We start from the raw sequence: 57,671 nt of genomic DNA on the forward strand, positions 1-57,671 counted from the left end.
AACCATCGGCACCGTTTTCTGCAGTCAGCTTCCAGTTACCTTCATAGGTATAAGTCGATGAACCGCGTAAAACTTCCAGACCTTGCTCAGACTGACCCACGATCATGTCGATGATCTTCGTGGCTTCACCCAGGTATTCTTCCAGAGAAGGAACATCCGGATTCAGGCTGCCAAACAAGAAGCCTTTGTAATTTTCAAAACGGGCTACTTTTTTCAGGTCATGAGAACCGTCCTGGTTAAAGCAATCTGAATAGCCTGCATCAGCCGGGTCTTTCACTTTTAACAGCTTGCCTGAGTTATTGAATGTCCAGCCATGGAATGGGCAGGTATAGGTTGCTTTATTGCCACGCTTATAACGGCACAGTTGTGCACCGCGGTGAGAGCAGGCATTGATCATGGCATTTAGTTCGCCATTACGATTACGTGCAATGATGATTGGCTGACGGCCAATATGGGTTGTGTAGTAATCGTTGTTGTGGGGAATCTGGCTCTCATGGGCCAGATAAACCCAGTTTCCTTCAAAGATATATTTCATTTCCAGATCAAACAGGGCTTGATCAGTAAATACGGAACGGTGCAGTTTAAATTCACCAGATTCAAAATCATCGACCAGTAATTCATCAATACGGTCTAAATGGCTGGTGTTAATTACAGGAATACGAGGCATGTCCAGTCTCCGACTTTCCAAGGAGGGGAAGTCATCGGGATGTTGCTCAGACTGACATCCCGATTCCATTTTGAATTAAGCGCTTGCGCGACGACGTTCTACTTCAGTGCTTGGTGCAGCAGCCTGGTCTTTCACCAGTTCGATATTGAACTGGATATGTTTGAATGGACCATTTAAACCACGGCGTGCGATTTCAGCTTCATCGGTCACATCAACAGCAGTTGCGACCAGACCATCACGTGTGGCGAATGCAAAGTCATCCCACAGGTATTGATCGCCTTCGATGTTGAACTGTGTGGTTAACTTCCGATAACCCGGCGCAGATACGAAGTAATGCACATGAGATGGGCGGTTACCGTGACGACCTAATTTGTCCAGTACGAACTGGGTGGTACCTTCAGGCGGGCAACCATAACCGACCGGCATGGTGGTCAGCGCAATATATTTACCGTCTTGATCGGTAAAGATAGAACGGCGCAGGTTAAAGTCCGATTGTGACTTGTCAAAGAAAGAGTAGTTGCCCAGGCTGTTGGCATGCCAGACTTCAACTTTTGCACCTTCAATGATGTTGCCGTCAGTATCGGTCACTGTGCCTTCAATAATCAGGGTTGGAATTTTGCCTTCTTCAGAACCGTCATCCATACGCGCAAAACCAACGGACTCAGGTGCACCTGCAACATAGAGCGGGCCTTCGATGGTACGTGGTGTACCACCAGTAATGCCGGCTTTGGCATCTGCTTCATCCGCGCGTAAGTCTAAGTAATGTTCCAGACCCAGACCTGCAGCCAGTAAGCCTAATTCATTAGCTTGACCTGCATCAGTAAAGTATTCCAGACCTTTCCAGAGTTCAGTCTGAGAAATATCAAGATCTTCGATCGCTTGGAAAAGATCACCTAATAAACGTACAACAACTTGTTGTACACGCTCATCTACTGGTCCTGTCGCTGTGTCGACATTCATTTTTTTAACCAGTGCATCAATTTCTTGGCGGTTCATACTATTGCTCCTAAAGTATGTCTTTCATATTTTAGTGGCGCATGTTTTAGCATTCGTTTGGCTGGCTAAATCTTGCTGGCCACAAGTCCTTTTGGATTACCCTCAGGTGTATGGATGGGAAGAAAAATCTTTCATTTCCATTCCCGAATTTATTCATTACTTGTCATCATCTCGAATCGACGAGGGATGGCGGTTCAATGCCATGACTTCGATGTTCATATACGGGTAGAGCGGCAAGCCTTGTAGCAGGTTGTGCAACTCTTCATTGCTTTCAACATCAAAAATACTGATGTTTGAATACTGCCCGGTGATACGCCAGATATGACGCCACTTACCCTGGCGTTGCAGATCCTGTGAATAAGCTTTTTCAACTGCCTTAATTTCATTGGCCTGTTCAACCGGCATATCTTTTGGAATATTGACGTCCATTCGTACTTGGAAAAGCATGGGGTTCTCCTGGAATTATTGACGACGCAAGTTGTCAATTTTGTTTTCATCCAACTCAATACCCAGACCTGATCCTTTCGGAATCTCAAGTTCAAAGTTTTGATACTGGAGTGGGGTTTTTAAAATATCTTCAGTCAGTAGCAGGGGGCCAAACAGTTCGGTGCCATAAGCGAGACTTTCAAAAGTCGAGAATGCATGGGCAGAGGCGATCGTGCCCACCGGGCCTTCCAGCATGGTGCCGCCATACAGATCGATACCTGCCAGCTGTGCCACTTTTGCAACTTCACAACCTTCAATCAGGCCACCAGATTGCGCCACTTTGACTGCAAAAACTGATGAGCCATGCTGACGTGCGATCTGATAGGCAGACTGCGGACCCATCAAGGATTCATCCGCCATGATGGCGATATCAAAACGCTGGGTCAGACGTCGCATTGCATCCAGATTATCAATGGCACATGGCTGTTCAATCAGGTCAATGCCGCCGTCCTGGAGTAACTGAATGCCTTTAATCGCGTCTAGCTCTGTCCAGGCACGGTTCACATCAACACGGATCGAAATGTCTTTGCCTAATGCCTGTTTAATGGCAAGCACGTGTTCAACATCCTGTTCCACTGGACGAGAACCAATTTTCAGTTTGAAAATATTGTGGCGTTTGGCCGCAATCATTTTCTGGGCTTCAGCAATGTCTTTCTCGGTATTGCCAGATGCCAGGACCCACAGCACTGGTACGCTGTCACGTAAACGTCCACCTAGAATTTCACTCAGTGGCTGGTTCAAACGTTGTGCCTGAATATCCAGTAGCGCAGTTTGAATGGCACACTTGGCAAAACGGTTACCATTAATATTCTTTTTGATGGCTTGTAATGTCTGTGCAACATTCAAACCTGATAATGTTTTCAGAAGCGGTGCAAAGTAAGTCTCAATATTCACTTTGACACTTTCTGGGCTTTCTTCACCGTAGCCTAAACCGCCAATAGTGGTGGCTTCGCCCCAACCCACATAGCCGTCTTCGGTGGTGATTTTGACCAGGACCAGTGTCTGGGTTTGCATGGTTGCGACAGCCATCTTGTGAGGACGGATCGTCGGTATTTGAACCAGCAAGGTTTCAACTGACTTATACATAATTACGCTTCACATTCTTGCTTTAATGTTTTGACTTGATATACCTTAAAAGAATAATTTTGATTGGTCTAAGATCGATTTAGCATTTTTTTATACTTTAAAGGTATGCAATAATATGGAACTCAGGCATTTGCGTTACTTCGTCGCAGTCGTCGAAGAACAAAGTTTTACCAAGGCGGCAGAAAAACTGTTTATTGCTCAACCACCTTTAAGCAGACAGATACAAAATCTGGAACAGGAACTGGATATTCAGCTCTTTGAAAGAGGTAGCCGACCGCTTAAGACCACAGAAGCAGGTCAATTCTTCTATCAACATGCGGTTAAACTTTTGTCTAATGCGGAAGAAATCAAATCGATGACCAAGCGGATTGGTATCGCGGATCGCACCATTAGCATTGGTTTTGTTGGCTCGTTATTGTTCGGTTTGCTATCGCGTATTGTGTTTCTATTTAAGCAGCAACATCCCCAGCTCAAAATTGAGATGGTTGAAATGAATACTTCAGAGCAGATTCAGGCACTTAAAGAAGGGCGGATTGATGTCGGTTTTGGACGTTTAAGAATTTCAGATCCGGCAGTGAAACGGGTGTTACTGCGTGAAGAAAGGCTGATGGTCGCAGCACATTCCAGCCATTTTCTTTCCCATCGAGATGGCGTGAACCTGACTGAACTGGTGGATCAGCCACTCTTTTTATACCCGAATAATGGTAAGGCTAATTTTTCTACCCAGGTGCGCGGTATATTTTCCGAGTATGGGCTGGAACCGAAAAATATCCGTGCAGTCAGTGAATTGCAACTGGCGCTTGGTTTTGTGGCTGCCGGAGAGGGCGTCTGTATTGTGCCGGAAAGTGCCCAGAATATTCGTCTGGCACATTTAAACTTTATCCCTTTATTAGATGAATTTGCGGTCAGTCCGGTTTTTATGGCTATTCGTAATATGGATGAAAGTGAATATATTCGATATCTGTTTGATGCGGTCTATCAGGTCTATGATCTTGAAGCGATTAAATATGATCGTGCTGTATTTTAATTCAGATCAATACCTGTCTGGATCTTATAGGGAATAAAGCGAATCCATATTTTAATATTGAATGAAGGTTTCATTTTTTGGATGAATATCATTAAGGCATAGTAAATAAAGCCTTTTCTTTAAGGCAGACTTTATAGGTATAGAAGCATGCCTATTCAGTTTTGGACATTTATGCACATCTTCTGCATTGTGAATCTCATAAATTGAACTTCACAATTAGGAGGTGGAGATGTCTACAAATAAAGTGAATATAAATACGCTGATTGATGAAGCAAAGTTCACGCCATTTCATTGGGGCGTCCTGATCTGGTGTTTGCTGATCATTATTTTTGACGGTTATGACCTGGTGATTTACGGCGTAGCGTTACCGCTACTGATGCAGGAATGGTCACTCAGTGCAGTACAGGCCGGCATGTTAGCCAGCACCGCCTTGTTCGGTATGATGTTTGGAGCGATGAGTTTCGGCACTTTGTCCGATAAACTGGGACGTAAAAAAACCATCATGATCTGTGTCGCGATCTTTAGTGGTTTTACGTTTATCGGTGCCTTTGCAACATCACCTGTCGAATTCGGAATTTTACGTTTTCTTGCCGGACTCGGAATTGGTGGCGTGATGCCAAACGTCGTTGCCCTGATGACGGAATACGCACCAAAAAGGATTCGCAGTACATTAGTTGCCTTGATGTTTAGTGGCTATGCCATCGGAGGCATGACATCTGCTTTGCTTGGCGCATGGCTGGTACCACAGTTCGGCTGGAAAATCATGTTCTTGCTTGCGGGTACTCCTTTACTGTTCCTGCCGATACTCTGGAAATATTTACCAGAATCCCTGATGTATCTGACCAATAAGCAGCAAACGGCTGAAGCGCAAAATATTATCCAGAAAATCTCGCCAACCCAGGTAATTGGATCTGACACCCAGTTCGTCCTGAATGAAGTACAAAAAGGCGATGAAGCACCTTTAAAAGCATTATTTCAGCAAGGCCGCACATTTAGTACCTTTATGTTCTGGCTGGCATTTTTCATGTGTTTATTAATGGTCTACGCACTGGGTAGCTGGTTACCAAAACTGATGATCCAAGCCGGTTATTCTCTGGGTGCCAGCATGATCTTCCTGTTTGCCCTGAATATTGGCGGCATGATCGGGGCTGTTGGTGGGGGGTATCTGGCAGACCGTTTCCATATTAAAAAAGTGCTGACGATCATGTTCCTTTGCGGAGCAGCTTCTTTAATCCTGCTCGGTTATAACAGTCCGCAATTCGTGCTTTATAGCTTGATTGCTGTGGCCGGTGCAGCAACCATTGGTTCTCAAATCCTGCTCTACACCTTCGTGGCGCAATATTATCCATCAACGGTGCGTTCCACTGGCATGGGTTGGGCTTCCGGAATTGGACGTATCGGTGCGATCGTTGGACCGGTATTGACAGGTGCTTTACTCACCATGAATTTACCGCATCAAATGAACTTCTTTGCAATTGCGATTCCCGGTTTGATTGCTGCGCTGGCAATTTTCCTGGTGAACTTAAAGATGTCTGTAGAAGGTCAAGCCCTTGCTACACCTGAGATTCGCACTGATTCTCTCGCTGAAAAAGCAAGTTAATGGATTAAATATCAATTAATAAAGAAAACACTTCTAATGATAGAGATCGCCATCGTAAGCGGTGGTGATCTGTTGCTAGAATCGAGACGCATAATAAAAAAGTGAGTTTAGGATGAACACGAAACAATTATTTAATAATCAAACAATCACATTAAAACGCACGGTTCTGATGAGCATGATGGCAATGAGTTTAGGGGGTATCAGCTTGGCTACCCAGGCACAAACTCCAGCTCAGTCCAATCAGCAGGAAATTGAGCAGTTGCGTCAGGAGGTTCAAGCTCTACGCGCCTTGATTGAACAGCAGCAGACTCAGACAGCTGCTGTGACTGCACCTGTAGCGACAACGCCGGCACCTGCAAATACAGCAGTAGCCCCTGCGAGCAAACCTGTGATGAAAATTGCCAGTGGGGCCGAGTTTAATCTATACGGTAATATCCGTGCTGATGCCTCTTATCAGGCTGAGGGCGGTGCAGCGACACGTATGTATAACCAGATTAATGCAGTACCTCTTGAAGGCACAGGTGAACGCAGTGATGAGTTTAAATCCACGCTTTCAGCCACCCGTTTAGGGATGGATTTTAAAGCGCCCGTGGGTGCTGGGGATAATGCCTTAAGCGGTAAGGTTGAGGTCGATTTCCTGGGTGGAGCTGGTTTTGACAACCTGCGTATTCGCCATGCCTATATCAGCTATGCTGACTGGTTAATTGGTCAAACCTGGTCAAACTTTGCAACTCCGGACTATATTCCAGAAACTGTAGATGCACTGGTTTATGCTGGCGGTTCAATTAAACGGACTCCACAAGTTCGTCATACCAGCACCTTCAGCCCGGCTACCAATCTGGTACTGGCGGTAGAAGATCCAAAAGATGGTTCTATTAAGCAGCGTCTACCTGCTTTAACAGCACGGTTAAATCACAAATTTGCAGATAATCTTACCGTTAGTGCGCGTGCGATGGGCCATGAAAAACGTGTGAATGAAGATGAAAAAACTGCATGGGGTGTGGGTTTAGGTGCGAAATATGAGTTTGTTTCAGGCACCAGTCTTAAGGCAGATTATTATCATGTCAAAGGTGATAGCAGCTTTGTCTCTTACGCTAATCCTGGCGTAGTTCGAGCTCCTAATGGTGATCTTCTACAGAGTGAATTTGACTCGATTACAGTCGGTCTAACGCAGCAGTTTAATGATAAATTGCGTGGTACCGTAGGGTATGGTTATATGAATTTCGACCAAGATAATGGCTATCTTGCTGCTCCTGGTCTGACTCTAACAGCAGTGAACAAAGACCTTTGGCAGGCTTGGGCCAATGTGTTCTATAACCCTACAAAACCGCTGAGTTTTGGCCTGGAATATGTTTATGGTGAACGTGAAGCATTGGGTGCTGCACCAAATGGCAGTACAAAAGGTGAAGATAACCGAGTGAATGCCGTTGCAATTTACAGTTTCTAAGCTCTAGCGATTTACATAAGAAACTTAAAGCGTGGATGAATTAATCCACGCTTTTTGCATGATTCAGGATCACCTCTGCCAGCACATTGACAGCATTTTCTATCTCAGAGGTCCAGTCAAATGAACAGTTCAGGCGAATATAATTCTGGCTGGTATGTTCCGGTTTAAACAGCAAAGCGGGTGCAATAGCAATATTGTGCTGAATCAGCTGTTCATATAAAACCTGTCCATCCAGCTGTTCGGGCAATTTGATCCAGAGAAAATAGCCACTGGAATAATAATAAATTTCACAGACTGAATCTAAACGCGCTTTGAGTTCCTGATAAAACTTTTGCTTATACTTTTCCAGCTGCTGTCTTAAATGGCGCAAATGCTTTTCATAATGATGATGGGACAGAAAATCGACCAGTGCATTTTGTAATAGCGGACTAACAGTCAAAGTACTCATGAGCTGTAAATGCTGGATTGCATCAGAAAATGGGCCAGCGAAAACCCAGCCGACCCGCGCACCCATGCCCAAGGTTTTGGAAAATGAAGAGCAGTGCAATACCCGTTGATGCTGATCAAAATATTTCACGGAAACCGGTTTATGAGCGCCGTAATTGAGTTCCTGATAGACATCATCTTCAATCAGATATACCTGATATTCATTCAACAGTTCCGCAATTCTTTGCTTGATCTCTGAATTTACCGTAAAGCCAATCGGATTATGTGCATTCAGCATCAGCCAGCAAACTTTGATCGGGTACTGTTTAAGTGCTTGTTCAAATGATTCCAGGTCAAAACCAAACTGCGGATGTTCAGGGATTGTAATCACCTGCAAGCCTAAACGTTCAGCCGCCTGCCAGGCACCATAAAAAATGGTTTGCTGGAGCAGGATAAAATCACCCGGTTGAGTCAAAGCCTGTAAAGACAGATTGAGGGCTTCCAAGGCACCAGAAGTAATGACAATGTCATCCGAAGTACAGTTTATACCTTGTAACTGATAGCGATTGGCAATCAGTTGGCGTAATTCCTGATTACCCGGTGGCATATGATTTTGATGGCTATAACTGCTTTTTCTTTTGCTATGCTGCGTCAAAATCTGCATAAACCGGCTGTTATATAACAGTTCAGCATTTGGAAAAGCTGAACCAAAAGGTGCAATATTTGGAGTTTGCAGTGACTTTAAATAATTAAATACCACAGAGTTAATTTTAACTTTGGAGTTTAAGCCAATCTGTACCGCGGGTTCTTTGCTGTTATAGGTTTGAGGTCGCTCCGCAATATAGTAGCCAGATTTATCTTTGGCATAGACCAATCCTTGCGATTCAAGCACCTGATAGGCATTAAGCACCGTCATCAGGCTATAGCCGGACAGTTCAGTTTGTTCCCGTAATGAAGGTAATTTGTCATGCGCCTTCCATGCGCCATTTTCAATCATCTGGCGAATATTTTGGGCTAGCTTTTCAGATTTGAACATAAGAAAATAAAATCTAAACTGTACTAATATAATCAGAATTATATTATAAATAAGTTATTAAAATATAACAAATCAAAAAAATAAGTGGCTAACTGTTATATTTTTTTAAATGAATATTGTATCTATACAGTTGATTTAGGTCTGCTGATAATAAAACTCATAACGCCAGACCAACCTATGGGTGATCATATGAATTCAGAAGACAACAAAGCACCAAAATATGCGGATAGCAGTATTTCTGATGCAGCATTCAAGAAGATGATTCTCTGGTTTGCACTTTATACTGGTTTATTCTGCCTCGGCGTTATCTTTGTAGTAAATGCAGACAAAATTATGATGAGCGGCTTTTAAAATTCTCTTCTCCCTGAACACTATCATCGCCCCAATCTAAATTGGGGCTTTTTTATGCCACACATTACCAGTTTTATTTTCTACTTTTTCTGCATCCACTCTATGACTTTGTCACAATTTGACACTCACAAAGTCAGATTTCCTTGCTAGATTCAGACTGTTTGATGATAAAAATGAATACAGGCTTTTCGCCAGCGCATCATACAGAAATAACAACGATATAGCAGATGGACAAACAACAAGGATAAAGGAGTGAAGCATGCTCGGAAATATGATGTTCCAGCCCTTACTGATCAGCAGCATGATTGAACATGCCGGTCGTTATCATGCCGATACCGAGATCATTTCTAAAAATACCGATACCAGCATTAAAAAGACCAATTGGGGAGAAATCCGGGAAAACTCGAAACGTTTTGCCAATGTATTACAGCAATTCGGTCTGACACTCGGCGACCGGGTTGCAACCATTGCCTGGAATAATCATCGACATCTAGAATCTTGGTATGCCATTTCGGGAAGTGGACTGATTTGCCATACCATTAACCCGCGGTTATTTCCGGAACAGCTGGTATTTATTATCAATGATGCTGCCGATCGAATACTGCTGTTTGATAAAACCTTTGCACCTTTAATTAAAGCCGTCAAACCGTTATTAAAAACTGTAGAACAGTATATTTGTCTGGATGCTGAAGATTCGTCGATTTGTGAAGCCATTCCGGAAGTTCAGTTTTATGATGATTTGCTTGCCCAGCAATCTGCAGAATTTGACTGGCCTGAACTGGATGAAAATACAGCGAGTTCACTGTGTTATACCTCCGGTACGACTGGAAATCCGAAAGGGGTTTTATATAGCCATCGCTCAACAGTGTTGCATAGTTATGCCATCATCATGCCGGATTCCCTGAATGTAGCAGCGCGTGACATCATGCTGCCGGTGGTGCCAATGTTCCATGTCAATGCCTGGGGAACCCCATATGCCGCTGCCATGGTCGGTTGTACTTTGGTGTTGCCGGGGCCGGGCCTGGATGGAGCCAGTCTGGTCAATCTGATTGATACGTATAAAGTATCTGTGGCTTTAGGTGTTCCAACGATCTGGCAAGGCCTGATTGCGGCTGCCCAGCAAAGTGGTTCAAAATTGGAAAGCCTGAAACGGAATGTGGTCGGTGGTTCTGCCTGTCCACCGGCTATGCTGAAAACCTTTAAAGAGCAGTTTAACTGCGAAACCATTCATGCTTGGGGGATGACTGAAACCAGTCCACTTGGTAGTGCCAATCAGCTAAAAACCAAACATCTTGATCTAGCGGATGAAGAAAAAATGCAGATTCGCTTGTCTCAAGGTCGTCCACCGTTTGGCGTTGATTTACGTTTAACCGATGAAGAAAAAGGAACCCAGGAAATTGCCCGCGATGGTGAAACCATAGGCAATCTGCAGATTAAAGGGCACTGGATCATTGATCATTACTTTGGCAAGGAAGAATCTGCGCTCACAGCAGATGGCTGGTTTGATACCGGAGATATTGCTACCTTAAATGAAGATGGCTTTATGAAGCTGTGTGACCGTTCCAAAGATCTGATCAAGTCAGGCGGTGAATGGATCTCTTCAGTCGATCTTGAAAATATGGCGATGGGACATCCTGAAATTGCCATGGCTGCCGTGATTGCGGCACAGCATCCTAAATGGGATGAGCGTCCCGTTCTGATTGCGATTAAAAAGCCAGAGAGTCATGTGAGTGAAGCTGAAATGCTGGATTACTATGCGGACAAAGTCGCTAAATGGCAGATCCCGGATCGCGTGATCTTTGTAGATTCTATTCCGTTAAGTGGAACCGGCAAGATGCTGAAAAAAGACCTGCGTGAACTTTATGGTTCTATCTTGCTGGAACAGGTCGTAGGTTAAGCTATTTTTTTAAAAGGTAAATTTTTGCCTTTTTAACTCACCCAATATTTAAAACAGAAACTGATCTCTTATATAGAGGTCAGTTTTTTATATGTTTTTGCTAAAAATATACAGACCAAAAAAGCAATTTATTCAGTTCATACAGTTTTACAGCACTTTCTGGTTAGGATTGTCTTACAAAAAGTCTAACTATGGTTTCTAAGCACATAATTTGACCTACATTGACATGGTGCGAGCTTCAGAATTCTTTATTCTGGACTACATAATAAATAGACAGTTGTACATTAATACTGTCTGCGGAATAGAGGGGATAAAAATGACAAGTATGACAACCTACAAGCCGCATTGGATTCGTGAAGATTTCATTGATTTTGTTGGTGAAAAAATCCATCCAACCTGGGCACTCAAAAAAGTCAAAGCATCGGTCGTGAATATTCAGGCGGTTAGCCCAGACTTTTTCAAAATCCAGTTACGTCCAAATTATAACTTTAACCACGGGTCATTTCAGGCCGGTCAAAATATCGCGGTGACTCTGCGTCTGGATGGAGTACGTCATCAACGTCATTATTCTATCGTGACCATTTTAAAAAATGGCGATGTGATTATTGCAGTCAAGCAGCAAGGTAAAGTGTCACGTGCCTTAACTTTATTGCAACTGGGTGCAGTGGTCGAGCTGTCTCAGCCACAGGGCGAATTTACCTTATTAAACTCTCCTAAACCGATTCTGTTTCTAGCATCAGGCAGTGGCATTACCGCCATTTATTCCTTATTGCAAAAAGCAGTCGTGCAGTTTCAGCACCCAATTGATCTGATTTATTTTACCCGTGATGATGCATTTCATGCCGAGATCAAAACCTTAGCGTTAATGCATCCTCATCTGAAATATCATCATTTTAATACAGTCGAGCATAAGCAGCATCTGAGCCAGCAATTGCTAAACAAGCTGGTACCAGACTTTGAACAGCGTGAAATCTATGCCTGTGGTTCAGCGGGAATGATGAAAACTGCACTCAAGATTGCCGATAAACTGGCGGTGAAATCTAGCTTCCATTCTGAATATTTCCAGATTGCGATGGATGAAAAAGTGAAAGCACAGCCTGTACAGTTTTTAAGATCGCAGCAGGAATTCCAGGCAGAATCTAATCTGCTGGAAAGTGCAGAGCAGGCGGGTCTTCGTCCAGCGCATGGTTGCCGTATGGGCATTTGTAATACTTGCTCATGTACCAAAGTCAGCGGTTCAGTTAAAAACATGCTGACGGGTGAGATCGACCACGGCAGCAATACTCCAATCAAACTTTGTATTTCACAGGCCGTCAGTCCTGTGGTGATTAATTTATAAGCTATTTCAACCATTACTAAACGAATAAGAAGGTGCTCCCATGAATATGCAAATTGATTTTAAAAAACACAGTAAATCTCAATTTCTAAGCCCGGAACAGGTTGAAGAGTTCGGTGCCAAGGTTGATGCTATCCGCCGTGAAGTAATGGAAGATTTGGGCGAGAAAGACGCAGAATATATTTATAAAATCCGTAATTTTGTACGTTATAGCGAGATTGCTTCCCGTGGCATGCTGATGTTTGCAGGCTGGTTGCCGCCGGTCTGGTTAGCGGGAACAGGCTTATTGGGTATCTCGAAAATCGTGGAAAATATGGAACTTGGCCATAACGTGATGCACGGCCAGTTCGACTGGATGAATGATCCGAGTCTGAATGGTTCGACTTATGATTGGGATACTATTTCCACTGGGGATGACTGGAAATACACGCATAATTATATTCACCACACGTATACCAATATTGTCGGTATGGATCACGATGTCGGTTATGGTCTGATCCGTGTCAGTGAATCTCAGCCGTGGGAACTACGTTTTATCTGGAATATTCCTTTAACCATTCAGTTGATGGTGTTCTTTGAATGGTATGTGGGTGTACAGCGTTTGCATCTGGAAGATGTCATTGCCTATAAAACTAAAACCTGGAAACAGGTCTGGGAAGAAGCAGCGCCTTTACGCAAAAAAATGCGCCGTCAGGTCCTAAAAGATTATGTATTTTTCCCACTGATTGCCGGTCCAAATGCGATTCCAGTATTTACCGGGAATGCGGTTGCCAATGTGATTCGTAGCCTATGGGCGTCCGCGGTGATCTTCAATGGACATTTCACTGAAGATGCAGAAACTTTTGAAATGGACAATACCGACAATGAAACCCGTGCGGAATGGTATCTGCGTCAGATCCGTGGTTCGAGCAACTTCAGTGGCGCGAACTGGTTGCATATTCTGAGTGGTAATTTAAGCCATCAGATTGAGCATCATCTGTTCCCAGATATGCCAGCAAACCGTTATGCCGAAGTAGCACCAAAAATCAAAGCCTTATGTGCTGAGTACGGGATTCACTATAACGAAGCCAGCTTTATGAAACAGTTCTCGACTGTATGGGTCAGACTGGCGAAATGCTCACTGCCAAATGAATGGAATCAGCAAATTGCAGAAAAAACTCACGCAGTTAAATCGGTGTTTCGTTACTTTAAATCCAAACTTGTAAATTAATTTTTTAAGGTTTCTCTATTATCCAGTTTGGTACTCCTCAATAGATTTGGATGGTCTATTGAGGATTTTTTTATCTGTTAAAAAGTGGTCAGTTCACACGAATTTATGAATGAAATATGAAGATGATTTTCAAAAAATGACGAAGGCGGGACAGATTTACTACCGCTGAAACGCTTCGCCTACAAGCTAAGCGTTTACCTCAAGGAGGTTCTTTTTATAATGGCCGCGTTCTATCATTCAAGGTCTCAGTTTTGAAATATCTTAAATATTTTTCAGGCATCTCACTTTTATTGCTGTTAACCGCGTGTAATACCCCGGAAACTCCAGCACCAGATTATCAGGGGAACTGGAAAAATACACTGGAAAATCCAAAATTGGAAAATATCCTGGTGATTTCCAAAAATGGTGAAAACTATTTCATTACCAATACTATTAAAGACAAAGAAAGCGGCAAAACTGACAAGAAAAATCCGATGCCAGCTTCAGTCGCTGATAATGGTCTGCTTCAGATTAATTCAGGTACAGGTGTCGTTGATTTCGCAATTGACGAAAAAACTGGCAATCTGGTCGGTTCAGGCTCCGTCTATAAAAAAGCCAAATAATGCTCTAATCTAATCAATTCAGAGATAACACGAAAAATGCCATGATCAGGGAGGATTCATGGCATTTTTTTAGTTCACCAATTTTATGAGACCAGCAAAATCTTCTACAAAATAATCTGCCTTGGCTTTGATCAGATCTATTTCATGCGCAGAATACTGGTCGTAAATTGCAACGACATCAATTCCCGCATTGTTGGCAGCTTCCACCCCAATTAAAGAGTCTTCAACAATCAGGCAATCTTTAGCCTCAATTTCAAAATGCTGGAGCGCATTTAAATACACTTCTGGATGCGGTTTGATATTCTCAACATTTTCACGAGTCAAAATAATCGCAAAATCATCATCAAAACTGATTTTCTGATTAATCTTCTGGTTATTGTCCTGATAACGCTGCACATTGAATAAACTAGTGGTAGTCGTGAGTGCCAATTGTATCCCTTGCTGTTTTAAGGCTTGAATCAGCAGCTCAGCTTGCGGTTTGAGTTCTATCACATGATCCAGAAAATGCCGTGAAATATGATAACGGCGATTTTTAACCTCTTCTTTACTTGGCTTGAAACCATATAGCTCTTTTAAATAGCCACAATATTCCAGATAAGGATCGGGCATATGTCTAAAGGCTTTCAGTTGCAGGTCACGCTGTTGCTGAATCTGATCCAGACCGATTTCGATCCCCGACAATTCCTGAATCAGGGCAGCATCGACCTGGTTCCAGATTCCCACTGAATCAATCAAGGTTCCATCCAGGTCAAAACATACCAGCTTTTTATCTTTAAACATGTCACACCCATTTTTCTTTCGCCGCCATTATCCCGTTTTTAGAAAGAGATAAAAAGTCCAGTTTGGGTGCACATCCAGTCTGTATTTATCAGTGAATTACTAAAATGAACTTATTTTGAGCATTTTAAGTATTACTAATAATAAAAATCGTAATACTAAATTGGCACGTCATTTGCATTTATCTACGCATCATAAAGTGATCTAGGGTTCCGGCAGTCATTTTCAAACAGTACTGCGCCTGAGACCGAGAGTTCACGGCTTGTTTTGTATAAAAACACAGCTACACGGAGGGATAAAAGCCCGGGAGGTTGGAACAAAAACCTTAGAGAGGTCATGCACATGGGCGACTATCACAATAATCAAACACTCTGGACTGAAATCCTGCCGGGAGGGCATCACTGGTCCGGACGCATTCAGAAAGGTGCGGTTCTGCAATTCAAGGCACTCGGTGCCAATGCCAATGTATCCCTGTTCTGTGTCAATGCCGAAGACAAACTGGAACGTTACAACATGCCTGACAGCCTGAAAGGCCAGCATACCGCGTATTTGACTGCGGGTAATGTGCTGTATTCCGATCTAGGCCGTGTCATGGCTTCGATTGTTAAAGATGAAGCTGGCTGGAACGATACTTTCTGCGGGCCATCTCGTCCTGAACAGATTGAAAAACAGTTTGGCATCCGTACCTTCCAGGATGCCCGAAATGACATGTATCAAAGCGGTTTAGACGGATTACTCATTGAACTCTCCAAATTCTCTTTGGGACAGACTGACCTGAGTGCAACCGTGAATTTATTCTCCAAAGTCACTCCAGATGACGCCGGCGCATTGTCTTATGTATCTTCAGACAATACCGATCAAATCATTGAAATGCGCTTTGAAATGGACTGTCTGGTGTTCCTGTCGTCTGCACCACATGGTCTGGATAACAGTGCGGAATATCAACCAGCTGACATCCAGTTATCTTTGTTTAAAGCCAATAGCTTAGGCGAAACCGATATCTGCCGTGACTCCTGTCCACAGAATCAGCGTGCATTCCAGAACAATGCCCGTTACTACGCACTTTCAAACATTTAAGGCAGGAGAATGATCATGACAGTTCTACAACAATTTGAAAAAACCGTTCTTAGCGAAATCTGTCCTGCCGGTGAAGCATGGATGTGCGAAGTCAAAAAAGGCCAGTATTTCCGTATCATCGATCTGGAAGGCAATCAGGCAGTTGATACCTTGTTTATCTCTGCGGAAAATCCGGAAGAGCGTTATAGCGCAACCGATACACTGGCAATAAACCAGCAGATTTATCTGGAAAAAGGCACCACTTTATACAGTAACTTTGGCCGTGCGATTGCCGTGATCCATGATGACAACTGCGGCCGTCACGACACTTTAGGCGGTGCATGTTCCTGTGAAAGTAATACCGTCCGTTATGCCCATGACACATACCCAATGCACAGCTGCCGTAACAACTTTATGTATGCGCTGGCGAAGCATCCGGTGGCGAAAAAGCATGGCTTAAACGTGCGCCACATTGGTCCCAACATCAACTTCTTTATGAATGTGCCTGTGACTTCAGACGGACATCTAAAATTTGATGATGGAATTTCAGCACCTGGCAAGTATGTGGAAATCAAGGCAGAAATGGACCTGATCGTACTGATCTCGAACTGTCCGCAACTGAACAACCCATGTAATGCCTACAACCCGACACAAATCCAGCTGGTTGTGCGTGAAGGCGAGGAGGCTTAAGTTATGTTTAATAAAGTTTTGATTGCCAACCGTGGTGCAATTGCATGTCGTGTGATTCGTACATTAAAAAAACTCGGTATTCAATCGGTTGCAGTGTACTCAGAAGCCGATCGTGATTCACTGCATGTGACTTTAGCGGATGAAGCGGTGTATATCGGTGAAGCACCAGCCAGCCAAAGCTATTTAAATGTTGATAAAATTTTAGAAGTTGCCAAACAAACTGGCGCACAAGCGATTCATCCGGGTTATGGCTTCTTGTCAGAAAATGCTGAATTTTGTGACCTGTGTGAATTACAAGGCATCGCTTTTATTGGGCCAAACTCTGCGCAAATGCGTGCTTTTGGTTTAAAGCACACGGCACGTGAGCTTGCGATTCAAGCTAATGTGCCGTTATTACCAGGCAGTCAACTGCTTGCAGATGAAGCTGAAGCACTGCTTGAGGCTAATCGTATTGGTTATCCTGTGATGCTAAAAAGTACTGCAGGCGGTGGCGGGATCGGTATGCGTTTGGTCTGGAACGAAGCTGAACTGAAAGATGCGTATGCAACCGTGTCTTATTTAGCCCAAGCCAACTTTAAAGATGCTGGTTTGTACCTTGAAAAATTTGTGCAAAATGCCCGTCATATCGAAGTGCAAATTTTTGGTGATGGCAAAGGTCAAGTGATTGCGCTCGGCGAGCGTGATTGTTCAGTACAACGTCGTAACCAAAAAGTAATTGAGGAAACGCCTGCACCGCATATCAATGATGAACAACGTGCCTACATCCAAAATGTTGCCATTCAACTGATGCAGTCAGTGAATTATCGCTCAGCAGGTACGGTTGAATTTGTGATGGATACCGATACACAAGAATTCTACTTCCTTGAAGTCAACACGCGTCTGCAAGTCGAACATGGCGTGACGGAGCAAGTCTTTGGTGTGGACCTGGTGGAATGGATGGTGACGCTTGCCAGCGGAGACTGGACTGCACCAACAGAGCCACTGGAATCCAAAGGCCATTCGATTCAGGTGCGCCTGTATGCCGAAGACCCGATCAAGAACTTCCAGCCAAGTGCCGGTCTGCTGACCTATGTCGAGTTTGATGAAAACGCACGTAATGAAACCTGGGTAGAAACGGGTTCGAATGTATCGTCTTTCTATGACCCGATGATTGCCAAAGTCATTGTCACAGCAGATGACCGGGAAGCCGCGATTCAGGCGATGACGGATACACTGGCGAAAACTCAAGTGGCGGGCATCGAAACCAACCTGGAATATCTGCAAAACATCATCGACTGTGAGGTGTTTAAGGCGGGAACACAAACCACACGTTTCCTGAATACCTTTGAGTGGAAAACCCAGAAGATTGAAGTGCTGCAAGCAGGCATCCAAACTGCTGTGCAGGATGTCACTGGTCGTCTCGGTTACTGGGATGTGGGGGTGCCACCATCTGGTGCGATTGATCCATTATCGCTCAATGTCGCCAACCAGCTTTTAGGCAATGCGCCAAATACCGCCGGTCTGGAATGTACCCTGCAAGGTCCAACACTGAAATTCCACTGCGACAGCCAGATCGTACTGGCGGGTGGGGATATGCCATCAACACTGGATGGTGTGGCTGTGCCAATGTGGCAAACCGTGAATGTGCGTAAAGGTCAGGTGCTGAAATGTGGCAAGATCGCTACCGGTTGCCGGACGTATATCGGCATCAAAGGTGGTCTGAATGTACCTGAATACTTGGGTTCACAAGCGACCTTTACCCTCGGTCAGTTTGGCGGTCATGCCGGTCGTAACTTACTAATCGGCGATATGCTTCCAATCACCGCATTTACAAGCAATGAAGTCAAAGCGCTGGCACCTGAGCAAATTCCAGCATTCAGCCATGAATGGGAAATTGCGGTGATGTATGGCCCGCATGGTGCGCCAGATTTCTTCACCAAAAAGGACATTGATACCTTCTTTGCCAATAATTTTGAGATTCACTTTAACTCTAGCCGTACCGGTATCCGCCTGATTGGTCCAAAGCCGGAATGGGCACGTGAAGATGGTGGTGAAGCCGGTCTGCATCCATCCAATATTCATGACAACGCGTATGCGATTGGTGCGATCGACTTTACAGGCGATATGCCAATTATTCTCGGTCCAGATGGCCCAAGTTTGGGGGGGTTTGTTTGTCCAGCGGTGGTGATCAATTCTGAGCTGTGGAAACTGGGTCAGCTCAAAGCCGGTGACAAAGTGAAATTTGTTCCAGTCAGCTATCACCAAGCCAAACTGTTGAATGAGAAATATCACGCACAACTAGAAGCGCTGGATACTCAGGAAGTTTCATTTAATGAATCCTTCTATCCTGAACTGGCTACGCTGAAAAATGCCGTACTGGATACCTTAAAAGGTGAAAATGGTGCGCCGGATGTGGTGTATCGTCCAGCGGGTAACAACTACATGCTGGTGGAATATGGCGAGCTGGTACTGGATCTGAACCTGCGTTTCCGTATCCATGCCTTGATGCAATGGGTTCAAAAACAGAATATTCCGGGCATTATCGACCTGACGCCAGGCATCCGTTCGCTGCAAATCCATTTCGATTCAATCAAGCTGGATCAGCTCGACCTGTTGCGTTTGTTGCAAGTCGCTGAAACTGAACTGCCTGATGTGACTGAAATGGAAGTGCCATCACGTACCGTGTATTTGCCATTGGCATGGGAAGATTCTCAAACCCAACTGGCGACCGAACGTTATATGCAAACCGTACGTCCAGATGCACCATGGTGTCCAGACAATATCGAGTTTATCCGCCGTATTAATGGCCTGAAAGATAAACAGGCAGTAAAAGATGTAGTGTATAACGCCAGCTATTTGGTGATGGGCTTAGGCGATGTGTATTTGGGTGCACCTGTCGCAACCCCGCTTGATCCACGTCAGCGTCTGGTGACCACTAAATATAACCCGGCGCGTACCTGGACCCCTGAAAATGCCGTGGGGATCGGTGGTGCTTATATGTGCGTGTATGGTATGGAAGGCCCTGGTGGTTATCAGTTCGTCGGTCGTACTACGCAAATGTGGTCGCGTTACCGTAAAAATGCGGACTTCGAGCAAGGCAAACCATGGTTACTGCGCTTCTTTGATCAGATCAAGTTCTATGAAGTGTCTGAAGAAGAACTCATGCAAATGCGTGAGGACTTTAAGGCAGGCCGTCTGAAACTGCGTATTGAAGAAGGTGTGTTGAACCTGAAAGAGTACAACCAGTTCCTGACTGACAATGCCGACACCATTAGCGAGTTTAAGGCAACGCAACAAGCGAACTTTGAAGCGGAACGCCGTCGCTGGCATGAAGCTGGACTGGCAGAATACGTGTCTGAAAGTCTGGATGCAGTCGATGATGGTGAAACTGTGACTATTCCGGAAGGTGGTTGTGCGGTGGAATCACATATGCCGGGTTCAATCTGGAAAATTGAATGTCAGTCTGGTGATATCGTGGAAGAAGGTGCCACCTTGGCCGTAATTGAAGCAATGAAGATTGAGATTCCGATTATTGCCCCTGAACGTATGCGTGTAGATACGATTACGATTGAGAAAGGGCAAACGGTGAAAACAGGGCAGGTGTTGTTTACGTTAGCACCAGTGGCTTAAAGAATTTCCCTAATCCTCCTTTGAAAAAGGAGGGAACTTTTAAAGACCGTCCATAAGGGCGGTTTTTTATTTGCAGTATAGAGTGGACATTAGTAATATATAGCTTATAGTCTATATTTGGGTTGTGGTATGTGGACGGTACTGACCACAGATGTATTTAATGAATGGCTTGAACAACAGGACGAATCGACACAAGAAAAAGTCTTAGCAGCTTTGGTGGTATTACAGAGTCAAGGGCCAAGTCTTGGGCGACCTTTGGTAGACACAATATATAACTCTAAATATACCAATATGAAAGAGCTACGTGTTCAACATAGAGGAAAACCAATCCGGGCATTTTTTGCTTTTGATCCGTTAAGACAGGCAATCGTACTCTGCATTGGTGATAAAAGTGGCAATAAGCGTTTCTATACAGAGATGCTGGCAATTGCAGATGAACAGTATTCACTGCATTTGAAATCTTTAGGAGTAAACTGATATGGCTAAAACTTTGCAAGAATTATTGGCGAAACGTTCTCCTGAGAGTCAGGCTCGTATTCAGGAAATGGCAGAAGAGCTGCTGCTTGAGCAACATCTTCATATGATTCGCGAAGAGTTGGAAATTTCTCAAAAAGAACTGGCTGAAACTTTAGGGATTAAACAACCTTCACTATCTGCAATTGAGAATCGTGGCAACGATCTCAAGATTTCGACAATGAAAAAATATGTTGAAGCAATGGGTGGAAAGCTGCGTATTGATGTAGAGCTGCCTACAGGGAAACATATTGGGTTTAATGTTTAATCAGCTCATACTGTGAAAACAGGACAGGTGTTATTTATTTTGGCACCAGTGGCTTAAAAATCCTCCCTAACCCTCCTTTTCCAAAGGAGGGAATTTCCCCCTCTTTATTAAAGAGGGGTTAGGGGAGATTAAAATTTATTTATTACATCTTTCAATATGCTTAAAAATTTTTTCACATAATTCTTTAGCTTTAGGTGTAAGCTTCCAATCAGGATTTTCATCAAAATCTTTGATAATTTCACGGCAAAATTTTAGTTTATCTTTAATAGTCCCGACACCAGGACCATCAGCAAAAGCAGTTTTGGTTGTATTTGATGTTGGTTTCTTAATTTTTTCATCTATTAAGCGACCAATACCGTATTGAGCATTATCAAAATAATCATCTTGATTAATATTATCAATTAAGGAAATATCATAGCTCTGTCGTACATTTTTTAGGCGTGGAAATTTTGCTTTCGCAACTCGAATAATTGCATTTTTAGGTAGAGTATTCTCTGTTTCTTTACATTCCAAAATAATTAAATTATCTCTATTCAATTCTTTTCTTAAAAATTTTATTTTTTCAGAATTTTTTTGTATGTCTCCATCAGCAATCAATAGCATGTCACTTGCGACGGAAGTTGCACTTTGACCTCGATCTTGCTGAAGGAATTCAATTCTTTCTTCTCTTGTTTTAGGGTAATCATCATCAAATGACCAGTGAGATAAATTACTTCCGGAATATTCCACGAATGTATAATGATAATTAGGCATAAAACGACGATACTTTTTATAAAGATCAGGATTTGATTCTTTTAACTCCGACAAATACTGTTCCATATATTTAGTGATATAGAGTCTATCGGTAATTCCTTCTACCCAAATCGTGCAATTAGCTAGATATACAGATGAAGGGCGAACACCTAGAGAAGCAAGTAAATCGCGATCACGGTCGCATCGATAAATTTTAAACTCGAATTCTTTAGGATTATCTTGTCTAGCTTGTTTTACAAATTTTTGAATCATAACTTGGTCAGATTCATCTGCCATATCAAGTAAATGATTTGAATGTGTAGTAAAGAAATAATAGTGTGAAGTTTCATTTAAGTAGAAATTCATCAGTTGTCGAACCATACCTGCATGCATATGCAATTCTGGTTCTTCTATAAAGAATGCATGGATTTCTGTATTACCATTTTTGTCTTTGCTTTTGATATAGGCTTCATAAGTCAGAATAATTGCTTGTTGAAGACCATCACCTAGTTTATAAATTGGGAATTGATCATCCTCACCAATTTTAATATGTACAACATCATTCTCATGACCATTATCATCTTTACCAATATATGGAATTAGAGTGACGGTTTCATTATCAAAAAAATACTGACTTAATTTTTCTTCATATTGTTTTATCAGTTCACGTTGTTGTGGTTTACCTAATAAATGGACTTTTAGTTCATAGTAAAGGCGTTCACCTGTAATGATGTTGTCTTGATTAAATTTATTATGATCTTGGAAATAATCTTTCTGAGCTCGCTCAATATATGGATATTTATTCTCTTTGTCAGTGACAGGACGCATTCCTCGAAGTATAGGGATGTAAAATTTTTTGTTTATGAAAATAGGATTTAAGTTTAATTCTATTTCTTTATTAAACATTGATGTAGCAATAGATTTATTGTTGTTTGAGTAAAGACTTGATAGCTGTCCAATTCTTGATAAGTAATCAAGTGCTTGTGGAAAGTTAGAATTTGCAGAACCTATTTTTGATGGCTTAATGTCCTCTGTTGTTTTCAAAAAATGGTTATAGTAGGTATTATTATCACTATATTTTTTACTTATTTGTAATTGCTTTTTGAAAGCCAATAGCCTTCTAAATTGAAGAGAATTATATAGTTGCTGACCTTGAGTGGTTTGAAACAGATTACGAATGAAACGACTTTTACCAGAATTATTTTTTCCAATAAAAAAGTTAAGACGTTTGATTTCTATAACTTCATTATAGCCCGTTTCACTGTCGTTATCTGATGTATAGTTTTCTAAATTTTCAGCCCAATAATATAGTTTTTCTGTCATAAAAAAAGCCCCCGAATTATGGGGGGTAATTTATCAGTAATGGTACACTTTTAAAACATTTTCAAAGTCTTATAGACTTACTTTTACAGCTTCACCAACTCCACCCGACGATTCTTCGCTTTACCATCTTCATTCGAATTATCTGCAACAGGCTGAGTATTCCCGAAACCTTTGGCAGTTAAACGACTGCCTTCAATACCTGCTTTGGTCAGGGCAGTAACCACACTTTGCGCACGCTGATCAGACAGCTCTAAGTTATAAGCTGCATCACCGGTATTGTCGGTATGACCATAAATGCCCAGTTTTAAATCCGGGTTGTCATTTAATAAGGCAACCATCTGCTCAATTTGCGCTTGTGAGTCCGGCAAAATCTCGGCTTTATCGGTTGCAAAGTTAATCTGTACGCTGACTTTATCGTCCTGATCAAGACTTTGTTTTAGTGCACTTGAAGTCAGGGCTTTGGCAGTCACATTTAAAGATTTAGATTCAGCCACCATCAGCGAAATATAATTACCAGATTGGGTTAGCTGGAACCATGCAGTCTTATCTTCCTGACGAACCACATAAGTCTTGGTCGGGTAGTTAAAAATATCCCCCAGACCCGCATAATATTGCACCTGAAAATCCTTCGGAATTTTTTCGATGATGTCTTTTGGAATCTGGCTATTGGCAATTTCCACACCGCCCAAATCCTTGATCACACTCTCCAGATTACGCTGAATTTCTAAAAAATTGCCTTCTTTATATTCCGGTTTCGAGGTAATGCCTGAACTGAATAATTGTCCTTCGATCCATTCCAGTTGCTGTCCTGTCCAGAATGGAACACGCTCAAAATTGCGCTGCTCGGTATTTTGATAGATATAACCATCTGGCAGGGCAATATAAGGAAAGTCACCGAGTGTCGCTGTGCTGAGTGGTATTTTACTGATGTCAAAAGCTTGTGTCTGTGCCGTTTCGGCAGCTTGCGTGGTATCTTCCTGCTGGATTTCGGTTTTGGAGGTTTCTGCTTGCTCGGTTTTGCTACATGCCGCAAAAATAAAAGGCGTACAAAGAATGGCAGTACGAAGGAGAGTGGAAGTCTTCATTAAATTTCCTTATTGTTCGGGCATTTTTATGGAATTTATTGTATAGAAATTCACCTGTAGTGCAAATTTTAATCGAAACCTAAATCTGAGCGGCTTTAGTATTCATAATTAAAGCTAGAGAAGAGTAATTGGTGAAGATTCCATTATCAAAAACTGTACCATAAAACCCCATTTTGATATCGTTTTGGTGCAAGTTTGATCACTCTTGGCGCATAAATATTTTAGACACATTTTGTAGCATTTATTAAGTTTCAACTAACTGTTTTAAATCAATTTTTTAATAATAAAAAACTCTTTATATTTGGCATATTTTCTGCTTTTATTTATATACCGAATTAAAAGAGGAGAGCATATTACTTGAAGAACCAGACGCAATTCTCGATCAATCCATCATGTCTAAAAATAATTACAGTACATGATTAATTTAACGGCCTCTTGGTGAATTAATTCACTCATTTTGATTCCAAAAAAGCCCCATAACCGTTGATGGGGCTTTTTTTAAACTGAATTTCAGTCTTTTCTGCTCGTAATTAGTAAATTTCCTCATCTAAAACTGGCACGCTTTCTGCATTTCCTTAAGTAATACGAAATTCACATTCAGTAATACCAAGGAGATGCGCATGAATAATCAAAGCAAAAAAGCCAAGCTGCATCCATTTGCCCAATTTTTAATTGAACTGCTCAGCGTTCGCGCCGGGCTTTATGTCAAACAGGATTCACTCAAGGAAAACAGACGTGTCTAAACCGAAATTGGCACGAATCAGTATCACCGTGCCGGAAACCACATTACAGGCCATGGATCAGAAAATTGTCGAGCAGCATTATGAAAGCCGCTCGCAGGCCATTGTCGACATGATTAACCGCCACCTGATTGATGAACTGGTTTCTCGTGATGAAGTCATGGTCGGTACGCTGACGCTGGTCTATGACGTCAGCCTGAAACCGTTACGTTCCCAATTGGTCGATTTGCAACAGCAATATCTGGAACAGGTGATCAGCTCGCTGCATATCCAGCTGGATGATCAGAAAGTCCTGCAAGTGATGCTGATGCAGGGTGTAAGCAGTGATTTAAAAGAAATTAGCGAACAATTTATTGCATTAAAAGGGGTGCTCAAAGGACACCTGGAACTGATGGATGCCGTGATGCCTCCCATTCCCCAAAATACCAATAAAGGAGTATTGTCATGAATACTTTATGGACAATTCAAGACTGGCAGAACGCCTACCAACAGCAGCAGATTCAGTTACAGGACCTGATCGATTATGTTGCATCATTTCAAAATGATGATCATGCCTGGATTTCAATTGCATCTGCAGAACAATTACAAGCACAAATTGATGCCTTAACAGGAAAATCACTAGCCGAATTGCCACTCTACGGCATTCCATTCGCAGTCAAAGACAATATTGATGTTGCCGGTTTTTATACCACCGCAGCCTGCAAAGAAGCTTCTTATCTGGCGACCAGCGATGCCACAGTCGTAGCTAAATTAAAAGCAGCAGGGGCTATTGTGGTGGGTAAAACCAACCTGGACCAGTTTGCAACTGGCTTAGTTGGTGTACGTTCACCCTACGGCGCAGTGAAAAACAGCTTTAATCCGGAATATATCAGCGGCGGTTCAAGCTCTGGTTCATCGGTCGCGGTGGCGAATGGTCAGGTGCCTTTTAGTTTAGGTACCGATACGGCGGGTTCAGGTCGTGTACCGGCAGGACATAACAATATTGTCGGCTTGAAACCCACCAAAGGCTGGTTCTCCACTACAGGTCTGGTACCCGCGTGCCGCACTATTGATGTAATTTCAATTTTTGCCCTGACTGTAGATGATGCATGGCAAGTCGCACAAATTATGCAAGGCTATGACGCAAGCGATGAATATTCCCGCCAGCATCCAGCCAATGTGCCAACCCAATTTTCCAAAGGCAAAATCGCGATTCCAGCACAACTGGAATTCTATGGCGATGCCGAAACTGATAAAGCCTTTGAATTGGCAATTGCTCGTGTAAAACAGCTTGGTTATGCAGTTGAAGCGATTGATTTCAGCATTTTCAACCAGTTGGCATCCGCACTTTATAACAAGGCTTGGGTGGCTGAACGGACCAATGCTGTTGAAAAACTGGTTTCTCGTGATGTAACGCATCCGGTGATTAACCAGATCATCAGTCAGGCAGATAACTTTAATGCCGTGGATATGATGCAGGCGGAATATGAAAGAGCGCAATTGGCTCGTCAGATCAATCTGGCGCTGGCGGATTTTGATGCCTTGATGGTGCCAACGGCGCCAACCATCTACAAGATTGCCGATGTAGAAGCTGATCCGTTGGTGAAAAACAGCCATATGGGCGCTTATACCAACTTCGTGAATTTTGCGGATTTATCGGCTTTGGCACTGCCTAATACAATTCGCGCTGATGGTTTGCCAAGTGGGGTGACCTTCATTGCACCCGCCTGGATGGATCAGGCCTTGGCAAACTTTGGCCAGACTTGGCAGCAGGCAACGGCTTTAACACTAGGAACATCTGAAAAAACTTATGAACCAATAGGCCAGATTCAGTCACAGCATGCAGTAAAACTGGCTGTTGTCGGTGCACATCTGACTGATATGCCGTTGAACTTCCAGCTCACCACACGTGGTGGCACGCTAGTGCAAAAAACCAAAACCGCAGCCAACTACAAACTGTTCGCACTGAAAAATACCACACCACCGAAACCGGGCTTGCAGTACTACAGCAAAGGTCAGGAGATCGAAGTGGAAGTTTGGGATATTTCATTCGCCAACTTTGGTCAGATCGTGGCAGAAGTTCCGGCACCGCTGGGCATTGGCAATGTACAGCTGGCAGATGGCAGCTGGGTTAAAGGTTTTATCTGCGAAGGCTATGCGCTGGAAGATGCAACTGAGATCAGTCATTTCGGCGGCTGGCGTGAATTTATCAAATCAAAACAACTTTCAAATACGCGTTTTAAATGTAATTGCATAGGGGAAATCGCACAATGATCAAAAAAGCTACTCTGGCAGCATCGGTTTGCGGTGCCATTTTATTCAGTGGTTGTGACAATACGGCGAAAGTTCCAGAATCCTCTGGTCAGGCCAAAGGCAATGTAAATACTCAGCCGATTCGTATCGGCTATAGCGACTGGCCAGGTTGGGTGGCTTGGCAAGTGGCGATTGAAAAAGGCTGGTTAAAAGAAGCAGGTGTGAATGCAGATTTTAAATGGTTTGACTATTCTGCTTCATTGTCTGCCTTTGCAGCAAATCAGCTGGATGCAGTCATGGTAACCAATGGTGATAATCTGGTGACTGGCTCTGGTGGTACCAAAGGCGTGATGATACTGGCAACGGATTATTCAGCCGGAAATGACGTGATCATTGCCAAGAATGGAATCAACTCGATTCAGGATTTACGCGGTAAAACTGTTGCCACTGAAAAAGGTCTGGTCGATCACTTGCTGCTATCGACTGCTCTGGATGATGCAAAGGTTAAACTGAATGAAGTGAAACTGGTCAATACCATGACCAATGAACTGCCACAGGTCTTTGCAACAGCGGATATTGATGCGATTGCGGTATGGCAGCCAGTCGCGAATCAGGCCTTATCTGCGGTTGCTGGTTCAAAAATTATTTTCAGCTCTAAAGATAAAGCTGGTCTGATTTACGACACCTTGACCGTGAATCCTGCGCATCTGGAAGCCAATAAAGAGCAATGGAAAAAGGTCATTCAAGTTTGGGATAAAACTGTTAAATATATCAATGACCCGGCAACACGTGCAGATGCTGTAGAAATCATGTCGAAACGTGTCGGTGTTGATGCTAAAGCCTATATGCAGTTTGTAGATGGTACCCATTTGCTGGATCTGGAAGCGAACAAAAAAGTCTTTACCAAAGGTGAGGGTTTCGATTCGATCTATGGTTCAAGCTATCACGTCAACAAGTTTAACGTCACTAATGGCATTTATAGCACTGAAATGAATGTGGATAGTGTGATTGTTCCAACGCTGGTACAAGAGCTGAAATAAGTCGAAATCCAAACAATAAAAAATCCCCAGTTTCGGGGATTTTTTATTGTTAGATGTGTAAATATCTTTTATAAATCGAAAAATGATCATTAATATTCAAATTTAATGGATATTGAAAGTTTCTTCTCCCTCTGGGATGAGAAGCATAGCTTTGCAAGAGGATGAGGGTATTTATTAGAGAGAACCTCTCCCTGAGGAGCATGCTCCGCAAGTCTCCTACAAGGAGAGGGAATTTACTTCTTAGTAATTAAAAAATGACTGATGAAAAACACTAATATTAAGAAATTAAAGTTCAATACTTTTGGAAAAGACATTAATAAAAATAATTCCCACAATCATGAATGACAGACCAATCAGTGCCGGAATATCCAGATGCTGCTTGAACACCAGCAGTCCCACTGTAGAAATCAGGATAATACCTGCACCGGACCAGATGGCATAAGCAATGCCCATTGGGATGGTTTTCATGGCCATGGAAAGAAAGAAAATGGCAATCGCATAGCCAACAAATGTGGTGATTGAAGGCCAGAGTACGCTAAAGCCATTGGAGGCCTTTAGTGCAGAAGTCGCGATGACTTCTGCAATAATAGCAACGGATAGATATAAAAAAGCCATATTCCTCCTTATAACACCCGTTCTGCATGATGCAGCAGGTGATTCTGTTCCGCGCTCATCCACTGTGCTGCTTCTGCAGTCGTGCTAGTCCTGTGCTGAAACTCATATTCAGGTTGGTAGATATCAATCTTAAAAATCAGGTCAATTGCACGACCATCCAGAACCACATGCTGGACCAGACGGGTTGCATCCAGAATTTCAAAATTGTCCAGATCAAAGGCGTTGCCTGTTTCACCGGTACGGGTGCTGTAGGTTTTACTTAAACCTTGGGTGCCAATAGAGACTTCAAAGCTTTGTAATAGATCAAATGAAGTAGTATCGGCTGACTTGATATCTAGTTCTGCAACTTGAGATTGCACCTCTGGCAAGCGGGTCAGGGCATAGGCTATATGATCATCACAGATGATCAGACCGCCATCCATTTGCAGCTTTGCACCTGATTGGACATCTACCGCAGATTCTAGACGTAGGCCTAAGAACAGACCTTTCTTCACTTGCTGACGCCAGTCTTCGACATAGACGTTGCTGGGTAAAAATTCCAGAATACAGTTCCCGATCGCATGTAGTTTGGCCGGTTCAGGCCACTGCACATGATTTTGATAATTGGCGTAGTCTTCAACTTCCCATGACAAGAGCTGCGTTGCATCATCCCATACCGTATTGCCAATCCAGCCCTGACGTTCTGTCACTGGTGTGTCATTCTGACTTTTCAGGCGTAGATCAATAGTAAAGCTGCGTGACTGGAACCAGTACACAATGGTGTTTTGATCGGTCAGGCCATTAAAGAAACTGATGCTTTTCCTGCGAAATGCCCCATATAAAAAGCTCGGAACTACTTCAGGTTGAGTAGTTGTTGGCGTTAATTTTTTTATGGCTTCTAATAGGTTCATGATGCTGCCTCCGATTTTTCATTTAAACCAAAGGAAGACAGTGGAACGGCATTTTTTAGAACCAGCTCACCATTGGCAATTCGCTGTTTTAAATACTGGAACGTTTGTGCGGTCTGATTAAACAGGTGTTCACCACCAATCAAAGGCTTATATTTGGAATCATCAGTTTTTACCACCGGTTCAATCACCGTGTCATAGTTACAGGCACAGAACAGCGGGAAGGAATAACGTTCTTCAGAGACTTTTTTTACGCGGTGTTTGGTTGCCAGGTATTTGCCATTGGACAGGATTTCCATCATGTCTCCAATGTTCATCACCAACGTATTTTCAATCAATGGAATATCAATCCATTCGCCAGCTTTGTTCAGCACCTGCAAACCTGGCGCAGTTGGTAATAGCAGGGTAAAGCATTCATAGTCGGTATGTGCTCCGATGCCTTCGGCATCTTTGATATCCGGATTGTACGGATAATGAATCAGGCGCAATTGACTTGGCGCATCATTAATTTTATCGGCAAAGAAATCTTCTTTGACACCAAGAGCCAGGGCAAAAGCAGAAAAAATTTGTTCGCTAATGGTGCGCAAGTGACCGTAATATTGGCTGACAATGGCTTTAAAATTTGGATAATCAGGCCATAAGGTTGGGCCAAGTAATGGGCAGTCTGTTCTAGAACCCTGATAGTCATAATTCACATCGTAGGCTTCTTTGAGGTCATAACTGTTGCCTGCGAACTGTTCTTCACCAATTGGCACATAACCGCTATGGTTACTGGATTTGCCAATATAGTGCTGCATTTTTGTGTCCAGATCCTGCTCAAAATAGGATTTAGCCAGTTCAACCAGTGACGTGGCATAATCAAAATTAAACTGATCTCCTTTAAGATAAAGGAATCCGACATCTTTACAGGCCTGGTCTAAAGCTGCCGCAACTTCAAGACGATCGGCCAGATGTGGACTTTGCATTTTAGAAATATCGACGAGTGGGAGTACGTATTGGTCTTGCATTGCAATCACCTTATTGTTGGTCGTCCAACACAGCGACTAAAACCTTTGGGTCGTCCCAAAGGCTCTTTTTTTAAATGGATTATTTGCTCGTGCTGACTTTGGTCAAGCGTGGAATTTCTGGAAGATCGGCTAGTGCAGGATCCAGCTCATCCTCCTGTGCATGTACTAGATGATTGACGTGCTCGCGAAGCTGTTTAAATTCCGGAGTCAGCATCAGATCCGGATGGCGTGGACGAGGAAGATTGACCTCAATAATTTCCTTGATTTCACCTGGATTGGCTTTCAGCGCCACAATCCGGTCTGCCAGCAAGATCGCTTCATCCATATCGTGGGTCACGAAAATGATGGTAATGTCGATGTTTTTCCACAAATCCATCAGATGACGCTGCATTTTTTGGCGCGTATGCGGGTCTAGTGCACCAAAAGGTTCATCCATCAGCAATACTTTAGGTTCATTGACCAAGGCGCGGGCAATCGCCACACGTTGTTTCATTCCGCCTGAAAGTTGATGCGGATACTGATCCTGATATTTTTCCAGACCAATGATATTGATCCATTCACGTGCCTGCGCTTCAGCAGAAGCATTACTTTGGCCTTTCATTTTCGGGCCAAACATAATGTTTTCTTTCACGGTCTTCCATGGGAACAGGGTATACCCCTGAAACACCATGCCGCGTTCTGGGCTTGGGCCAGTAATCGGCTTGCCATCCACCAGAATTTCACCGCTGGTATAAGGATCTAGCCCAGCTACCACACGGCTAAAAGTCGATTTACCGCAACCTGATGGACCAATCACACAGATAAACTCACGTTTATGAATTTTCAGGTCAATGCCATTTAAAATGGTGCGTTCAGTTTTGCCATGCTTGAAGGATTGAGTGAGCTGTTTGGCTTCCAGGATGACTGGACGGCTATAAATCTTGTCAAAATATTCGTGGGTATTAAATTCAGTGTTTTGCATCAGTTTGCTCCCGGTTTCCATTTAAATAAGCGTTGTCCCAATTTCATTAAAATCACGTCACAGAGCAGACCAATTACCCCAATGATCAGGATCGCTGCAAAGACATTGTCAAAATTCTGATAACGGGCCTGCTGGGTAATAAACCAGGTAATACCAGACGTACTACCGATCAATTCAGCCACGATCAGGTACGTCCATGCCCAGCCGAGCAGTACGCGTAAGTTACGATAAATTTCAGGAAGGGCCGCTGGAATGACCACATGAAACAGGCTTTTTAATTTATTGGTACCCAAAGTAAAACCGGCTTCAATCAGACTGCGATCTACCAGTCGTGTGGTATTGGCAATAATCAGGATTTGCTGGAACAGGGTTCCAATCACAATGATGGCTACTTTTGGTGCATCGTTGATGCCTAAAATAGCAACCGCAAGCGCACCAAAGGCTGGAGCTGGCAAATAGCGGAAAAACTCAACAAATGGCTCGGTCAGTTGGGAAATTTTGTTAGAGAAGCCACATAAAATACCGAGTGGAATACCAATCAGGGAAGATATTAAGAAGGCAGTAAACACTAACTTGATACTGTGCCACAGGCTTTCATGAAACCATGGAGCATTGGCTTGAGCAGGTTCTGTGGTAAATGCAGTGACCAATGCGATCGCCACTTCATGCGGGGCAGGCAGATAGATCGGATTGACCAGAATACCTTGGGGCGGCGCCAGACCTTGATCCACTGCGGATTGCGCAGCAGAGAAAAAGATATCCTTATCAATACGACTACCGACTTGTAAATAGCTAACGCTGCCTGAATCGGCAATCTGGACTTGTGGATGCCAGATAAATGGCAAATAACTGACTGCACACCAAATCAAGATCGGTATTAAAAAAGAGCCCAAGCCAAACAGTATTTTATTTCTTTGACTGAGTTCACGTGCAACGTAACTCATAGTGTTGCCCCTCAATATTACAATTTTTATAAAACGTAATACTGATCAAGCAAAATGGATGCCATGATAAGCAGAAACATTTAAAATGATAAAATAACCTGATATTTCAAAAGAAAAATTTAAACTGAGGGGCAAGATTAATAACTTACTTAAGTTAACAGTTTGATTACATCCAGAAACATAAATAATCTTATTTTAGTCTTTATTGATCAATTTATAGTCAGAACTATTTCATATCTTTACATCGGTTTATTTAATCTCTTATTTTCCTTAAGGTATTGTCCACTTCTTAACTCATTGAATTATAAAAGGGGAGCAATGCTAGAATTTAAAAATCAAATCGTACACGGCGCAATTTTCGATATGGATGGAACCATGTTTGATACTGAACGTTTGCGCTTTCAAACCTTGCAACAAGCTTCGCGTGAGCTGATCGGCGTCGAATTTTCTGAAAACTATTTAATGCAGTGTTTGGGCTTAAGTGCCCGTAGTGCCGAGCAGCTGGCCAAAGAGCGTTATGGACAAGATGTTCCTTATGCCGAGATCCGCCAGCGTGCTGATGTACTGGAACTAGAACATGTACTCAATTATGGTGTTCCAATTAAAAAAGGTTTATTACAAGTACTGGAACGCCTACGCAAGGCAGGCCTGAAAATGGCTGTGGCGACTTCGAGCCGACGTGCGATCGCAGAAGAATATCTGATCAATGCCAATGTCTATAAATTTTTTGATGTACTGGTGTGTGGCGATGAGATTAAACAGGGGAAACCTCATCCAGAAATTTTTATCAGTGCAGCCGAAAAAATCAATTTAAGTCCGGCTCAATGCCTGATGTTTGAAGATTCTGAAAATGGTCTACGATCTGCCTATGATGCAGGCGGTATGACGGTACTTTTTAAAGATATTAAAACGCCGAATAAATCGATGCTGGCACAAGCCCAGTATTATTATGAAACGATGGAAGATTTTCTGACAGATCTGAACCAGTTTGTTCCGGTTCTGGAAATGCCAGAACTTGAGACTGCATTTCCGCAAACGCTGAATCAGTTAACAGTTGGGATTCACGGCTTCGGTGCAATTGGTGGTGGTTATCTGGCTCAGGTGTTATCACACTGGGATGGTTATACGCGTCCACGCAAAATTATTGCCTCGACCCGTAATCCACTCTATCAGTCTGCCGTTAATGCGTTTGGCACCTATTGCATTCGTTATGGTCAGAACTCTTTTGACCAGCGTATTGAAAATATGAGCGTGATTGATGCATATGATCTGAAGCAAATGCAGAATATGTATATTGAATCCAGTCTGGTGGCAGTCTGTGTCCCTGAGGAAGCTCTGGTTTCTGAAGCAGAGGTGATTGCACAGGGTTTATATGCGCGATACTTGGCTTATGAGCAGCAGGAACAGCCGCTGACGCTGTTAATTATCCTGAATAAAATCGGGGCCAAACAGCTGGTGATGCAGCAGATTCTGAGCCGTCTGAAACAGATTACGGATGAACAGACAGCGCAGCACATTATGGATCAGCATTATTTCTGTGACACAGTGGTGAACCGTATGGTGTCCAAGCTGTCAGACCAGAAACTGTATCGTCAGCTGCGTATCAAATACAACATGTTCAAGCAGTATCAGCTGGATGAAGATCTGTCTGTAGTGGATCTGGATGATTCTACAGCCCTGAATGCAGAGCAGGAACATCAGGCGGGCTTATATATTGAAGACCTGCGCCGTAATTTTCAGCCAAGTCATATTCTACAGTCAATGGATCTGATTCTGTTTAATGCCGAAACGGATATGCCAATCTATGTGGAAAATAACAGTCCATTATTGGCTAAAATGCGCCAGATGATTCTGGTAGATGATATTGCCAATATCCAGCTGATTAAAAACCGCTTATGGAATGGTGTGCATGCGATGATGGCCTGGTATGCCAGCCTGCGCGGTCATCAGACCATTGGCGTGGCCATGTCAGATCATGCGGTCAGAAAATTCATGCAGCAGGCCTTAGCGCAGGTGAAGCATGGTCTCTGTTACCAGATTCCTAAGCATGCTTCAGATCTGGAACATCTGGCACAAAGTTTTACTGAATCCTGTGCCTATGCTTATCAGGACCCATGTGCACGTGTAGGGCGTGAACCCTTAAGAAAGCTGAAACACAATGAACGGGTTATGGGTTCATTATCGACCTTGCTTAAATATAGTTTACCGTTTGATGTGGTTTTAAAAGGCGCAGTGTTAGGTTATATCTATGCTCTGGAACAGGGTGAATGCGAGCAGCAGGAACTGTTGATGCATTTACAAATCCAGTTAAGACATATGGCATTAGAGCCGCAACTATATGAGACCTTGTATGATGAAATGTCACAATTCATCAATCAGATGATTGCTGGAAAATTGTCCTTGCAAAAATTCATGCAACTGGATTTGCAGCAAGCGCTCAGCTAAATATCAGCAGTAAATAAAAAGACCCAGAACGATTCTGGGTCTTTTTTTATGGAAGTTTATAAATTTATAATTTATACAGTCGTGGATTCTTGCTGATAAATACAGGATTGTGCAATCTGTAGCTGATCATCTGCGGACAGATCAATATTTTCCCATTTTTCCATCTGCTCTAATAGCCAGATAAAATCGGTGAATTGAGGCTCAACACTTTCACCTGCAAGGTTACGAATAATATTCTGAATCTTATGGAAGTCATAAACGTGTCGAGAAGCTGAACATTCAAACTGGATAATCTGATAATCCATCAGCATGTCCCAGACTTCAGAAAGATCCGTAGCATGCTTTAAATCCATCTGGGCTTTATTTACAGCTGCGACTAAGGCCTCTACAGTCAGTGGATGCAACTCGCCCCATTCCTGAGTTATTGCTAGTACTTTATCTGCCACTTTAGGAATCACATTTTGGCTTGCTGCGACAATCAGGCTATAACCTTCAAGCTTGGCCTGAATATTCCAAGGTTCACCCACACAAAAACCATCAAAAATCTGTGCTGCAATCCCTTTGACCATCAAAGGGGGAGGTGAGGTCTTGAGCAATATATTTTTAGCATATTGCGCATCAGTTAAAGCCAGCCATTCTCTTAAACAGTAATGATGAATGGAGTATTTATAAACATGAGCCAGACCTACTTTATGTTGCTGCTTTAAGGCACTGACCAGCTTTTGTGACGTGATCTGTTCATTATCTTCAGGCTGAATGCCCAGTTCATAACACAAATCCTGTCTTAAGCTGATAAATGCCTGATTGATACTGAGGACTAATGGGGTCTGCAAAGCGACTTGTAACTGGTCTGCGCCCAAAGCAGCCGCGGGAAGCATGGCAGACAGGCAATGGGCAGCATCCAGAAAGCCATAGGCCAGACGGTCGCGTAAGCTGGACCAGGAGGCTTCACGGATCAGGTTTACCTTTAAACCCTGTTCAGTAAAATAACCTTGTCGCTCCGCCCAAAGAATGGCAACACAATCAAGCAGTGGAATATAGCCAATATTGAGTTCTGTTTTTTCTAATGTTGTCATTGAATGCTCCTTATTGGCCGGATAACAGTTTTTGTGCATCAAGTAAGCGCCTTGCCATATCGCCAATGGTAATCCGGTGACTCATGGCATTTTTGCGCAACAGGGCAAATGCTTCTTCTTCGCTCAGTCCATGCAGCTGGATCAGCAGGACTTTGGCTTTATCAATATCCCTGCGATCACTTAATTTTTCCTGAGTTTCCTTCAGGTCATGTAACAGTTTTTTATGTTTCTGGAATTGTTCAATCGATATTTCCAGAATATTTTCCAGTTTGGTTGGATCAATCCCGTCCACAATATATGCCGTGACTCCGGCATCAATGGCATTTCTGATGGTGTCCTTGTTGGAATTTTGGGTAAATAGAACCGTAGGTAATTCATACTGACTCACGCAGCTTTCGATAATATCGCGATGAGGATGATCCATATTTAACAGAATGACATCGGCATGCAGGCTTTTGATATCAACAATGTTGAGGTCATTCAGAATGACACAGGCCACCACATGAAAATCATGCGCAAGTAAAGAAGCCTGAATAAATTCAGCGCGTTCTGGATCATCATCAATCAGGGCAATTCGTAATTTAGACATGCAAGATTTTTAACTAGTACATCGGGGAATATCTATGAGGACTTATGCAAAAAACATACCATGCAATTTGGTGCAAAAAATCAGGAGATCAGGTTAAAAGTGTCATAAAAATAGTGTATAGAGTCTGATGAGACTAAATTACTCTGACTAAAATGAGGCGTAACCAAAATAATCGCACTAAAATAAGGAATTTTAAGACAATAAAGAATATAAAATTTATCGCTTAGATCAATTTTAATTTCATCAAGATGATCGGGAAAAATAAAAAAATCAAATATAGATAAAAATATTGGAATAATAATTGCTTATTTTTAATCCACTATAAAATAAAAAGGTGGAATAGACATGAAATTACAACTTATACCATCCCTGCTAGTAGTAATGAGCAGTCTTTTGATGGCGGGTAATGTGATGGCAGAAGATGGCGGTTTACGTTTTACCGAGAAAACTCTGGCCAAAGTGGCAGAAATGAAAACCAAGAAAAAATCAGCTGAAACCCAGCAAGCTGTACCATTACAAGCACAAGTAATCGAAAATGCCTCTAAATAAAATAATAGCCAGAATACATGAAGAAACTCTCCAGCAGGAGGGTTTCTTTTTTGGGCTGAAATCTATAAGCCATAGTTCAAAAAATAAGAATTCTATTTTCTAGTTATGACTAAGATTTTGGTCTAGAAACCTGTCTATTAAACTGATCTTGATGAATCAGAATATTGTTTATATCTTCAAAATTTTTAATTTAAATCACTTTTTGCCAACTCGAATTAGATGGTTACAAGAAAAAAATACATATCTATAAATTACAAATACTTAATAAATTAGATGTCAGAACTTGTATGAATCTGTCTGTGATCTTGTAAAGTACTGACAGATTTTTTGTATAGAAAAAATTAAAAATATTGCCGCACCAGTCAGATATTTTGGCAGAAAATATCTGCTTAATTTTGCATGCTTCATTTATGCTACAGCTTAAATTTTTAAGCCAAGTCCTAAAGCAGATCAGGATCACTTATACAGGATTGTATAAATTCGCCATGAATATGACAAAAATCCCTCTCAAGAAAAATCCGCTTAGCCTGATGATACTGTCGGCATTTTCAGGCCATCTTTATGCTGAAACTACGCTAGCACAGGATAGTGTTCAGCAACTGGAAACTATTGTGGTGACCACTGAGCAAAATACAAATTCCCAGCAACAGACTGCGGCCGAACTTGCCAGCGTTTCGGGAGGAACCAATTTTATTTCAGATCAGCAGCTCGAACATCAGCGTCTGGGAACCATTGCTGACGTCTTCCGTCTCCAGCCCGGCATTTATGCCCAATCGCCGGGCAATGAAGGAGCCAAAATTTCTATCCGTGGTTCTGGCATTAACCGTACTTCTGGTGCACATGCATCCGGAACTTATGTCATGATCGATGATATTCCCTTTACCGGACCGGGTGGTACAGCTTATGAACTGCTTGAACCATGGTGGATTGATCATGTTGAGGTGTACCGTGGTGCCAATGGTTTAAAACAGGGCGGATTATCCTTAGGTGGAACAGTTAATTATAAAAGTAAGACTGGTGCAGAGCAGAATGGCTCTGAATTAAAATATGAAACGGGTAGCCATGGCTATCAGAAATACCAGTTTAGTACTGGCCGACAACTCGATAAGTTAGATTATTATCTGACAGTAACGGGTTCACAGTTTGATGGGATTCAGGATCATGCCGAAGGTGATGGTAAAGGTCTAGCTTTTAATCTGGGTTATCAGATCAGTCCAGATATTGAGACCCGCTTTTATGCCCGTTACCGTGAAAGCAAACATTTAACGCCAGGGCGCATTACCCAGGAACAGCTCAAGAATAATCCTGAAGCAGCCAATGATTTTAATCTGGCTGTAGATGCCAAGCGGATTCAACCGGGCAGTACCTGGCTGGCAAATACTACCACTTGGAACTTGCAGGATGATGCCAAACTGACCGGTAGTCTGGCTTATCACCATTATCCATTGGATCTACGTGAAAGTAGTTATCGTACCAATGTCGATTATGAGGATATTAGTGCGCGGGTTCAGTATGAGAAACCTTATCAGTTATTCGGTCTTGAACATCAAGGAAAAGTTGCTTTTCGAAGTACCACGCACCGTCCGAATAGTGGTGTAACCGAAACAATTCGACGCGATACTACAATTGATGGCACGCTTTATCCGGCAGATACCGTAACACGCCGTTATACCTATCGTGGTTCAGACAATGTGCTGCAATTTGATCAGGAAACTCAGTTGAATGATCAGTTTAAGCTTGATCTAGGATTGGCAGCAGCCTATACCCACCGTGAGAGTGAAGTGACTTATCCTGTGGCTAGTCCTGAAGTTAGCCGCTATGAATGGAATTTCGCCCCGCGTATTGGCCTGACTTATCAGCCAAATGAAACACTACAATGGTTTGCCAATTTAAGCCGTAGTATTGAACCGGCACATCCATGGGCGATGGCATGGTCTTCGCCATACTATTTTGACACTGGTGTCGCTTCAGGGCGGGTACGTGAACCTATTTATCTGGACACGCAAACTGCAAATACTTTAGAACTGGGTGGCCGGGGTCAGTCAGCCTGGGGTGATTGGGCACTGAGCTACTATTATTCCAAAGTTAAAAACGAGTTATTAACCTCAGAGTTGATCAAAACCTATGAGGATGGATCGGAACGACCTTCTGAACCAATTGCTGTAGAATCCAATGCAACTCCCACCCTTCATCAAGGTGTAGAACTCAGTCTGGATACACCATTGTATGCATCACAGCAGGGTGAACTTCGCCTACGACAGGCTTATACCTTGAGTGATTTCCAGTATAAAAACGATCCTTTATTTGGCAAAAACCAGTTACCGGGAATTCCAAAACACCTTTATCAGGCACAGCTCAGTTATGCCTTGAATAACGGTCTTTATGTGGGTCTAAATACAGAATATGCATCGAAGATGGCACATGATTATGCCAATAGCCGCTTCAGTGATGACTATCAGATTTGGGGTATTGATCTGGGATATGCGCCAGAAGATCAGTCATGGAGTGCCTGGGTTAACTTCAAGAACATCACCGATGAAAAATATGCAGCAGTGGTAATTCCAGGCTATGACGACAAAGGTGCAGATCTAGCACGATCTTCACCGGGTGAAGGCTTCTCGACTTATGCAGGCGTGTCGTTTAAATTTTAAAATCATCACTTCATAAAAAAGCGGGCATTTTTGCCCGCTTTTTTTATTGTCAGCTTATATAAAACTAGCCTTCCAGAATTCCACTGACACCTGTCACAATCATATCAATGGCGATGGTTCCGATTAACAGTGCTGCAACACGACCGACAATATCGACATACAGGTCAATGTAGTTGGAATATTTATGCTGTAAATGATCATGCAGGTATTTCATCAGAATTAGCAAGCTACAGGTCAGAAACAGGGTAAAGAAAATCACCAGAATGGTTTGCATTAAACTGAGCTGTACACCGGTAATAACTGAAGCTGAAATGGTGCCGGGACCGATCATAAAAGGCATGGCAATCGTACCCGCCAGATGATTCGGCGCACCCCGCATCACCCCAATGGTATCCGCACCTTCAAAGACATAGCGATAACCAATCACCAGAAAAATCAGACCACCAAAAATCTGGAAGGATTCAAAGCGAGCATGTAGCACTTCATTGAAGAAGGCTTCGCCAGTTTTCGCAAAAATGATGAAAACAATAAAGCTGATCAGGCTGCCCTGAATCAATGCCATATTGAAGACCTTTGCTTCGGAATTACGAATAATTCCGAGCATATAGATACTCATCAAAAATGGATTGAGTAACGAAAAAAACAGGGCAAAGGCATTTAAACTTGCTGACATCATTCAATCCTTCCGTAGTTGAGTGATCCTAGATTTCACGATCCGGGAAAAGTGGACGTTTACCCGGACTGATCCGGTTGATGTGCAGATACATCATATGACGTTCATATTTATCCAGAATGTCGTTAATAACTTGTTCCTTGCTGTAACCGACCAGATCATTGCCCTGAGATCCTTCAAACAGGTAACTTTCCAGACGATAGTAATAGCGTTTAGTCCGTTTACCCCGTGAACTAAAGTTCGGTGTGGCATAACGTACTGGCCAGATTTGATAGACAAAGTTTTCTTCTTCATCCAGCTGAATGGTGAGATCCAGATGATACAGTTCAGGTTCTTCCTCAAGCGATTTTTCCTGAATATTCACTTGAATACCCTTATCGGTTAACTCAGTCGCAACTGCCTCAATGGCCGGCTTGCAGACGTCATCCATCATGGCGCGAGTCTGTGAAAGGCTTGGATGCAACATCACCCGGCTCAGACGTTTCTTCCAGTTAAAGATGTCAACATTACCGACGACTGGTGCAGCATTCAGACTGGTACTGGCCTGACGGAAATCCTCAAGCCGCAAGGATTTATACAAACCGGCCATGACAAAGAAGATCACGAAACTAAAAGGTAAGCCCATAATAATGGTGGTGTTTTGCAATGCTGTCACACCGTTAGCCATTAGCATAGCTAGCGTCAACAGGCCAATCGCAATCGCCCAGAACACACTGAGCCAGCGCGGTGAATCATGCTCAATATTAGTGAATTTAGTGGTGAAGTTCCCCAATACCAATGCCCCTGAATCCGCTGAAGTCACATAGAACAGCAAACCTGTAATGGTGGCGACACCTGCGAGAAATGTGAAACCTGGATACTGTGCCAGCAGGTCATAAAAACCATGTGCCGGATTTTCTAAAACAGTTGTCGCAAGCTGAGTATTACCATCAAAAATCACGCTGTATAAAGCACTGTTACCGAAAATAGACAACCAAGTGAGGGTAAATAACAGAGGAATAACCAAAGTCCCGGTGACAAATTCACGAATAGTACGACCACGGGAAATACGTGCCAGGAACAGACCTACAAACGGCGACCAAGCAATCCACCATGCCCAGAAGAACAGGGTCCAGCTATTCATCCATTCTTTAGGCTGCTCAAAAGGAAAACTGCTTAAAGAGAGTTTCGGGAACTGGCTGAGATAATCACCAAAATTCTGAATTAGAGCCGCTAATAAAAACTCGGTATTTCCCATAAAGAGAATAAAGAGCAGCAACCCGATTGATACATAGATATTAATTTCAGACAGAACCCGAATACCTTTATTGACACCCGCAGTGACGGAAATAATAGTAATAATGACTGCAACACCAATTAATGCAGTTTGAATCCAGATATTTTCCGGCAAGCCAAACAGGACATGCAGACCGTAATTTAGCTGAACCACACCAATACCGCAGGTTGTGGCAATACCGAAAATCGTACCGAGTACCGCAGCAGTATCCACCGTATGGCCGATCGGGCCATTAATTCTTTTTCCAAATATAGGATAAAGCGCAGAGCGAATTGTCAGTGGTAAATTATAGCGATAACTGAAATATCCCAACGCAACCCCAATCAGCGCGTACATGCTCCAGCCAGTCAGACCATAGTGAAACAGGGTCCAGACCATGGACTGACGCGCGGCTTCAAAGGTTTCAGCTTCACCGACTGGTGGACTCATATAGTGCGACAGGGGTTCAGCGACCGAGAAGAACATCAAGTCAATCCCGATCCCGGCTGAGAACAGCATGGCCGACCAGCTCAGCAGGCTGAATTCGGGTTTAGAATGTTTGGGACCAAGCTTGATTTCGCCATAACGTGAGCAGGCGATAAAGACAATAAAAACCAGATACAGCGTTGCCGCCAGCAGGTAATACCAGCTAAAGGTACTACTGACCCAGTTTAAAATATTAATAATGACTAGATTGGCTTGTTCATTAAATAAAATCGTGATGATAGAAAACAGCAGAATAAGCGTCGCCGAACAATAAAAGACTACCTTATTCAGACTATCTTGCACCTCTTCGTTTTTCTTTTGCATAAATCTCTGACCATCGTTTTTGTTGCCGGATGATCTACAGTGCAGTGTGATTTAAAAGCAAAAACTGGCCCTAAAGCTTCCTTGTTTTCGTGAATTACAAACTTTTGCAAATCCAAAACAAACTGCGCTGTACATCAAGGGTGAGCTGGCACTATAATTTTTATTAATTGAACGTTCAATTAAAAAAGAGTTTATGAATTGTTACATTATTCAGCTATTTGCTTTAGCAGAGTGATTTTTTATTGTTACATCCGTTATTCAGGTTAGTCCTATGCCAAAAGTTGGTATGCAACCGATCCGTCGTCAGCAACTGATCGATGCCACCTTAGCTGCAGTGAATGAGCTAGGTTTTGCAGAAGCTTCAATTAGTCAGATTGCTCAGAGGGCAGGTGTCTCAACCGGCATCATAAGTCATTATTTTCAAGGTAAAAATGGGTTAATTGAAGCCACAATGCGTTACTTATTGCAGCAATTGGGTAAATCTGTTGCTGAAATCAAGTCACAGGTGAATGACGCCCCTGAACAACGCTTACTGGCGATTGTGCGTGGCAATTTTACTGCTCCACAAACGGATAAAGCGGCCATGAAGGTGTGGTTGGCTTTTTGGGCCAGCAGTCTGCACCAGCCTGATTTACATCGTTTACAGCAAATAAACCATTACCGCTTACATTCCAATCTTAAATATGAATTCATGAAAAAGCTGAGTAAGGATCAAGCTGAGAAGGCAGCACAAGGTCTGGCTGCACTCATTGATGGATTCTGGCTAAGAGGTGCTTTAGTAAGTGGCGAAATTGATCCAGAACTGCCGATTGAACTGTGTAGTGAATATATCCGGCAACAACTCAAATAAACAATCTGCGAGGGAATTCCATTGACAACATTCAAACTGCAACGTCCTTATATCCATGGACAATATGTCGATGCAACGTCCAATAGCACGTTTCAAACTATTAACCCTGCAACAGGCGAAGTCCTGGCTGAAGTGCAGGTCTGTTCAAAAAATGATATCGATCGTGCGGTTGAATCTGCACAACAAGGGCAAAAAGTCTGGGCAGAAATGACCGCGATTCAACGTTCGCGCATCTTGAATAAGGCAGTCGCCATTTTAAGAGAACGTAATGATGAGCTGGCAAAATTAGAAAGCCTGGACAGCGGTAAAGCCTTTAGTGAAACATCGACTGTTGATATTACGACAGGTGCAGATGTACTCGAATATTATGCGGGGATTCTACCGGTTCTTGAAGGCCAGCAAATCCCGCTGAGAAGCAGTTCCTTTGTCTATACCCGCCGTGAACCTTTGGGTGTCGTCGCTGGAATTGGCGCATGGAATTATCCAATTCAGATCGCTTTATGGAAATCTGCACCGGCACTCGCTGCAGGCAATGCCATGATTTTCAAAGCCAGTGAAGTCACACCTTTAACTGCGTTGAAACTGGCAGAAATTTATACTGAAGCCGGTGTACCGCATGGTGTATTTAATGTGGTGACTGGTAGTGGTGAAATTGGGGGTTATCTGACTTCGCATCCCGATATTGCCAAAGTGTCATTCACTGGTGGCGTTTCTACCGGCAAAAAAGTTATGGCGCAAGCTGCCAATTCTAGTTTGAAAGAAGTCACTATGGAGCTGGGCGGTAAGTCTCCGCTGATTATCTGTGAAGATGCCGATCTGGATCTAGCGGCTGATATTGCCATGATGGCCAACTTCTATAGCTCTGGTCAGGTCTGTACCAACGGTACTCGTGTTTTTGTACCTTTGGCATTGAAAGCAGCATTTGAAGAAAAGATTTTGCAGCGTGTTGAACATATCCGTATGGGTGATCCTCTCGATCCTGAAACCAATTTCGGCCCAGTGTCCAGCTTTGAGCATATGGAAAAAGTGCTGGGCTATATCGAAAAAGGCAAGATAGAAGGGGCGCGCTTATTGTGTGGCGGCGGCCGTGCCGAAGATGAACAGTTTGCCCAAGGGGCTTATGTCCTGCCAACCGTATTTACCGACTGCCGCGATGACATGACCATTGTGCGTGAAGAAATCTTCGGTCCTGTCATGAGTATCCTGAGTTATGACACCGAGCAAGAAGCCATTCGTCGTGCCAATGACACCGATTATGGTCTGGCCGCAGGTGTCGTCACACCAGACTTGGCCCGTGCACACCGAATTATTCATCAGGTAGAAGCAGGTATCTGCTGGATTAATACCTGGGGTGAATCACCTGCAGAAATGCCGGTCGGTGGCTATAAGCATTCCGGTGTCGGACGTGAAAATGGTCTAGTCACTTTGCAGCACTACACCCAGACCAAATCGGTTCAGGTCGAACTCAGTCCTTTCCAGTCTGTATTTAGCGCATAAGGGGGATTTGATGAATTACGACTATATTATTATCGGTGCGGGCTCTGCGGGTAATGTTCTGGCAGCGCGTTTAACTGAAGATCCAGATACTAAGGTGCTATTACTTGAGGCAGGTGGCCCGGACTATCGTCTGGATTTTAGAACCCAGATGCCGGCTGCTTTAGCTTATCCTTTACAAGGACGCCGTTATAACTGGGCCTATCTGACCGATCCAGAACCCCACATGAACAATCGCCGTATGGAATGCGGCCGTGGTAAAGGTCTGGGCGGATCTTCACTGATTAATGGCATGTGCTATATCCGTGGTAATGCTATGGATCTGGAACAGTGGGCTAGCTTTAAAGGTCTGGAACACTGGAACTATGCGCAGTGTCTACCCTATTATAAAAAAGCTGAAACCCGCGATATTGGCGGCAATGACTATCATGGCGATTCAGGTCCGGTTTCAGTTGCAACGCCTAAGAATGGTAATAATGAGCTGTTTCATGCCATGGTCGAAGCTGGGGTTCAAGCCGGTTATCCACGTACCGATGACTTGAATGGCTACCAACAGGAAGGCTTCGGGCCAATGGATCGTACTGTGACACCACAAGGTCGTCGCTCCAGTACGGCACGTGGTTATCTGGATATGGCCAAAGGCCGGGATAATCTCACCATTATTACCCATGCCATGACCAACCGAATTCTGTTTAACCGTAATCAGGCGATTGGCGTAGAATATTTTGAAGGTCAAAATACCTTACAGCCGATTCAGGTCTTTGCAGATCGTGAAGTTCTACTATGTGCAGGTGCAATTGCATCTCCACAAATCCTGCAACGCTCTGGTGTAGGTCCGGCTGAATTATTAAAAAGTCTGGATATTCCCGTGGTTCAGGATCTGCCGGGTGTGGGTGAAAACCTGCAAGACCATCTGGAAATGTACTTACAATATAAGTGCAAAAAACCGGTCAGCTTATATCCGGCATTGAAATGGTATAACCAGCCCATGATTGGCGCAGAATGGTTATTCCTAGGCAAAGGCATTGGTGCCAGCAACCAGTTTGAAGCCGGGGGCTTTATCCGTTCTTCGGATGAGTTCGAATGGCCAAACATCCAGTATCACTTCCTGCCAGTGGCGATTAACTATAATGGGACCAATGCTATTCATGAACACGGCTTCCAGGCTCATGTCGGTTCCATGCGTTCACCATCTCGTGGTCGGGTTCGCCTGAAATCCAAAGATCTGTTTGAACATCCAAGCATTCTGTTCAACTATATGAGCACTGAACAGGACTGGCGCGAATTCCGTGATGCTATCCGTATTACCCGTGAAATTATGCATCAGCCCGCCCTGGATCCATATCGTGGTGAAGAGATCAGCCCGGGCAAAAATCTGCAAACTGATGCAGAAATTGATGAATTTGTTCGTAATCATGCAGAAACAGCGTATCATCCGTCCTGTAGCTGTAAAATGGGTGAGGATGATATGGCAGTTGTCGATGGTTATGGGCGTGTGCATGAGATGCAAGGCCTGCGTGTCATCGATGCTTCAATTATGCCGCTCATTATTACAGGTAACCTCAATGCAACCACGATCATGATGGCTGAAAAGCTTGCAGATCATATCCGTGGCAAGCAGGCATTACCTGCTTCTACAGCGCCTTTCTACCGGGCCCCACGCGCTTAAGTCATGGCTATATTCCTGTTGCTTGTTGCATCAAGGAATATAGCGGAATTTATTTTTACCCAAAGCTGGATAGGGCTGTAATTGGTTTCAGTGTTATCCATTCTTTGCTTAATATAATTTATATTTTATGAGAATTTTCAAACAAACAGTCCTTTTCGGCTGTGCTGCTGTTTCTAGTGTTTATTGTTTTACAGATGATGCGGAAGCAAAAAAAATTGAAACCAGTGGAAACATCAGTGTAGTTTCTAAATACATCTCTCGTGGTCTGACCAATGCACCAGAAAATGATGACGTTGCTTTACAGGCAGCGCTGAATCTGGCTTATGGTAATTTTTATGTCGGTTACTGGGGCTCAACCTTAGGTTATTCCTATCCGGAACTGGAAGGCAAGAAGTCACATCGTCGCGATAAAGTCGAACATGATTTTATCGTGGGCTATAACTATAGCAGTGAAAACTACGACTGGAATTTCTGGGATGCAACCTATTATTATCCGGGTGGCAGCCATACGACTTCAAATGAATTAGGTCTGAATGTAAGTCGTGCACTAAACGACAAGACCAGTGTTACAGCGGGTGTATCGACCTATTTATATGATGTGGCCTATGCCAATCAGGGTGATACTTTTTATACCTTGGATTTAACCCATCAGATTAATGATAAGCTGGGTGCGCATGTCGGTGCAGCGGGTGGTTATTTTAATGATGAAGGCAAATATGAAGGTAATGAGCTGGGCAACACTACCAAACAGCATGCTTTCCGTTATGCAACTGCTGGATTGAGTTATGAAGTTGCGCCAAAGTTGACCTTGTCTGGTGATTATATCTTCGGTGGTTACGACCGTTTTGGTGATAAACAGCGCGATCTCGCTGTGTTTGGTATTGGCTATGATTTTTAATTTGGATCTTGATCTGATTTAAAAAACGCATTTCGCAGTCCATAAAATCCAGTCGGGAACAGCAAGTATCAATAAAAACAGCCTGTTCCCGGCTTAAAGCCAGATTTCCTGAATATTTAATTAACAGATATTTTGATAAATCTGCAGGAAATTCGAGCAAACATTATCAATTTCATAAAATGATTCTATAATAGCGCCCATTCTTACTCGAGCTTATCCTGAAACTAACTGGTTGAAGGTTTAACCCGGGTTATTTTTATTTTTGAGTCAAATTCTCCTCCGTGATTCGGCTTGTATATTCAGATTTAGCATCTTATCTGTCCGTGGTGGCACATAAGAATATTTAGGTATCCACATGGAAATTAAGGTCAATTATCTCGATAATCTTCGTCAGGAAGCCAAGTTCGATGACTTCACGGTAATCGCCGATCAGCCGATCCGCTATAAAGGTGATGGTTCGGCACCCGGCCCATTTGATTATTTTCTGGCATCTTCTGCGTTGTGTGCAGCTTATTTTGTTAAAGTTTATTGTGCAGCGCGTGACATTCCAACCGACAATATCCGTCTGTCCCAAAACAATATCGTCGATCCTGAAAACCGCTACAAACAGATTTTTAAAATTCAGGTCGAGCTACCGGCTGATATCTCTGAAAAAGACCGTCAGGGGATTTTGCGTTCGATCGACCGTTGTACCGTCAAAAAAGTCATTCAAACCGGTCCTGAATTTGTCATAGAAGAAGTTGAAAGCATTGATGCCGATGCGCAGGCTTTGTTGATGCCAAATCTGGCTTCAGACAGCCTAACCTGTATTCCGGGTAAAGACTTACCACTCGAAGAAACTATTGCCAATATGTCTGCGATTCTGGCAGGCCTCGGCATGAAAATTGAAATTGCGTCTTGGCGTAACATTGTACCGAATGTCTGGTCACTGCATATTCGTGATGCTCAGTCACCGATGTGCTTTACCAATGGTAAAGGTTCAACCAAGGAAAGTGCGCTGGCATCTGCACTGGGTGAATTCATCGAGCGTCTGAACTGTAACTTCTTCTATAACGACCAGTTCTGGGGTGAAGATATTGCCAATGCAGAATTTGTGCATTATCCGGATGAAAAATGGTTCCAACCAGGTCCAAATGGTGAATTGCCAGAAGAAGTTTTAGATGAACATACCCGTGAAATTTATGATCCTGAAGATGAGTTACTAGGTACTCATCTGTATGACACCAACTCGGGCAATAAAGCACGCGGTATCTGTTCATTGCCATTTGTACGTCAGTCTGATGGTGAAACTGTATATTTCCCATCGAATCTGATTGAAAATCTGTACCTCAGTAATGGTATGAGTGCGGGCAATACTTTGGCTGAAGCTCAAGTACAATGCCTGTCTGAAATTTTTGAACGTGCGGTTAAACGCGAAATTCTGGAAGGTGAGCTGGCACTTCCAGATGTCCCTGAACACGTATTGGCAAAATATCCAAAGATTGTTGAAGGCATTAAAGGCTTAGAAGAGCAAGGCTTTCCAGTACTGGTCAAAGATGCTTCTTTAGGCGGTCAGTTCCCGGTGATGTGCGTGACCTTGATGAACCCGCGTACGGGTGGTGTATTTGCTTCATTTGGTGCCCATCCTAACCTTGAAGTCGCTTTAGAGCGTAGTCTGACTGAGCTGTTACAAGGCCGTAGTTTTGAAGGCCTGAATGATCTGCCAAAACCAACCTTCAGTTCAAATGCAGTCACTGAGCCAAATAACTTCGTTGAGCACTTTATTGACTCAAGTGGTGTCGTATCTTGGCGTTTCTTCAGCGCAAAATCTGACTATGATTTTGTCGAGTGGGATTTCACCAATAATGGTCAAAACTCAAATGCCGATGAAGCGCAGGAATTGTTTACCATTCTGGAAGAGATGGGCCACGAGGTTTATATGGCGGTCTATCAGCATTTAGGTGCAACTGCTTGTCGTATTCTGGTGCCGGGTTATTCTGAAATTTATCTGGTGGAAGATCTAGTTTGGGATAACACTAATAAGGCGCTTTTATATCGTGAAGATATCCTGAACCTGCATCGTCTGGATGATGAACAGCTGGGAGCTCTGGTTGAACGTCTGGAAGAAGCAGATGAAGATGATTACACCGAAATCCGTACCTTGATCGGGATTGAATTTGACGAAAATACCGAATGGGGTCAGCTGACCATTCTAGAACTGAAACTCCTGATCTATCTGGCTCTACAACAATTTGAAGAAGCTAAAGATTTGGTCGAACAGTTCCTGCAATACAATACCAACACGGTTGAACGTGGCCTGTTCTATCAATGCATGAATGTAGTGCTTGAAGTCATTCTGGATGATGAAATGGAATTGGAAGACTATGAACACAACTTCCGCCGTATGTTTGGCGATGCCCGTATGGATGCAGTCCTCGGTTCAGTAGAAGGTACAGTACGTTTCTACGGTTTAGCTGAAACCAATATGCAGCTTGAAGGTCTGGATCGTCATCTGCGTTTAATTGATAGCTATAAGAAACTGCATACAGCGCGAGCCAAGTTTGCTGGTCTTTAAATCTTTAAAAAATAGCCCATCTTAGAATGGGCTATTTTTCTATTGCTCTAAAATTTTAGAAGTAATTTAAAAAAGAAAAAATAAAGGGCGATCATTGCCGCCCATTTAAATCTTAAATAACAGCTTAAATATTATTTAAAGTCAGGGAAATGTTATTAACCATATGAATCAGACGAGGACCGATTTCATTTTCCAGTTTTTCCTGATTGAGCAGGTAAGTTGGCGCGCCGCAGTTAAAGGTCAAAATACCATGTTTAGGGTGAATTAAAGGTACTGCGACAGAGTTCACATCTTTGGCCCAATCACCGAGAGATAAGCAATAGCCATAATCCTGATAATCACGAATAGCACGTTCTAAATTACGCTTAATGGTTGGCCATTGATCTTCATTTCTTTTCTTGATCGCATCAAACAGATATTCACGTTCTTTAACTTCCATCGCAGCCAGACAGGCACGGCCCATCGCACTACTATGAATAGGCAGGGTAGAGCCAACTGGACGACGCATGGTCAAAGTAGACTCTGTGTGAACGACTTCCAAATAAATCATGCTCAGACGATCACGTGTTGCCATGGCGACAGGCGCTTGCGCATAACGTGACATTTCTTCCATAAATGGATAAGCCTGTGTACGTGCCGAAATATTGCTGAGCGCCGCATAACCCAGAGCCAATACACCAACGTCCAACAGGTATTTGGTCGTATTCGGTAACTGTTTTAGATAACCTAAAGAAACCAACGTGCTGGTGATCCGGGCAACAGTCGGTTTTGGCAGATTAGTGAGTTGTGCAATTTCCTGGTTGCCCAGTAATTGATTCGTTGCGGAAAAACATCTGAGGATTTCTAAACCACGTGCAATAGACGCGATAAATTGTGGGTTATTTTCTCTATGAATATGTGAAATCGGATCTAAACGGATCTCATCAAAATTAGGTATTTCGCCAGTTTTATTTTTTGTCATGGTCAGAGCAATTAAAGGTAAATTAATAAATATGATAGCAATTAAATTTCACGATACAAAATAAAACACTTCTATTAATGATAAAAATAAATAAAAAAGTGCTCATTTTATCTGTATTTAAGTCAATTAGCGCTATTCAGCTAAAAACCATGCAGAATTTACAGGTTTTTGAGACCTGTAATGATCTTTAAGTATCTTTAGAAAATTTAAAGTTCGCCAGATAAAATTTCAGGAAAATGGAGCCAATCAAAACGAGAATCATCAGCACGATTTAATTGAAACATTCTTATCTAGCTGCGCTTTTATAGAATCAATTATGATCTGATTCAGATCATCTAACTCTTTTCTAAATCTACTAACAATCTAAAAAATTTCGCATTGTGAAATAAAATTCTAACTATAATTTTTAATTAAAGCTAGAAAAATTTGCTTTTTTGCTTAAAAAATAAAATTTTTAATAATTTTTCTTGCTCAAAATGAATTTTTATGATTATTTATTTCGTATTACGAAACTAAAATTAAAGGGTAAAGGAATTTACCCAGATGAACTAAATAACATGGAGATCCCTATGATTCGCGATCCGGAAATGCTTGAGCAACTTCTTTCGACTATTCGTAACTTTGTCAAAAATGAACTAGTCCCTTTAGAACATGAAGTTGAAGAAAGCAACGCGATTCCTGAGCGTATTGTCGAGCAGATGAAAGAATTGGGTCTGTTTGGCCTAACTATTCCAGAGGAATACGGCGGTTTAGGTATCACCATGGAAGAGGAAATTCTGGTCGCAATGGAATTAGGCCGTACATCGGCTGCATTCCGTTCTTTGATCGGGACCAATAACGGGATCGGTTCAAGCGGGATCGTGATTGACGGTACAGAAGAGCAAAAACAGAAATACCTGCCACGTTATGCGACTGGTGAAATCATTGGTTCATTCTGTTTAACTGAGCCAGATTCAGGTTCAGATGCAGCATCTTTAAAAACCAGCGCGGTTAAAGATGGCGATTACTATATTTTAAACGGTACCAAACGTTTTATTACCAATGCACCGCGTGCAACAACATTTACGGTGATGGCGCGTACCAATCCTGATATCAAAGGTGCAAGCGGCATTTCTGCATTCCTGGTAGAAGCGAATACACCGGGCCTAAGTCTGGGCAAAATTGATAAAAAAATGGGTCAACACGGTTCATACACTTGTGACGTGATTTTTGACAACTGTAAAGTTCATAAAGATCAGTTGATCGGTGGTGTTGAAGGCATTGGCTTTAAAACTGCAATGCGTGTCCTGGATAAAGGCCGTCTGCACATTGCTGGCTATAGCGTAGGTATGGCAGAGCGTATGCTGGAAGATGCTTTAAATTATGCAGTGGAACGTAAGCAGTTCGGTCAACCGATTGCGAATTTCCAGCTCATCCAAGGCATGCTGGCAGACTCTAAAGCTGAGATTTATGCGGCGAAATGTATGGTTCTAGATGCTGCTCGTCTGCGTGACGAAGGCAAGAATGTAACCACTGAATCTTCATGCGCGAAAATGTTTGCCACTGAAATGTGTGGCCGTGTAGCGGATCGCTGTCTGCAAATTCATGGTGGCGCGGGCTATATCAGTGAATATTCAATTGAACGTTTCTATCGTGATGTGCGTTTGTTCCGTCTGTATGAAGGTACTACTCAAATCCAGCAAATCATCATTGCACGTGAAATGATTAAACAAGCAACCGCTTAAGCAGCAAATTTTAGAATATTGGAAATATTAAAATGAGCACAAGAATTAGATTTGACTGGCAAGATCCATTCTTACTGGAACAGCAACTGACTGAAGAAGAGCGCATGATCCGTGACAGCGCACATGCGTACTGTCAAGACAAGCTGATGCCACGCGTACTAGAACAGTTCCGTCATGAAAAAACTGACCCAACGATTTTTCGTGAAATGGGTGAGCTGGGTCTGCTGGGCCCAACCATTCCTGAGCAATACGGTGGCGCAGGTCTAAACTATGTCAGCTATGGTCTGATTGCACGTGAAGTAGAACGTGTGGATTCGGGTTATCGTTCAATGGCCAGCGTACAAAGCTCGCTAGTGATGGTGCCAATCAATGAATTTGGTTCTGAAGAGCAGAAACAGAAATATTTGCCAAAGCTGGCGACTGGTGAATTTATCGGCTGTTTCGGCCTGACTGAACCAGATCATGGTTCTGATCCGGGCAGCATGATTACCCGTGCGAAAAAGGTGGATGGTGGTTACCGTCTGACGGGCGCGAAAATGTGGATTACCAACAGTCCGATTGCTGATGTCTTTGTGGTTTGGGCAAAAGAAGTGTCTCCTGAAGGCAATGTCGGTGATATTCGTGGCTTTATTCTAGAAAAAGGCTGGGAAGGGCTTTCTGCACCAGCGATTCACGGTAAGGTTGGCCTACGTGCTTCGATCACCGGCGAAATCGTGATGGATAATGTATTTGTACCAGAAGAAAATGCGTTCCCGGAAATTCGTGGTCTAAAAGGTCCATTTACCTGTCTGAACAGTGCGCGTTATGGCATTGCCTGGGGTGCGATGGGTGCAGCTGAATTCTGCTGGCATACAGCGCATCAATACACCATGGACCGTAAACAGTTCGGTCGTCCATTGGCTGCGAATCAGCTGATCCAGAAAAAACTGGCGGATATGCAAACTGAAATTGCGTTGGGTCTGCAAGTGGCTTTACGTTTTGGCCGTATGAAAGACGAAGGCATTGCTTCAGTAGAAGGTACTTCACTGATCAAGCGTAATAACTGTGGTAAAGCCTTAGATATTGCCCGTTTAGCGCGAGACATGATGGGCGGTAACGGCATTTCTGATGAATTCGGTGTGGCACGTCATCTGGTGAACCTGGAAGTGGTCAACACTTATGAAGGTACCCATGATGTACATGCCCTAATTCTAGGTCGTGCTCAAACAGGAATTGCTGCATTCTCCAACTAAATGCAGATCAACCTCTAGCCAGCATTGCTGGCTAGTTTGTTTTGGCTGACTTCTATTGAAGTCAGCCAATCCAGTTCTGGGATGGATTTTAAAAATCTAGTCAGATTCAGAATTAAAGATCAATTAAACATTCTATGTTTCATTTAATTAATTAGGTGAAACATAAACTTCTAAAGGGCACAGGAGTGCCAGCAAAGTGTAAAGGACATTATGAATACGCTTAATTCACAACAAAACCTTCTACCAGAAGAAAATATGCCTAAGAAAAAGGTCTGGATTCTGGCTTTTATCTTTTCATTTTTAGCATTATTGGTAGATGGTGCAGATCTTGCACTATTAGCCTACAGTCTAACCAGCCTCAAACAAGAATTTTCTTTAAGTAGTATTCAGGCAGGTGCACTCGGTAGCTGGACACTTGCTGGTATGGCCATTGGTGGCTTTTTTGGTGGCTGGGCTTGTGACCGCTTCGGACGAGTGCGGGTGATTGTTGTTGCGATCGCTTTATTCTCTTCATTAACCTTCTGGCTGGGCTTCACTCAAAGCTATGAAGAATTCAAATGGTTGCGATTCTTTTCAGCAATTGGCTTAGGTGCCCTCTATATTGCCTGTAATACTCTAATGGCAGAATATGTGCCAACAAAATATCGTTCTACAGTACTTGCTGCCTTAATGACAGGTTGGACACTTGGTTCAGTCGTTGCCACTGTACTTGCAGGATGGCTGCTTCCAGAGCTAGGCTGGCGTTACCTTTACTATATTGCCATTGTTCCGATTGTTCTTGCGATTGGCATGTTCTTCCTGGTACCAGAACCACAAGCCTGGTTAAAGGCACGTCAAGAAAGATTGGCAGCCAAAGCCAGCGGCGTAGTGCAGGAAAAACCGAAGAATACGTTTAAAATGATTTTTGCCGATGCTTTAAGCCGTCGCATGTTCATCCTCTGGTCGTTCAGCACCGCATTCTTACAGTTTGGTTATTACGGCGTAAGTAACTGGTTACCAGCTTATCTGGAATCAGACTTAGGTATCAAATTTAAAGAAATGACTACCTATATGATTGGGACCTTCCTGATCATGATGTGTACCAAAGTGATCGCGGGCATTATTGCGGATAAAATTGGTCGTCGTGCTGTATTTGCTTTCGGTACCATGGGCACCGCAATCTTTATTCCTATCATTGTCTTTGGTAACACACCGGACAATATCTTATGGCTAATGCTGTTTTTCGGATTCCTTTACGGTATTCCATATGGCATTAATGCGACTTATATGACTGAAAGTTTCTCTACTAAAGTCCGTGGTACAGCAACAGGTGGCGCTTATAACATTGGCCGTCTAGGCGCAGTATTGGCACCTTTAACTATCGGTTATTTTGCGCAAGGTGGCTCAATTGGTACAGGTCTACTCATCATGAGTGTGGCTTATTTTATTTGTGGCCTGATCCCGGCGATTTTCATTAAAAACCGTTTATTTGACCCACAAAAAGCTGACTAATTGATTAATCAAACATTTATAAAGACAGGAAGATGCTAGGAAGCAATTAAATGAATAAAATCACACAGGATATCGAAACCATACTGAAGCAGATTCCAGATGGTGCACATATTATGACCAGTGGCTTCGGTCTGGCAGGACAGCCAATCGAACTGATTGAAGCTTTGATTGATATTGGTCCTAAAGATCTGACTATTATTAATAATAATGCAGCTTCTGGTGACCGTGGTCTAACCAACCTGTTATTGTCAGGACTGGTGAAAAAAATGATCTGTTCATTTCCTCGTGCCAATAACTCCAAGGTGTTTGAAGAGCTGTATAAAGCTGGAAAGGTTGAACTAGAGTTGGTACCACAAGGCAACTTGGCTTGCCGTATCCAGGCAGCGGGTGCAGGTCTGGGCGCTATTTTTACGCCTACAGGTTACGGCACCAAGATTGCTGAAGGCAAAGAAACCCGCCATATCAATGGCAAGGACTATGTGCTGGAATATCCAATTCATGCAGACTATGCCTTGGTTTATGGCAATCAGGCTGATCAATGGGGCAATTTAACCTACCGTAAAGCAGCCCGAAACTTTGGCCCGTTAATGGCAAAAGCAGCCAGAACAACAATTGCCCAAGTGCATGAAATTGTAGAGCTAGGCGAGCTTGATCCAGAGATTATCGTAACGCCGGGTATTTTTGTGCAGCATGTGGTGAAGGTAGGAGATATCAAATAATGACAATTCAAAAACGTACACGCGAACAGATTGTAGAAAAAGTTGCACAGGATATTCCGACCGGTTCTTATGTGAATTTAGGCATTGGCTTACCAACACGCGTTGCCGGTTATTTAAAGCCTGAACAGGATATTATCCTGCATTCCGAAAATGGCGTTCTGGGTTTTACCGCTTTAACTGATCCTGATCAAGCTGATGATGATCTGATTAATGCCGGTAAAGAACTAGTCAGCATGCTGGATGGCGGCAGTTTTATGAACTCTGCAGATTCCTTCGATATTATGCGTGGCGGCCATTTAGATTTCTGTATTATGGGCGCCTTTCAGGTTGCTGTGAACGGTGATCTCGCTAACTGGCATACCGGTGCACTGGATGCGGTTCCAGCGGTGGGTGGGGCGATGGATCTGGCGGTTGGTGCTCGTTGTGTCTATGTTTGCATGGAACATGTCACTAAAAATGGCGAACCACGGATTGTGGAAGAGCTGACTTATCCGATTACCGGTAAAAACTGCGTTGACCGCATTTATACCGATTTGTGTATTATTGAACTCAAAGATAATCAGGCTTGGGTGCTAGAAATGGTCGATGGCTTGAGTTTTGAGGAACTTCAGCAACAGACAGGTTGCAAGTTGCTCGATGGCCGTGCAGCTGCACAGTTAAAAGCATCCGTATAATAAGCTAAATCATTTAAATATGGTTAAAAATCGCAGCTTAGGCTGCGATTTTTTATACGCTGTATATTTATGCGCTTAGTTGCGTATTCTAAAAGCGGACATTTCTATTTTTAGCTTACAACTAAATTTTGCATAATCGCCATTATGTTAAATGGATATTAAATTGGTGGAAAAACCCAGTTTTTTTAAAAAAATCAAGAATAACGGAATGTATAAACTTATACTTTCTAAAAAGTATTTTTATAATTTCATTATGTATACTTTTTATTATTTTTAGTGAATAGGACACTATAAAAATGCTTAGAAATATTTCTATCGGGGCTATTGTTCTTTTTTCATTGTATGGTTGCAGTTCTTCTGCTCCTTTAAGAAATCAACCATATAAATCCATGTCTCCTTCAGAATTTCAGAGATACTTGGATGAAGATACACAGAACAAATCTCAAGCTAGCCTTCCTCAACCTCAAATAGAAAATGAAACTTGGGCTGATACTCAAAAGGCTAAGTGTAAAATATATGCATCTCCATTATTTAAAAAAAATGATCCTACTGTGAGGTTTTATTGGGATGGTGAGTGTAAAGATGGTTACGCAATAGGGTTAGGAAGAGAGTTTTCTATTGGTAAACAAACCTACGTTGAAGCTATTGGAGAATATAAAGGGGGGGAAAAGCGACCCCAATATTTTTATCAATTTGATAAAGTTAATAAAA

Annotated in this window: 49 protein-coding genes and 1 riboswitch (2 of these 50 cut by a window edge); of the genes, 31 read left to right on the forward strand and 18 right to left on the reverse strand. The window is 42.9% G+C overall.

What is annotated here, in order from left to right; translation table 11 throughout:
• The 4 genes from benA to FTU72_RS06860 all read right to left on the reverse strand — a co-directional run.
• A protein-coding gene (gene benA / locus FTU72_RS06845) for a benzoate 1,2-dioxygenase large subunit (RefSeq protein ID WP_179992593.1) crosses the window boundary here: on the reverse strand, positions 1–667 show its 5' end (the start). Its footprint begins 722 nt before the window's first position; 667 of the gene's 1,389 nt are visible here — the first part of the coding sequence; the start codon lies at positions 665–667; its stop codon lies beyond the left edge, outside the window.
• A gap of 75 nt (positions 668–742) precedes the next feature.
• Positions 743–1,663, reverse strand: a complete 921-nt coding sequence (gene catA, locus FTU72_RS06850; RefSeq protein ID WP_179992592.1) for a catechol 1,2-dioxygenase — start codon at positions 1,661–1,663, stop codon at positions 743–745.
• Between the two features lie 156 nt (positions 1,664–1,819).
• Positions 1,820–2,110, reverse strand: a complete 291-nt coding sequence (gene catC, locus FTU72_RS06855) for a muconolactone Delta-isomerase (RefSeq protein ID WP_104426111.1) — start codon at positions 2,108–2,110, stop codon at positions 1,820–1,822.
• A gap of 15 nt (positions 2,111–2,125) precedes the next feature.
• Complete coding sequence (locus tag FTU72_RS06860) at positions 2,126–3,235, reverse strand: muconate/chloromuconate family cycloisomerase (protein WP_179992591.1); 1,110 nt, start codon at positions 3,233–3,235, stop codon at positions 2,126–2,128.
• A gap of 115 nt (positions 3,236–3,350) precedes the next feature.
• On the opposite strand from FTU72_RS06860, the gene FTU72_RS06865 reads away from it, so the two are divergent.
• From FTU72_RS06865 to FTU72_RS06875, 3 genes are all read left to right on the forward strand, one after another.
• Positions 3,351–4,262: a LysR family transcriptional regulator gene (locus tag FTU72_RS06865; RefSeq protein WP_166138516.1), complete on the forward strand. Its 912-nt coding sequence runs from the start codon at positions 3,351–3,353 to the stop codon at positions 4,260–4,262.
• 229 nt (positions 4,263–4,491) lie between these two features.
• A complete protein-coding gene (locus tag FTU72_RS06870; RefSeq protein WP_180010990.1) occupies positions 4,492–5,862 on the forward strand; it encodes an MFS transporter in 1,371 nt (456 codons plus the stop codon).
• Between the two features lie 112 nt (positions 5,863–5,974).
• The gene (locus FTU72_RS06875) at positions 5,975–7,309 is read left to right on the forward strand and encodes a DcaP family trimeric outer membrane transporter (protein WP_179992589.1); all 1,335 of its coding nucleotides are present in this window, start codon (positions 5,975–5,977) and stop codon (positions 7,307–7,309) included.
• 40 nt (positions 7,310–7,349) lie between these two features.
• Here FTU72_RS06875 and FTU72_RS06880 read toward each other — a convergent pair whose 3' ends face one another.
• Positions 7,350–8,771, reverse strand: a complete 1,422-nt coding sequence (locus FTU72_RS06880; protein ID WP_180052587.1) for a PLP-dependent aminotransferase family protein — start codon at positions 8,769–8,771, stop codon at positions 7,350–7,352.
• 189 nt (positions 8,772–8,960) lie between these two features.
• Here FTU72_RS06880 and FTU72_RS06885 point away from each other — a divergent pair, with 189 nt between their 5' ends.
• The 5 genes from FTU72_RS06885 to FTU72_RS06905 all read left to right on the forward strand — a co-directional run bounded on the left by FTU72_RS06885 (position 8,961) and on the right by FTU72_RS06905 (position 14,167).
• Entirely contained in the window at positions 8,961–9,122 is a 162-nt protein-coding gene (locus FTU72_RS06885; protein WP_166138668.1) for a hypothetical protein, read from the forward strand.
• Between the two features lie 259 nt (positions 9,123–9,381).
• On the forward strand, positions 9,382–11,019 hold the full coding sequence (locus FTU72_RS06890; RefSeq protein ID WP_179992587.1) for a long-chain-fatty-acid--CoA ligase: 1,638 nt from the start codon (positions 9,382–9,384) through the stop codon (positions 11,017–11,019).
• Between the two features lie 316 nt (positions 11,020–11,335).
• A complete protein-coding gene (locus tag FTU72_RS06895; protein ID WP_179992586.1) occupies positions 11,336–12,358 on the forward strand; it encodes a flavin reductase family protein in 1,023 nt (340 codons plus the stop codon).
• A 40-nt stretch (positions 12,359–12,398) separates the two neighbouring features.
• Entirely contained in the window at positions 12,399–13,565 is a 1,167-nt protein-coding gene (locus FTU72_RS06900; RefSeq protein ID WP_179992585.1) for an acyl-CoA desaturase, read from the forward strand.
• Between the two features lie 251 nt (positions 13,566–13,816).
• Positions 13,817–14,167, forward strand: a complete 351-nt coding sequence (locus tag FTU72_RS06905) for a hypothetical protein (protein WP_159122938.1) — start codon at positions 13,817–13,819, stop codon at positions 14,165–14,167.
• 69 nt (positions 14,168–14,236) lie between these two features.
• On the opposite strand, the gene FTU72_RS06910 is transcribed toward FTU72_RS06905, so the two are convergent.
• On the reverse strand, positions 14,237–14,947 hold the full coding sequence (locus FTU72_RS06910; RefSeq protein WP_179992584.1) for an HAD family phosphatase: 711 nt from the start codon (positions 14,945–14,947) through the stop codon (positions 14,237–14,239).
• 190 nt (positions 14,948–15,137) lie between these two features.
• A riboswitch (guanidine-I (ykkC/yxkD leader) is annotated at positions 15,138–15,256 on the forward strand.
• Between the two features lie 24 nt (positions 15,257–15,280).
• On the opposite strand from FTU72_RS06910, the gene FTU72_RS06915 reads away from it, so the two are divergent.
• From FTU72_RS06915 to FTU72_RS06935, 5 genes are all read left to right on the forward strand, one after another.
• Complete coding sequence (locus FTU72_RS06915; RefSeq protein ID WP_179992583.1) at positions 15,281–16,021, forward strand: urea amidolyase associated protein UAAP1; 741 nt, start codon at positions 15,281–15,283, stop codon at positions 16,019–16,021.
• Between the two features lie 15 nt (positions 16,022–16,036).
• Positions 16,037–16,690, forward strand: a complete 654-nt coding sequence (locus FTU72_RS06920) for an urea amidolyase associated protein UAAP2 (RefSeq protein WP_179992582.1) — start codon at positions 16,037–16,039, stop codon at positions 16,688–16,690.
• A 3-nt stretch (positions 16,691–16,693) separates the two neighbouring features.
• Entirely contained in the window at positions 16,694–20,299 is a 3,606-nt protein-coding gene (gene uca / locus FTU72_RS06925; protein WP_180033686.1) for an urea carboxylase, read from the forward strand.
• A 129-nt stretch (positions 20,300–20,428) separates the two neighbouring features.
• A complete protein-coding gene (locus tag FTU72_RS06930; protein WP_179992580.1) occupies positions 20,429–20,776 on the forward strand; it encodes a type II toxin-antitoxin system RelE/ParE family toxin in 348 nt (115 codons plus the stop codon).
• A gap of 1 nt (position 20,777) precedes the next feature.
• The gene (locus tag FTU72_RS06935; RefSeq protein WP_179992579.1) at positions 20,778–21,080 is read left to right on the forward strand and encodes a helix-turn-helix domain-containing protein; all 303 of its coding nucleotides are present in this window, start codon (positions 20,778–20,780) and stop codon (positions 21,078–21,080) included.
• 135 nt (positions 21,081–21,215) lie between these two features.
• Here FTU72_RS06935 and FTU72_RS06940 read toward each other — a convergent pair whose 3' ends face one another.
• Together FTU72_RS06940 and FTU72_RS06945 are read right to left on the reverse strand one after the other, a co-directional pair.
• Positions 21,216–23,135: an AAA family ATPase gene (locus FTU72_RS06940; protein ID WP_179992578.1), complete on the reverse strand. Its 1,920-nt coding sequence runs from the start codon at positions 23,133–23,135 to the stop codon at positions 21,216–21,218.
• A gap of 83 nt (positions 23,136–23,218) precedes the next feature.
• Positions 23,219–24,220 (reverse strand): OmpA family protein, encoded by a 1,002-nt coding sequence (locus FTU72_RS06945; protein WP_179992577.1) that lies wholly within the window; start codon positions 24,218–24,220, stop codon positions 23,219–23,221.
• Between the two features lie 620 nt (positions 24,221–24,840).
• Here FTU72_RS06945 and FTU72_RS16395 point away from each other — a divergent pair.
• Genes FTU72_RS16395 through FTU72_RS06960 form a run of 4 tightly spaced genes read left to right on the forward strand, consistent with a single transcriptional unit; the run spans position 24,841 to position 28,232 of the window.
• Complete coding sequence (locus FTU72_RS16395; protein ID WP_257218449.1) at positions 24,841–24,963, forward strand: hypothetical protein; 123 nt, start codon at positions 24,841–24,843, stop codon at positions 24,961–24,963.
• A complete protein-coding gene (locus FTU72_RS06950; RefSeq protein WP_099339103.1) occupies positions 24,956–25,408 on the forward strand; it encodes a CopG family ribbon-helix-helix protein in 453 nt (150 codons plus the stop codon). Before FTU72_RS16395 ends, FTU72_RS06950 begins: the two co-directional genes overlap by 8 nt.
• Complete coding sequence (atzF, locus tag FTU72_RS06955) at positions 25,405–27,213, forward strand: allophanate hydrolase (RefSeq protein ID WP_179992576.1); 1,809 nt, start codon at positions 25,405–25,407, stop codon at positions 27,211–27,213. The genes FTU72_RS06950 and atzF overlap by 4 nt, the downstream gene beginning before the upstream one ends.
• Positions 27,210–28,232, forward strand: coding sequence for an ABC transporter substrate-binding protein (locus FTU72_RS06960; RefSeq protein WP_179992575.1), 1,023 nt, complete (start codon positions 27,210–27,212; stop codon positions 28,230–28,232). Before atzF ends, FTU72_RS06960 begins: the two co-directional genes overlap by 4 nt.
• 285 nt (positions 28,233–28,517) lie before the next feature.
• Here the strand turns inward: FTU72_RS06960 and FTU72_RS06965 are convergent, their stop codons facing one another.
• The 5 genes from FTU72_RS06965 to FTU72_RS06985 all read right to left on the reverse strand — a co-directional run bounded on the left by FTU72_RS06965 (position 28,518) and on the right by FTU72_RS06985 (position 32,646).
• Complete coding sequence (locus FTU72_RS06965; protein ID WP_179992574.1) at positions 28,518–28,847, reverse strand: multidrug efflux SMR transporter; 330 nt, start codon at positions 28,845–28,847, stop codon at positions 28,518–28,520.
• Positions 28,848–28,855: 8 nt separating this feature from the next.
• Positions 28,856–29,737 carry a hypothetical protein gene (locus FTU72_RS06970; protein WP_179992573.1) on the reverse strand — a complete coding sequence of 294 codons (882 nt, stop codon included), beginning with the start codon at positions 29,735–29,737 and terminating at the stop codon, positions 28,856–28,858.
• Complete coding sequence (locus FTU72_RS06975; RefSeq protein WP_179992572.1) at positions 29,734–30,741, reverse strand: isopenicillin N synthase family oxygenase; 1,008 nt, start codon at positions 30,739–30,741, stop codon at positions 29,734–29,736. The genes FTU72_RS06970 and FTU72_RS06975 overlap by 4 nt, the downstream gene beginning before the upstream one ends.
• 79 nt (positions 30,742–30,820) lie before the next feature.
• Positions 30,821–31,702 carry an ABC transporter ATP-binding protein gene (locus FTU72_RS06980; protein WP_179992571.1) on the reverse strand — a complete coding sequence of 294 codons (882 nt, stop codon included), beginning with the start codon at positions 31,700–31,702 and terminating at the stop codon, positions 30,821–30,823.
• Positions 31,702–32,646 carry an ABC transporter permease gene (locus tag FTU72_RS06985; protein WP_179992570.1) on the reverse strand — a complete coding sequence of 315 codons (945 nt, stop codon included), beginning with the start codon at positions 32,644–32,646 and terminating at the stop codon, positions 31,702–31,704. Before FTU72_RS06985 ends, FTU72_RS06980 begins: the two co-directional genes overlap by 1 nt.
• 318 nt (positions 32,647–32,964) lie before the next feature.
• On the opposite strand from FTU72_RS06985, the gene mtlD reads away from it, so the two are divergent.
• Positions 32,965–35,091 (forward strand): bifunctional mannitol-1-phosphate dehydrogenase/phosphatase, encoded by a 2,127-nt coding sequence (gene mtlD / locus FTU72_RS06990; protein ID WP_180052586.1) that lies wholly within the window; start codon positions 32,965–32,967, stop codon positions 35,089–35,091.
• Between the two features lie 71 nt (positions 35,092–35,162).
• Here mtlD and FTU72_RS06995 read toward each other — a convergent pair whose 3' ends face one another.
• Both FTU72_RS06995 and FTU72_RS07000 read right to left on the reverse strand, forming a co-directional pair.
• The gene (locus FTU72_RS06995; protein ID WP_179992568.1) at positions 35,163–36,167 is read right to left on the reverse strand and encodes an ABC transporter substrate-binding protein; all 1,005 of its coding nucleotides are present in this window, start codon (positions 36,165–36,167) and stop codon (positions 35,163–35,165) included.
• A gap of 10 nt (positions 36,168–36,177) precedes the next feature.
• Positions 36,178–36,756, reverse strand: a complete 579-nt coding sequence (locus FTU72_RS07000) for an ANTAR domain-containing response regulator (RefSeq protein ID WP_004785667.1) — start codon at positions 36,754–36,756, stop codon at positions 36,178–36,180.
• 345 nt (positions 36,757–37,101) lie between these two features.
• Between FTU72_RS07000 and FTU72_RS07005 the strand changes: the two genes are divergently transcribed.
• Entirely contained in the window at positions 37,102–37,305 is a 204-nt protein-coding gene (locus FTU72_RS07005; RefSeq protein WP_125278494.1) for a hypothetical protein, read from the forward strand.
• A 485-nt stretch (positions 37,306–37,790) separates the two neighbouring features.
• Positions 37,791–39,956, forward strand: coding sequence for a TonB-dependent receptor domain-containing protein (locus FTU72_RS07010; RefSeq protein ID WP_179992567.1), 2,166 nt, complete (start codon positions 37,791–37,793; stop codon positions 39,954–39,956).
• Between the two features lie 64 nt (positions 39,957–40,020).
• Here FTU72_RS07010 and FTU72_RS07015 read toward each other — a convergent pair whose 3' ends face one another.
• Together FTU72_RS07015 and FTU72_RS07020 are read right to left on the reverse strand one after the other, a co-directional pair.
• Positions 40,021–40,629, reverse strand: a complete 609-nt coding sequence (locus FTU72_RS07015) for a MarC family protein (protein WP_179992566.1) — start codon at positions 40,627–40,629, stop codon at positions 40,021–40,023.
• A gap of 28 nt (positions 40,630–40,657) precedes the next feature.
• Entirely contained in the window at positions 40,658–42,694 is a 2,037-nt protein-coding gene (locus FTU72_RS07020; protein ID WP_180052585.1) for a choline transporter, read from the reverse strand.
• A gap of 271 nt (positions 42,695–42,965) precedes the next feature.
• Here FTU72_RS07020 and betI point away from each other — a divergent pair, with 271 nt between their 5' ends.
• From betI to FTU72_RS07045, 5 genes are all read left to right on the forward strand, one after another.
• Positions 42,966–43,544, forward strand: a complete 579-nt coding sequence (betI, locus tag FTU72_RS07025) for a transcriptional regulator BetI (protein ID WP_005235723.1) — start codon at positions 42,966–42,968, stop codon at positions 43,542–43,544.
• A 21-nt stretch (positions 43,545–43,565) separates the two neighbouring features.
• Positions 43,566–45,041, forward strand: coding sequence for a betaine-aldehyde dehydrogenase (gene betB, locus FTU72_RS07030; RefSeq protein ID WP_179992564.1), 1,476 nt, complete (start codon positions 43,566–43,568; stop codon positions 45,039–45,041).
• Positions 45,042–45,051: 10 nt separating this feature from the next.
• Positions 45,052–46,707 (forward strand): choline dehydrogenase, encoded by a 1,656-nt coding sequence (gene betA / locus FTU72_RS07035; protein WP_180052584.1) that lies wholly within the window; start codon positions 45,052–45,054, stop codon positions 46,705–46,707.
• Positions 46,708–46,834: 127 nt separating this feature from the next.
• A complete protein-coding gene (locus FTU72_RS07040) occupies positions 46,835–47,605 on the forward strand; it encodes a hypothetical protein (protein ID WP_179992562.1) in 771 nt (256 codons plus the stop codon).
• Between the two features lie 355 nt (positions 47,606–47,960).
• Positions 47,961–50,159 (forward strand): OsmC domain/YcaO domain-containing protein, encoded by a 2,199-nt coding sequence (locus FTU72_RS07045; protein ID WP_179992561.1) that lies wholly within the window; start codon positions 47,961–47,963, stop codon positions 50,157–50,159.
• A gap of 124 nt (positions 50,160–50,283) precedes the next feature.
• On the opposite strand, the gene FTU72_RS07050 is transcribed toward FTU72_RS07045, so the two are convergent.
• A complete protein-coding gene (locus FTU72_RS07050; protein ID WP_004785687.1) occupies positions 50,284–51,120 on the reverse strand; it encodes an IclR family transcriptional regulator in 837 nt (278 codons plus the stop codon).
• 569 nt (positions 51,121–51,689) lie between these two features.
• Here FTU72_RS07050 and FTU72_RS07055 point away from each other — a divergent pair.
• The 6 genes from FTU72_RS07055 to FTU72_RS07080 all read left to right on the forward strand — a co-directional run.
• Positions 51,690–52,844: an acyl-CoA dehydrogenase family protein gene (locus tag FTU72_RS07055; protein ID WP_034171043.1), complete on the forward strand. Its 1,155-nt coding sequence runs from the start codon at positions 51,690–51,692 to the stop codon at positions 52,842–52,844.
• Between the two features lie 32 nt (positions 52,845–52,876).
• Positions 52,877–54,076 carry an acyl-CoA dehydrogenase gene (locus FTU72_RS07060; protein WP_179992560.1) on the forward strand — a complete coding sequence of 400 codons (1,200 nt, stop codon included), beginning with the start codon at positions 52,877–52,879 and terminating at the stop codon, positions 54,074–54,076.
• Between the two features lie 210 nt (positions 54,077–54,286).
• A complete protein-coding gene (locus FTU72_RS07065; protein ID WP_004785691.1) occupies positions 54,287–55,567 on the forward strand; it encodes an MFS transporter in 1,281 nt (426 codons plus the stop codon).
• Positions 55,568–55,617: 50 nt separating this feature from the next.
• Positions 55,618–56,286 carry a 3-oxoacid CoA-transferase subunit A gene (locus FTU72_RS07070; RefSeq protein ID WP_179992559.1) on the forward strand — a complete coding sequence of 223 codons (669 nt, stop codon included), beginning with the start codon at positions 55,618–55,620 and terminating at the stop codon, positions 56,284–56,286.
• Positions 56,286–56,960, forward strand: a complete 675-nt coding sequence (locus FTU72_RS07075; RefSeq protein WP_179992558.1) for a 3-oxoacid CoA-transferase subunit B — start codon at positions 56,286–56,288, stop codon at positions 56,958–56,960. Before FTU72_RS07070 ends, FTU72_RS07075 begins: the two co-directional genes overlap by 1 nt.
• Before the next feature lie 296 nt (positions 56,961–57,256).
• On the forward strand, positions 57,257–57,671 hold the 5' end (the start) of the coding sequence (locus tag FTU72_RS07080; protein ID WP_179992557.1) for a hypothetical protein. Its footprint extends 899 nt past the window's final position; the window shows 415 of its 1,314 coding nt (coding positions 1–415); the start codon lies at positions 57,257–57,259; its stop codon lies off the right edge, out of view.

The organism is Acinetobacter sp. YH12137, assembly GCF_013418535.1.
GTDB lineage: Bacteria > Pseudomonadota > Gammaproteobacteria > Pseudomonadales > Moraxellaceae > Acinetobacter.

Coding starts and splice junctions, on each gene's coding strand:
- catA (WP_179992592.1), bottom strand. CDS start 1,663: ATGAACCGCCAAGAAATTGATGCACTGGTTAAAAAAATGAATGTCGAC.
- catC (WP_104426111.1), bottom strand. CDS start 2,110: ATGCTTTTCCAAGTACGAATGGACGTCAATATTCCAAAAGATATGCCG.
- FTU72_RS06860 (WP_179992591.1), bottom strand. CDS start 3,235: ATGTATAAGTCAGTTGAAACCTTGCTGGTTCAAATACCGACGATCCGT.
- FTU72_RS06865 (WP_166138516.1), top strand. CDS start 3,351: ATGGAACTCAGGCATTTGCGTTACTTCGTCGCAGTCGTCGAAGAACAA.
- FTU72_RS06870 (WP_180010990.1), top strand. CDS start 4,492: ATGTCTACAAATAAAGTGAATATAAATACGCTGATTGATGAAGCAAAG.
- FTU72_RS06875 (WP_179992589.1), top strand. CDS start 5,975: ATGAACACGAAACAATTATTTAATAATCAAACAATCACATTAAAACGC.
- FTU72_RS06880 (WP_180052587.1), bottom strand. CDS start 8,771: ATGTTCAAATCTGAAAAGCTAGCCCAAAATATTCGCCAGATGATTGAA.
- FTU72_RS06885 (WP_166138668.1), top strand. CDS start 8,961: ATGAATTCAGAAGACAACAAAGCACCAAAATATGCGGATAGCAGTATT.
- FTU72_RS06890 (WP_179992587.1), top strand. CDS start 9,382: ATGCTCGGAAATATGATGTTCCAGCCCTTACTGATCAGCAGCATGATT.
- FTU72_RS06895 (WP_179992586.1), top strand. CDS start 11,336: ATGACAAGTATGACAACCTACAAGCCGCATTGGATTCGTGAAGATTTC.
- FTU72_RS06900 (WP_179992585.1), top strand. CDS start 12,399: ATGAATATGCAAATTGATTTTAAAAAACACAGTAAATCTCAATTTCTA.
- FTU72_RS06910 (WP_179992584.1), bottom strand. CDS start 14,947: ATGTTTAAAGATAAAAAGCTGGTATGTTTTGACCTGGATGGAACCTTG.
- FTU72_RS06915 (WP_179992583.1), top strand. CDS start 15,281: ATGCACATGGGCGACTATCACAATAATCAAACACTCTGGACTGAAATC.
- FTU72_RS06920 (WP_179992582.1), top strand. CDS start 16,037: ATGACAGTTCTACAACAATTTGAAAAAACCGTTCTTAGCGAAATCTGT.
- uca (WP_180033686.1), top strand. CDS start 16,694: ATGTTTAATAAAGTTTTGATTGCCAACCGTGGTGCAATTGCATGTCGT.
- FTU72_RS06930 (WP_179992580.1), top strand. CDS start 20,429: ATGTGGACGGTACTGACCACAGATGTATTTAATGAATGGCTTGAACAA.
- FTU72_RS06935 (WP_179992579.1), top strand. CDS start 20,778: ATGGCTAAAACTTTGCAAGAATTATTGGCGAAACGTTCTCCTGAGAGT.
- FTU72_RS06940 (WP_179992578.1), bottom strand. CDS start 23,135: ATGACAGAAAAACTATATTATTGGGCTGAAAATTTAGAAAACTATACA.
- FTU72_RS06945 (WP_179992577.1), bottom strand. CDS start 24,220: ATGAAGACTTCCACTCTCCTTCGTACTGCCATTCTTTGTACGCCTTTT.
- FTU72_RS16395 (WP_257218449.1), top strand. CDS start 24,841: ATGAATAATCAAAGCAAAAAAGCCAAGCTGCATCCATTTGCCCAATTT.
- atzF (WP_179992576.1), top strand. CDS start 25,405: ATGAATACTTTATGGACAATTCAAGACTGGCAGAACGCCTACCAACAG.
- FTU72_RS06960 (WP_179992575.1), top strand. CDS start 27,210: ATGATCAAAAAAGCTACTCTGGCAGCATCGGTTTGCGGTGCCATTTTA.
- FTU72_RS06965 (WP_179992574.1), bottom strand. CDS start 28,847: ATGGCTTTTTTATATCTATCCGTTGCTATTATTGCAGAAGTCATCGCG.
- FTU72_RS06970 (WP_179992573.1), bottom strand. CDS start 29,737: ATGAACCTATTAGAAGCCATAAAAAAATTAACGCCAACAACTACTCAA.
- FTU72_RS06975 (WP_179992572.1), bottom strand. CDS start 30,741: ATGCAAGACCAATACGTACTCCCACTCGTCGATATTTCTAAAATGCAA.
- FTU72_RS06980 (WP_179992571.1), bottom strand. CDS start 31,702: ATGCAAAACACTGAATTTAATACCCACGAATATTTTGACAAGATTTAT.
- FTU72_RS06985 (WP_179992570.1), bottom strand. CDS start 32,646: ATGAGTTACGTTGCACGTGAACTCAGTCAAAGAAATAAAATACTGTTT.
- mtlD (WP_180052586.1), top strand. CDS start 32,965: ATGCTAGAATTTAAAAATCAAATCGTACACGGCGCAATTTTCGATATG.
- FTU72_RS06995 (WP_179992568.1), bottom strand. CDS start 36,167: ATGACAACATTAGAAAAAACAGAACTCAATATTGGCTATATTCCACTG.
- FTU72_RS07000 (WP_004785667.1), bottom strand. CDS start 36,756: ATGTCTAAATTACGAATTGCCCTGATTGATGATGATCCAGAACGCGCT.
- FTU72_RS07005 (WP_125278494.1), top strand. CDS start 37,102: ATGAAATTACAACTTATACCATCCCTGCTAGTAGTAATGAGCAGTCTT.
- FTU72_RS07010 (WP_179992567.1), top strand. CDS start 37,791: ATGAATATGACAAAAATCCCTCTCAAGAAAAATCCGCTTAGCCTGATG.
- FTU72_RS07015 (WP_179992566.1), bottom strand. CDS start 40,629: ATGTCAGCAAGTTTAAATGCCTTTGCCCTGTTTTTTTCGTTACTCAAT.
- FTU72_RS07020 (WP_180052585.1), bottom strand. CDS start 42,694: ATGCAAAAGAAAAACGAAGAGGTGCAAGATAGTCTGAATAAGGTAGTC.
- betI (WP_005235723.1), top strand. CDS start 42,966: ATGCCAAAAGTTGGTATGCAACCGATCCGTCGTCAGCAACTGATCGAT.
- betA (WP_180052584.1), top strand. CDS start 45,052: ATGAATTACGACTATATTATTATCGGTGCGGGCTCTGCGGGTAATGTT.
- FTU72_RS07040 (WP_179992562.1), top strand. CDS start 46,835: ATGAGAATTTTCAAACAAACAGTCCTTTTCGGCTGTGCTGCTGTTTCT.
- FTU72_RS07045 (WP_179992561.1), top strand. CDS start 47,961: ATGGAAATTAAGGTCAATTATCTCGATAATCTTCGTCAGGAAGCCAAG.
- FTU72_RS07050 (WP_004785687.1), bottom strand. CDS start 51,120: ATGACAAAAAATAAAACTGGCGAAATACCTAATTTTGATGAGATCCGT.
- FTU72_RS07055 (WP_034171043.1), top strand. CDS start 51,690: ATGATTCGCGATCCGGAAATGCTTGAGCAACTTCTTTCGACTATTCGT.
- FTU72_RS07060 (WP_179992560.1), top strand. CDS start 52,877: ATGAGCACAAGAATTAGATTTGACTGGCAAGATCCATTCTTACTGGAA.
- FTU72_RS07065 (WP_004785691.1), top strand. CDS start 54,287: ATGAATACGCTTAATTCACAACAAAACCTTCTACCAGAAGAAAATATG.
- FTU72_RS07070 (WP_179992559.1), top strand. CDS start 55,618: ATGAATAAAATCACACAGGATATCGAAACCATACTGAAGCAGATTCCA.
- FTU72_RS07075 (WP_179992558.1), top strand. CDS start 56,286: ATGACAATTCAAAAACGTACACGCGAACAGATTGTAGAAAAAGTTGCA.